This window comes from Allosalinactinospora lopnorensis, from assembly GCF_000981225.1.
In the GTDB taxonomy this organism is placed as follows: Bacteria; Actinomycetota; Actinomycetes; order Streptosporangiales; family Streptosporangiaceae; genus Allosalinactinospora; species Allosalinactinospora lopnorensis.
The window spans coordinates 1-41,472 of the sequence record NZ_LAJC01000055.1 but is presented as its reverse complement, the minus strand read 5'-3'; the positions used below and the strand labels follow the sequence as shown (position 1 = coordinate 41,472).

Below are 41,472 nucleotides of genomic sequence, written 5' to 3'. Positions count from 1 at the left end.
CGCACCGGGGAGGTAGCCGCTGGACGACGGGGCGGCCGGTGAGCCGAGCGGATCGCGGGAGAAGGAGCCCGAGTCCCTGGAGGAGGGCCGGGAGGGCTCTCCGGTGCCCGAAGGTGTCGGCGGCGTCCACGACCGGGTCTCCGGCGGGCTCTGGGATCCCGCTTCGCGCGCCGAAGGCACCCCGAGCGGGTCGTTCAGCGGATCCGGTCGAACGGGTGCCGATGGGGGAGGGGATGGGGGCGGCGGCGCGGGATCCTGGTCCCGGGGCGGCCGTTCGGGGAGGGGCGGCCGTTTGGGAAGCGGGGTGCTCTCGGAAGCCGCGGCGGCGGAGTCGTTCTCCTGGCCCAGACTCGCCAGCTTGGCGAGGTCGGGGTCGGGGATCTCTGTGCTTCCCGCGGGAGGGGTCTCCGGTTCCCCGGCGGGGTCGGGGCCATCGGCGCGGCGCGCGCGGCGGCCGCGGGAGCGCGGGGCCGGCTCGGGCTCGTCGTCGTACGGGGAGTCGTCCCCCTCGTCCGAGACGGCGGACATGGCCTGCGTCGCCTCGTTACGCGCCTCCCGCCGCCGCGGCCGTTCGTCGTCCTCGCGGCCGAAGGACGATTCGTCGCCGGACAGACTCGACCAGAAGTCGTTGTCGGACAGCCCGCCGGAATCGTCCTCCCAGTCGTCGTCGGCGCGGTTTCGCCGCAGGCGGGGGCGCCGTGCGGGACGCGGTTCGTCGGCGTCGGCGCGTGAGCGGCGCCCGCGCGGGCGGGGAGCGGGCTCGGCCTCCTCCTCGTCCTCCTCGCCCTCGAATCGGTCATCACCGTAGTCGTCGTAGTCGTCCTCGTACTCATCGCGCGCGTTACCGATACTGAGGGCGCGCATGCCCAGCAGGATCAGCACGAGGACGGCGAGGACGACGATGACGGCGATGATGGTGATGAGCGTAATGGTCATGGTGAACGCACCACCCTAGGGCCTGCGGCATGGGAAGGGACAGAGGAGCCACCGGCGGGGGTGATGTGGTCAGCGGGCACCGGACGCGGCGGCACCCGCCCCTCAAGGCCTGATGCCGCCGTTGCCGATCCGCCTTGCACGCGGTGGTCGGCCGGAACCGTGGTGCACACGCACGAGCTCCGCACGCCGATCCCCGGGCGGTCGGCTGGCAGCCCCCCGCCGCCGGGGATGGGAGAGGCGTCCACGGCGCTCGTCCGCGGGAGGACGGCACGACGCTGGCGCCTCGCTGTGTGCTGAGTGAATGTGGTCATCAAAAAATCAAGGGGGGGCACGGATCCACTTTATGCATAGTTGCGGCACGAGTGCAGAGGGCGACGGAAGCTTCCTGGTGTCCTTTGCGAGAATGCAATCGAGCTATGTGTCCAAAACGCGGGAAAACATTCCTGGGTCGATTGTGGCGCATTTCGCTACCCGCTGGTAGTGGTGAGCGACCCCCGGGCTATGGCGCGCGAGGCGATCGCCTCCAAGGAGTCCTCCAACGGCGCGCCCTCGGGAAGGTCGACCTCCTCACTCAGCGCGTAGACAGTGAACCGGTACTCGTGCTTGTGCCCCTCCTCGGGGCACGGCGGGTCGTAGGCGGACCCGCCCGCACTGTTTTGACCCTGGTGCGCCGGCTGCGGAACGCTGTTCTGCCGGATCTCGGGGACCTGCGGGTCCATGCCGTAGAGCACCCAGAAGACATGCGCATCCGAAGGGTCGTCCGCGACAACGGCGATCGAGGAGGTCCGGTCCTCATCGGGCAGACCCGACCACTCCAAGGGGGGAGAGACGCCCTCGCCCGCGCAGGTGTAGGCGTCGGGCAGCGGACGGCCCTCCTGCATCATCGGGCTGTTCACATTGATGTCGGCGCTCATCTCGTTCTCGAACGCCGGCGAGAGCGAGCCGCAGCCCGCCGTTGCGGCCAGCAGCACGACCGCTCCGCTCGTCACGGCGAAACGGCGCCGTGCGCGCGGGAGGGCCGAGACGGCACCGTGGCGCGAGCCGGAGGAACAGTGGGGTGCGACCGGGAACATGGGGCTCCTGCGAAACTTCTGAATTGGTCTCTCCTGGGGCGTCGCCGGGCCGGATCCCCGGACGCCTCCGGGTGTGGCGCCGCGGGCAGCCCCTGCGGCGAGTTTCCCTTGGAACCTTACTCCGGTCCAGATGCCGACGGGCCCCGGATCCGCGATGCGCGGTCCCACGGCACTCGCCACCCGCGCCATCCTGCCCGGGAACCCCCGGACGGTGCGGCGCGTTCAGGGAAAACCGGTTGAGACCGGAGGCGGACCATCGGAGATCATAGGACCGTGCGGTATTCCATCCTGGGGCCTTTGACCGTGCGCGACGAGACCGGGGGGACGGTCCCTGTCGGCGGCGCGCGGTTACGCAGACTACTGGTGCTGCTGCTCCTGGAGCCGGGGCGCGTGGTCGGTACCGACCGGCTCATCGACGGCATCTGGGGCGACGACGCCCCCACCGGTGCCGGCAACGCACTACAGGCCCTGGTTTCGCGGCTGCGGCGCGCCTTGGGCGACGGTGTGCCGCTGCACGGCGATATCGCCGGATACCGGCTGGATGTCCATCGCTCGCAGATCGACCTGTGCGAGTTCGAGGACCTCGTCAACCGCGGACGCCAGTTGCGAGCGGCCGGCGATCCGCGCGGTGCGGCCCGGGTCTTCGAAGAGTCGCTCTCCCTGTGGCGCGGCCCTGCCCTGTCCGATCTCTCCGGTACCGGAGCCGCCAAGGACACCGCCGTCCGGCTGGCCGAACTGCGGCGCGGCGTCACCGAGGAGCGCCTTTCCTGCCGGTTCGACTACGGCGACCACCGAAACGCGCTTCCCGACATCGAAGCGCTGGTAGCGCGGGAACCGCTCCGCGAGCAGCCGGTCGAGCTTCTCATGCGCGCGCTGGACGCCTCCGGCCGCCAAGCCGACGCGCTGGCCGCCTACGATCGGCTGCGCCGCGCGCTCGCGGAGGAGCTCGGCATCGACCCCTCTGCGCACGTGCAGGAACTGCACGTGCGGCTGCTGCGCGGCGAGTTGCAGCCGGTGCCGCCCGGCGAAGAGGAGTCCCGCCCGCCGCCGGTCACACGGCTGCCGCGCGTTCTCACCAGCTTCGTCGCGCGCGACGAGGAGGTCGGTACCGCGGTCGGCCTGCTGCGTGGCCAGCGCCTGGTCACGATGATCGGGCCCGGGGGCGCCGGCAAGACCCGGCTGTCCATCGAGACTGGCACCACCGTCGCCGAGCGGGAGCCGAAGCTTGTCGCGGACGGCGTCTGGTTCGTCGACCTCGCCCCCATCAGCGACGACGCGGAGATCCCGTACACCGTCCTCACCGCGCTCGGGCTGCGCGAACGTTCCCTCATGGTCATGCAGACGGGTGCCTCCGCCCCGAATGTCGATCCGGTCGCCCGCATCGTCGAGACGCTCGCTCCGCAGGCTCTCCTGGTGATCCTGGACAACTGCGAACACCTGGTCACCGGTGTCGCGGAACTCGCCGAACGCCTGCTCGCCGCCTGCCCTCGCCTGCGGATCCTCGCCACCAGCCGGGAGCCGCTGGCCGTGGACGGCGAGCGGCTGCTCGCGGTGCCCTCGCTGGCGCTGCCGCCCGAAGGGACACCGGCCGAACAGGCCCGGGACTACGCGTCGGTGCGGCTGCTCGCCGAACGGATCGCGGCCGCGTGGCCCGGGTTCACCGTCGACGAGCGCAACGCCGAGCACGTCGTGCGCATATGCCGAGAACTCGACGGCATGCCGCTGGCGCTGGAGCTCGCCGCGGCCCGGGTGCGCGCCATGCCTCTCCCGAAGCTCGCCGAACGGCTGAGCGACCGGTTCCGGCTGCTGACGAACGGCAGCCGCTCGGCGCTGCCGCGGCACCAGACACTGCAGGCCGTCGTGGACTGGAGCTGGGAGCTGCTGGACGAGGCCGAGCGCACGCTGCTGCGCCGGTTCTCGGTGTTCGCCGGCGGAGCCACCCTGGACGCCGTCGAACAGGTCTGCAGCGACGGCGGTGCGGGCGAGGTCGGCGGACGGGACGTCTGGTCGGTGCTGTTCGCCCTCGTCGACAAGTCCCTCATCATCGCCGATCCACTTCCGGCGGAGGAGGGCGAGCCCCGCTACCGGATGCTGGAGACCGTGCGGGCCTACGCGGCGCAGCGGCTCACCGAGAGCAGTGAGGAGGCGGTGCTGCGCCGCGCGCACGCCGAGCACATCCTGCGGGTGTGGAACGAGGCCGACCCGAAGTTGCGCACCTCCGAGCAGCTCACCTGGCTGTCCCGGCTGCGCGCCGAGCACGACAACTTCACGGCGGCGCTGCGCTGGGCCATCGACACCGGCGACACCGTCCTCGCTCTCGACCTGAACCACGCCGCGCAGTGGTACTGGCACATGACCGACACCTGGGCCGACCTCTGCCGCTGGTCCGGCGAGATCATCGAGCTGACGGGAGAGCAGCCGCCCGAAGGGCGGGCCGTCGCCTACGCCGAATGCCTGTTCATGTCGGCCGCCGCCGACGAGAACGACGGCATCACCGCCGAGAAAGGGGTGCTGCGGGCCGAGGAGGTGCTGCGGCGGGCGGGAGAGGCACCGGAGAACCACCGGACACTGATCTTCCTGCCCGTCTACCTGACGATGCTCGGCCATGACCGCGGGGAGGTGCTGCGCCGCCTCGAGCGCAGCGCCGAGGAGCGGGATCCGTGGCTGCGCGCCACCGCCAGGGTGCTGATAGGCCTGGTCGCCATGCAGGGCGGGGCGGCCCGGCGGGCCCGGGACCTGCTCTTGGAGGCGCTGGAGGCTTCCGCCGCCTGGGGGACCGGTGGGGCACCGCCCAGGCCGTGATCATCCTCGGTGACCTGGTGCGGCTGAGCGACCTGGAGCACGAGCGGGCGCTGCTCGACGAGGGGATCGCTCTGGCCGGGGAGATCGGCGTCAACGGTCTGGACGCGGTACTGCGGAGCCGGCGGGCCTTCGCACGGGCGAACCAGGGCGAGACCGAGGCGGCCCGGCGCGACGTCGCGGAGATCACCCCGGTCGGGCTGGAGCGCGAGGGCGTCATCATGCTGCGGCTGGCCGAGGCCGAGATCGAGCGGGTGGCCGGTGCCGCCGCCCGCGCCCGCTCGGTCCTGCTCGGGGTCCTCAAGGAGACCGAGAACATGGGGCGGGTCGTCCGCCGCCAGGTGGAGCCGGTGTGCTACGCCAACCTGGCGCGCACCGCCATGGAGCTGGGCGAGCCGGAGGAGTCGTGGCGGTACGCCGTCACGGCGTGGAACGGGATCCTTCCCGGTACGGAGGCCACGCAGGCCGGCCTGGTCCTCGAAGTGCTCGCGGAGAAGGTGCTCGGCGAGAGCCCCGAGCGCGCGGCCACACTGCTCGGCTACGCCGAGGCCGTGCGCGGGCTGCCCAACGAGGCCGAGCCCAACATCGTCCGGCTGCGTGCGAGGGCGCGGGCGCGCCTCGGCGACGCGGGCTTCGCCCAGGCGTACCGGAAGGGCGCCGACACCGGGCGCGCGGACATCGTCTCCGACATCGGGGCGTGGCTGGAGAGGCGGGCGCGCGCCTGAGGGCGCGGCGCCCGCCCCGCCGTTCAGGAGCGCCGCTTGTAGGCGCGCGTGGCGAGCGGGAAGAAGACCGCGGTGAGGCCGGCCGTCCAGACGACGGTCCACAGCAGCGGCCCGGCGACCGGGCCGCCCATCAGCAGCCCGCGCATCGCGTCGACGACGTGCGTGACCGGGTTGACGGCGGCGAACGCCGCCATCCAGCTCGGCATGTCGTCGGGGTTGACAAAGGTCGAACTGGCGAACGTCAGGGGGAACATCCAGATCGAGCCGAACGTCTGCACCGCCATCGGAGTGCGGAGCAGCAGCCCGGCGAACGCCGACAGCCAGCACAGCCCGAACGCGAAGAGCATGACGACGGCCGTCGCGGCGATGATGCTGGTGACGCCGCCCTCAGGGCGGAAGCCGATGGCGAACCCGACGATCAGCACCATCATGACCGTCAGCAGGTAGCGCACCATGTCGCCGAGGATCGCGCCGATCAGAGGTGCCGAGCGCGCGACCGGCAGGGAGCGGAACCGGTCGAAGATGCCCTTCTCGATGTCGGTGTTGAGCGTGATGCCGGTGCCCATGGTCGCGAAGATCACCGATTGCGCCGTGATACCGGGGATGATGAAATCCCGGTAGACCTGCCACCCGCCGCCCTCGATGGCGTTGCCGAACACGAAGACGAACAGCCCCACGAACATGACGGGCATGAACGTCAGACCGAGGATCTCCTCGGGGTTCCGCTTGATCTTCAGCAGCTGCGCCAGGCCAGCAGGGCCCCGTGCTGGACGGTGGCCGCCGGGGTGATCCGGGGCACCAGGTTCGGCCCGTTGTCCGAAGCGGGGAGCTCCGTCATCGTCGCGGCGTTCAACCGTGTGTCCTTTCGAAAGCCGGGGCCGTGGTGTCGCTGGGAACGTCGTCGGCGGGGTGGCCGGTGAGGGCGAGGAACACCTCGTCCAGGCTGGGTTTGCGCAGGGTCAGCTCGGCCACGGAGATCCCCTGGTCGTCGAGGCGGCGCACCACCTCGGGGAGCACGGCGGGGTCCGTCACCGCGGCACTGGCGGTGCTGCTCGACGTGCGGGCCTCCGATCCGGAGACGAGCTCCACGATGCCGACGACCCGGTCGAGTTCGCCGGGTTCGACCGGCTGCACCTGCAGCACCTGCGTGCCGGCGCGGGCCTTGAGCTGATCGGGTGACCCCCGGCTGATGACCTTGCCGTGGTCGAGGACGACGATGTCGTCGGTCAGCTGGTCGGCCTCCTCGAGGTACTGCGTGGTCAGCAGCACGGTCACGCCGTCGTCCAGCAGGCCGCGCACCACGTCCCACATCTCGTTGCGGCTGTGCGGGTCGAGGCCGGTGGTGGGTTCGTCCAGGTAGAGCAGGCTGGGACGCCCCACGAGACTCGCCGCCAGGTCCAGCCGGCGCCGCATGCCGCCCGAGTACGTCTTGACGGGGCGGTCGGCGGCGTCGCTGAGCGCGAAGCGCTCCAGCAGCTCCGCCGCGCGCCTCCGCGCACCGGGGCGGGTGTAACCGAGGAGCCGCGCGATGAGCAGCAGGTTCTGGGTGCCGCTGAGCTCGTCGTCGACCGCGGCGTATTGCCCGGTGAGCCCGATCAGCCGCCGCACCTGGTGCGGCTGGCGGACGACGTCGTATCCGCCGACAGTAGCGCGCCCCTCGTCCGGGTGCAGCAGAGTCGAGAGGATGCGCACCGTGGTGGTCTTGCCCGAGCCGTTGGGCCCCAGCACTCCCAGCACGGTCCCGGTACGCGCTGTGAGGTCGACCCCCGCGAGAGCCGTTTTTCCCTTGAATTTCTTGACCAGGCCGTCCGCGCGGATGGCGGCTGCCTCGTCTCCTTCGAAAGCGTTCACCCTCCCAGTTTCGGGACAGGTACTGACAAACCGCTGACAGGCGTGCTGACAGTGCCCGGCCTGGTGGCCGGAACCGCGCCGGCGCCGTCCGGTGCGCCGTGTTCGCCGGGGGCAGCGCGGGTAGGTGGCCGTGAGTGGACGCGTGTCCGCGAAGAGCGACCGGAAAGTCCTAGACTCGGGGCGTGATGAGCACCCGTTTGCGTGCGCCGCAGTACCGTGTGTCGCCTCGTGCCGTACCGATGTGGACATTGGCCCATGCGATCTCGTCGATCATGGTGGCCACCGTGTTGAGTCTGATCGCCTGGGGTATGGTCTCGGCGGCCTGGCCCTGGGTTCCGGGGTGGCTCCTGGAGCACGTCTGGTGGATCCCGGGGGTCTACCTGGGGTACGCCCTGGTCAAGACGATCGTCGCGCCGCGCTGGCGGTACCGGGTGCATCGCTGGGAGGTCACCTCCGATGTCGTCTACACGCGCACCGGCTGGCTGAGCCGGGCCTGGCAGCTCGTCCCGGTGAGCCGCATCCAGACGGTCGACCACACCCAGAGCTGGCTGGAGCGGATGTTCAACGTGGCCACGCTGCGCGTGCAGACGGCCTCCTACGCCGGATCGTCCACCATCGAAGGGCTGGACGCCGCTGAGGCGCAACGGATTTCCGAAGAGCTGGCGGTACGCATCGGCGAAGTGCGGGATGACGCGACTTGACCGAGAACGAGGAACCCGGCCTTCCCACCGGCCCCGGTGATTCGGGCGGGGAGGTCCGACCCGACTACCGGTTCGTGCCCGGTGCGCTGGCCCGCTCCGAGACCGGGAACAGCCCTGAGGGCGGGCGCGGCCCAGGGGCGCAGGAGCCCTACGGCGGCGGTCGCGGCCCCGAGGCAGCCGAGCCCGCGCCGGCCCCCGTCCCGCCCCCGGAGCCGGTGTACCGGCTCAGCCCGCGCTCGATGATGACCGCCCCGGTCAACCTCCTGAAGGGATTCGCCGTCCCGCTCGGGGTCGCGGTCGTGGTGGGGAACTTCAACCCGTGGGTCCTGGGCAGTGTGGCCGTCGCCATCGTCGGGATGATGCTCTCCGGCCTCTTCACCTACCTGACGTTCAGTTACCAGGTGGGCTCGGAACGGCTGGAGATCCGCCAGGGACTGATCAACCGGCACCGCAGGACCATCCCGCTGGAGCGCGTGCGCGGCGTGGACATCACGTCCACCCTCCTGCACCGTCTTTTCGGGCTGGCGGTCGTCAAGGTCGAGGCCGCTGCGGGTGGTGGCCGGGAGGAGGAGGGCAAACTCGACGCCGTCACCATCGAGGAGGCCGAACGCCTGCGCCGGGTGCTGCTGCACCGCCGCGCTGTCCTGCGGGGCGACACGGAGGGGGCGGGAGAAACGGCCGCGGAGCCGGGAGCCGCGCCCGCGGCGGATGAGGGGACCGGGGAGCCGGGGGCGGCGCACGGCTCGCCGGAACCCGAAACGGTCTACTTCACAATGCCGACGGGCTGGTACTTCTACGCGCTGCTGAGCCTGGCGCACCTGGTCACCCCGTTCGCGGTGCTCGCCGCGCTCCTGGGGCTCATCGGCCAGGTCATAGGGGAGACCGGCGCCGCGGAGGAGGCGGTCGGGTGGCTGCTGTTCCGGGACGTCACGCTGCTCATCGGTGTCGCCGTCGGGACCATCGTGGTCCTGCTGCTGCTGATGCCGGTGTTCGCCGTCGTCTCCTACGGCATAACCCACTGGGGTTTCACGCTCCGCAGGCGCGGGGGCGCGCTCATCGCCGAGCGCGGGCTGTTCACCCGGCAGAGCGTGACCCTCGAGTACCGACGGATCCGCGGGTACGAGCTGCTCGACAGCCCGCTGGAGCGCCTGCGCCGGGCGGTCCGGCTGCGCGCGGTCGTCACCGGACTGGGCGAGACCGCCACGCGCGCCATGCTGCTGCCCATCGGGGACCGGGCACGGGTGGAGCAGGTCATCGAGCAGGCGCTGAGGCCGTTCCGGGGACTGCTGATACCGCACCCCGGGCCCGCCCTGGGACGCCGCCTCTTCCGCGCGGTCGCGCCGTTCGCCGTGCTGGCGGTCATAGCCGGGGGCGCCGGGCTGTACATACTGGCCGGCGCGTTCGCTTTCGTGGCGCTGCTGGGTGTCCCGCTCGGCGTGGACCGCTACCGCTCTCTGGGGCACGGGTACGACGGCCGGCGGGTCAGCGTGCGCTCCGGGTCGCTGCGCCGGGAGCAGGCGGTGGTGGGGCGCGAGGCCATCATCGGATGGACGTGGTCGCAGAGCCTGTTCCAGCGCCGGTCGGGTCTGGCGCACCTGGAGCTCGCGGTGGGGGCCGGCAGCGGCGGCTACACCGCCATTGACGCCGGGTTCGAGGAGTCGGTGGCCTTCGCCGCGACGGTGACCCCGGAAATGGTCCGCCCGTTCCTGGAGAGGTCGCCTGAGCCACCGGACGGTGACGGCGCGGAAGGCGCCGTGCAGGCCGAAGAACCGGAGGGCCCCGCCTCCTGACGGTCCCGTCGAGGCATGGACGCCGCCGCCCGGCCGATTTCGCGTTCCCTCGCTACGAGGGAACGCGAGCACCGGGCGGCCCGCTGCGGTAACAGGCGCGGCGGCGGATCAATCGGGCTTCTTGGAGCCGAACATGATCTCGTCCCAGGAAGGGACCGAGGCGCGGCGGCCGCGGCCCTTGCGCTTGGGCGTCTGGGCGCCGCCGGTGGTCCCGCCCGCTGCGGCGGCCGACACCGGAGCCTCCTGTCGCGAACGCTCCTGCCGGCCCTGGCGTTCGGAACGTTCCTTGGAGCGAGGGGCGGCGGGCGGAGCGGAGTGCTGGGCGGCGGGGGTCTCCGGCGCTTCCGGCTCGGGGCGTTCACCGGAGGGTCCCTCGGCGGCGGGACTCTGGGGACGTGCCGGCGGCTCCGGCGCGTCGTCCGCCGGTGCAGGCTCGTGCGGCTTCCCGGTCGGACGGCGCTGCGGAGCGGTCGTGGCGGCGCTCTCCTGCCCGGCCGGGGCGGGGGCCGTGCGTTCCGATGTGACCGAGACGCGCCCGGGCGCCGCGGGTTTCTCGGGGGGAGCGGCGGGTTTCAGCGGGGTCGTGGAGGGCGACTGCTCGGTCGCGGCGGAGGACAGGGGGCTTTCCGGCGGAGCCACGGGGTCGGTCCGGGGCGGCGCGGACTCCGCTGCCCCGCCCTGGCGGCGCGGGACGAAGGGCGTCACGTTGGCGCTTCCGGGACCGAGGTCCAGCGGCTCTGCGGCCTCCGGTGTGCAGAGCCGGACGGCTTCCTCGTCGGCCGGGGTGACGCAGCGGCGGCGGGGTTCGTACCTCCAGTGCGCCACGCGCTCCTCGTCGGCCACCTGGAAGGCCAACCTGAGCTGCCAGGTGTTGTCCTCCCGCTTCCAGGCATCCCACACGGCATCGCCGGTCTCCAGCTGATGGGGACCGATGCGCTCGTTCACGAGGTCACCGAGGGTCGGACCGGGAGAGGACTCCCCTTGGCGGCGGACCGACGCGCGCTGGGCCTGCTGCGCCATGTACTCGCGTTCCTGCAGCACAGGGCTCTCGAACCAGCGCACGCGTTCTATGGGGATCCCGGAGTACTCGGAGATGGCCTCCGCGGTTTCCCCGGAGCGGATCCGGGCCTGGATTTCCTTCGGGCGCAACGGATTCTCCACTTCGATCTCGTACTGGCCGAGCCGGGAGAACTGGCCGCGCACGGCGGCGCGGAGACGGTCGTCGACGGGCAGCATGAAGCGGGTACCACGGCCGGCGCTGGCCAAGACCAGGTAGGTGCCGTCCTCGCTCACGGCGACGAGGCGAAGCTCCTGCATCGCCCTCCCTTTCGCGTCCCGTCGAGGGTAGGTCCCGGGCCATCCCCCACGTTCTCAGTCTTGTCGGCATCCGGTCGTTCGGCCAGTACCGCGCCCGGCATGTCCGAACCGTACGTGTCCCTCCGGGCACGCGGCAGCCTGCCCGGAGAAGTCCCGGTGCTCCTATCGTGCCATCCTGACACGTGAGCGGGCCTGCTCCCAGGGGAGCGGCGAGAGTCGGTTTGGTCTCCTCTTGACGTCCCGTCGGTGATGCTATCTCGGAGAGGGGACACCTCTCGCGGACCGGATACGTATGGCGTTGCGCCCCGTAAGGGCCACCGGATCGAGTTCCCGGTCGGCCGACCAGCGCCCCGGCGCCCTTCCGGCGAGCGGCGGCGTCCGGCTTCTGACGAGGGAGGAACACTGAGCCCCCCTGGAATGGTTGACCGGTTACGACGGGGGTGGCCGGATGCGCCGCGCGGCGCATCCGGCTCGGACGGTCCCGGGGGATCCGAGAGCCGCACCGCGCCGAGCGGCGTATGAGGGGGGAGGATGACCGAGGACGAGGAGAAGAACAGGAAGGAAGAAAAGAAGGGGATCGACCTGAGCATGGCCCAGGTCGCCGGAGGGGGACTGGCCACGCTGAGCGCCGCAACCGCGGCTTCGTTCCTGGGGGTCTACGGCACCATCATCGGGGCCGCGGTGATGAGCGTGCTGAGCACGGCCGGGGCCGCCGTCATCCAGCACTTCTTCCAGAAGAGCGGGGACAGGGCCAAGGGCTTTGCCGAGCGTGCCAGACGGGACCCTGCCGAGAAACGGAGCTGGGCGTCCAGCGCGACCCGGGATCTGTCGTCCCACAGGGGCCCTGGAGGCGCGGCCGACGCCGATAGGCCGCTCGCCGCCACGATGGAACCCCACGAGGGCCGCGAGCCCCGGTCGGGGCACGATCCGGAGGACACCCGGGCGACCCAGGCGTTCTCGGCGGCCGCGGGCCGCGAGGACGAGACGGCCGTCTTCCGTACCGGGGCAGGCGTTCCCGACTCCCCCGCGGAGACGACGCGGACCGATACCCGCGGGTCCGGCGCCACCCGGGCGATGCCCGCGGTCGGCGGCCCCTCGTCCGCCCGGGGAGCGGGCCCGGGCGGCGGTGGTGAAGGCCCGGATGCCCCGGAGGAGGAGCGGTCCTGGTGGAAGCGGCGCGGGTGGAAGCCGCTGCTCGTTTCCGCGCTGGTCGTCTTCGGCCTGGTCATGCTGGCGATCCTGATGTTCGAGCTGTTCACCGGGCGCTCGCTGACCGACACCGTGCAGGGCAGGGACACCGAGTCGGCGCCGACGCTCATGGGCGGTTACTCCGAGAGCGGTGAGCAGCCGACCGAGGAGGAGTCCGAACCCGGCCCCGACCCCGAGGGCCAGGAGTATGACTCCCCCGGACAGGACGTTCCTCCCGACCCCGAAGACCCCGGCGAGGAGCCGGGCCGGGCCCCGGAAACCGGGGACCAGCCCGAGGAACCGAGCGGGGAGACCGGCGAGCAACCCGACCCGGGGACCGAAGGCCAGCAGGACGACCCCGCCGAGCAGGACGGCGAAAGCGGCCAGGGCGGTGTGGAGCAAGGAGAGCCCGACAACGGGGGAGCGGCGCCGCCCGGCGGCCAGTACGGCGAACCGCGGTCTCCCCTGTAGGGGACACGGCGCTAGGTGTTTCCGGGGGTCGACCGCCATCCCACCCCTTTGGGGCTGGTACCGCGGTGGGGCGGGGAGGATCCTCCCCGCCCCACCGCGGGGCTCAGGAGCCCAGCACGGTGTCCAGGTAGGCGTTGCCGAAGCGACGCCGCGGGTCCACCCGGTCGCGAAGAGCCACCGCCGCGCCGAACCGCGGATAGACCCGCTCCAGGTAGGCGCGGTCGCGCGTGTGCAGTTTGCCCCAGTGCGGCCGGCCGTGCACCGAGGTGAACACGGCCTCCAGGTCGGCGAAGTAGTCGCCGTACGGGACGCCCCGGTAGACATGGACCGCGATGTAGGCGGTGTCGCGGCCGTGGGCGGTGGACAGCCACGCCTCGTCAGCCGGCGTGAAGCGAACCTCGATGGGGAAGCTGATCCGGTGGCCCCGCCGGTCGATGATGCCGCGGATCTCGCGAAGCACGTCGGGCAGATGCCCGACGGGGATCGCGTACTCCATCTCCACGAACTTCACGCGCCGGCTGCTGGCGAACACGCGGTGCGAGGCGTCGGTGTAGGAACGCGCGGACAGCGCCCGGGAGGAGAGCTGGTTGATCGCCGGAACCGCCGCCGGCGCCTGCCGGACGAACCTGTTGACCGCGTCGAATAGCGAGTTGGACAGGAACTCGTCGTCCAGCCATGCCCTGAACGGGGCGAGGGGAGCGGCCGGCCCGTCGGCCCGGTTGTTGCGTTTGGTGTTGGTCTGCCCGGTGTGCGGGAACCAGAAGAACTCGAAGTGCTCGTTGTCTGAGCGCAGTTCCGGAAGCCGCTCCAGGACCTCGTCGAGCGGCATCGGCTCCTCGCGCGCGCGCAGCAGGAAGGCAGGGTGCACCTCCATGGTGAGTGCGGTGACCACGCCGAAGGCGCCAAACCCGACCCGGGCCGCGTCGAACAGGTCGGTGTTCTCGTCGGCCGAGCAAGTCACGACGCTGCCGTCGGCGAGTACCAGCTCCATGCCGCGTACCTGCGAGGCAAGCCCGCCGGTATCCCGTCCGGTGCCGTGCGTCCCGGTCTGGAGGGCCCCCGCCATCGTCTGCACCGCGATGTCGCCCATGTTGGCCAGCGCCAGGCCGTGCCCGGCCAGCGCCTCGTTGAAGTCGCACAGGGGAAGGCCGGACTCCACGGTGGCGGTACCTGCCTCAGGATCCACCGAGCGCAGCGCGGTCAGCGAGGTCGGGGCGAGCATCACGCCGTCGGTGACCGCCACGCCGGTGAACGAGTGCCCGGATCCCACCATCCGCACCGGCAGCCCCTCCCCGGCGGCGGAGTGCACGGCCGCGACGACGTCCGCGGTGCTGTTGGGAGCGATCAGCCGGCGCGGACTGACCTGCTGGGTGCCGGACCAGGTGTGCCATAACACATTCGTCATTGAGAGTCCTCCCGGAGAGGCAGCGGAGCGGTGCGGCGGGGACCCGCAGCGGGGAGCTGCGGCCTCCGCCCTTCGAAGGGGAAGGGAACGAGGGCGGGCCGAGAACAGGGAGGCTACCCATGCGGTGGGCCGCGTGCAGCGCGGGGAGGCCGTCACCGCTGAGGTGACCGAACGTGTTCCCGCGACCTGGTTTCATGTAGTCATGAGGCCCTACGACGCGTTCCTGCTGCTCTCCTTCGGCGGCCCTGAAACCGACGATGACGTCATTCCCTTCCTGGAGAACGTCACCCGCGGCCGTGGCATACCTCGAGAGCGCCTTGCGGAGGTCGGTGAACACTACTTCCTGTTCGGCGGTGTCAGCCCGATCAACCAGCAGTGCCGGGACCTGATCGAGGCGGTCCGCGCCGACTTCTCCGCCAATGGCGTGGACCTCCCCATCTACTGGGGGAATCGGTTCTGGGATCCGCTGCTCGCCGAAACCGTCGCCCAGATGGCCAAGGACGGTGTGCGACGCGTCGTCGCGCTGGCGACCTCGGCCTACTGCTGCTATTCCAGCCGCCGCGCCTACCTCGACGACATCGCGACCGCCCGCGAGGCTGCCGGTCCCGACGCTCCCGAGATCGATCTGATCGGTCCCTTCTTCGACCATCCCGGGTTCGTCGAGCCGCTCGTGGAGCACACCCGCGAAGCGCTGGCCGGGCTGCCCGCTGACAAGCGCGCCGGCGCCCGCCTGCTGTTCTCCGCGCACTCCATTCCCACGGCCATGGCCGACGCCAGCGGCGGGCCGGGGCAGGGCTACGGTCCGGGAGGGGCCTATGTCGCGCAGCTTAGGCAGGTCGCCCGGCTGGTGAGCGAGCGTCTGGGGACCGGGAACGACTACGAGCTCGTCTACCAGAGCCGCAGCGGTCCGCCGAGCCAGCCCTGGCTGGAGCCCGACATCAACGACCGGATCGAGGAGCTCGCGGAGGAGGGCGTCTCCGCGGTGGTCGTGGTGCCCTACGGCTTCGTGTCCGACCACATGGAGGTCAAGTACGACCTCGACCACGAGGCGCTGGACACCGCGCGAGGCCTCGGGATCGACTTCGTCCGCGCGCTCGCCCCCGGTACCCACCCGAGGTTCGTCTCGATGGTGCGCGAACTCATCGCCGAACGTGCCGAGCCCGGCGGGCAGCCCGCGGGACTCAGCGCCCTGCCCCCGTGCGCTCGGGAGTCCTCCGCCTGCTGCCAGCCGCGGTGAGGAGCGCCGGGAGGCGAGCAGGCCGCGACCGCCGGGATTCGGACGGCCGGCGACTCTCGACACGGACGGCCGTCCGCCGGATAAAGTCGTGATGCCCAAGGCCTGGCGGATTCGGAGGGAATGTCGTGGTTCGTTGCTGGTATGAACTGTCCGACTACATCGGGCTCCGCCGCGTCAACGGACTGCGGCTCTCCCCGGACGGAACGCGCCTCGTCGCACCAGTCAGCGAACTCGAACCGGACGGAAAGGCGTTCGGGACGGCACTGTGGGAGATCGATCCCGACGGGCGGCGGGAGCCGCGCCGGCTGACGCGCTCCACAGCGGGGGAGGCGGCGCCCGGATTCCTCCCTGACGGTTCCCTGCTCTTCACCTCCGCGCGCCCCGACCCCGAAGCGCCGTCCAGAGAATCCGCCGCCCCCGGGCCCGGCCTGTGGCTGCTGCCCGCGGACGGCGGAGAGGCCCGCCAGGTGGCCTCGCACCCCGGCGGGATCGGATCCTTCTCGGTCGCGCGCGAGACGGGAAGCGTCGTCTACTCCGCCGAGACGCACCCCGGCAGCATCGACGCCGACGCCGACGAGCGGGCGCGCAAGGACCGCAAGGAGGCCGGCGTGACGGCCATCCTGCACGAAGGTTTCCCGGTGCGGTTCTGGGACAGCGACATCGGCCCCGCCCACCCCCGGCTCTACGCCGCCGAGCCCCCCGAAGACGGTGCCGCCGGCCTCGGTGAGGCGCGCGACCTCACCCCCATTCCGGGAACGGCCCTGCAGGACCACAGCGCCGACATCACCCCCGACGGCCGCACGGTCGTCACCGACTGGCGGACGCCCAAGGGCAATGCGGAGGAGCATACCGTGCTGGTCGCCGTCGACACGGCCGGCGGCGAGCGCCGCGTGCTCGCCGCCGATCCCCGTGTCGATCTCACCGCTCCCAGGGTCTCCCCGGACGGCCGCTATGTCGCGGTCCGGCGGTACTTCCCGGGCGAGTACGACGGCGAGCCCCGCGATTCGACGCTGTGGCTGGTCGAGCTCGCCACCGGCGAGCAACGTGACCTGCTCCCCGAGCACGACCTCTGGCCGCGCGACCACGCCTGGGCCGCCGATTCCTCCGCGGTGTTCATCGTCGCCGATTTCGAGGGCCGCCGCCCCGTCTACCGGATCGAGCTCGCTACCGGCGAGGTCACCCGGCTGACCGGTGACGACGGCGCCTACAGCGAGTTGAACCCCGCCCCCGACGGCACGACCCTCTACGCCCTGCGCGACTCCTGGGACGAGCCGCCCACACCGGTCCGCCTCGACGCCGCGGCCGCCGGCGCGGACCCCGTCCGGCTGAAGGCGCCCGAGGAACCGCTGCAGGTTCCGGGATCCCTCACCGAGGTGGAGACGGTGGCCGATGACGGCACCCGCGTTCGGTCCTGGCTGGTCCTGCCGGAAGAAGCGTCGGCGAAGTCCCCGGCTCCGCTCCTGCTATGGGTGCACGGCGGCCCCTACATGAGTTTCAACAGCTGGTCCTGGAGATGGAACCCGTGGCTGATGGCGGCGTGCGGGTATGCCGTACTGCTCCCCGACCCGGCGTTGTCCACCGGCTACGGCCAGGACATGCTGCGCCGCGGCTGGGGCCGCTGGGGACCGCGGACCTGCGCCGACCTCATGGCGATCACTGACGCCGCCGTGGCCCGCGACGACATCGACGGCGAGCGCACCGCGATGATGGGCGGGTCGTTCGGCGGTTACATGGCCAACTGGATCGCCGGACACACCGACCGGTTCAGGGCCATCGTCAGCCACGCATCGCTGTGGATGCTGGACGCCTTCGGCGGCACCACTGACTATCCTCCGGTCTGGATTCAGGAGTTCGGCGAGCCGCGTACGCAGCCCGAACGCTACGAGCTCAACTCCCCTCACCTGAGCGTGACGAACATCAACACGCCCATGCTCATCATCCACGGTGACAAGGACTACCGCGTTCCGATCGGGGAAGGGCTCCGGCTGTGGTGGGATCTGCTCCGCCACGATGTCGAAGCGAAGTTCCTGTACTTTCCGGACGAGAACCACTGGGTCCTCGCCCCGGGCAACATCAAGATCTGGTACGAGACGATCTTCGCCTTCCTGGACCACCACGTGCACGGCAAGGAATGGCGCCGTCCGGAACTGCTCTGAGCACCGGCGGCCGGAGACGACCACGACGGGGGAACCAACGATGCACGCAGCCGACCCTGCCCGGCTTCTGGACCTCGCCACCGACGTCGCCCGAGAGGCTGGGCGGCTGGCGGCCGAAGGGCAGGCCGGCGTGGACGTGCTCGACACCAAGTCCACACCGACCGACGTTGTCACGGAGATGGACCGCTCGGTCGAGGAGCTGATCCGCAAGCGCCTGCTGAACGCGAGACCCGGCGATTCCGTTCTGGGGGAGGAGGGCGGCTCCGAGCCCGGCTCCACCGGTGTGCGCTGGATCGTCGATCCGATCGACGGCACGGTGAACTACCTGTACGGCCGGGACGAATGGGCGGTGTCGATCGCCGCCGAGTCCATGGGCGAGGTCGTGGCCGGGGCCGTGGTGGTCCCGGTCCGCGGGGAGGTCTACACGGCCACGCTCGGCGGCGGCGCCTACTGCGACGGCCGGCGGCTCAGGGCCGATGACGCGGTGCCGTTGGAGATGGCGCTTGTGTGCACGGGGTTCGGGTACAGCGCCGAACGGCGTGCACACCAGGCCGAGGTGCTGCGTACCGTGCTGCCGCGGGTGCGCGATATCCGCCGCTGCGGTTCGGCCGCGGTGGACCTGTGCTCACTCGCCCGCGGGAGGGCCAACGCCTACTACGAGCGCGGGCTGAACGCTTGGGACTGGGGTGCCGCCGCGCTGATCGCGCGGGAAGCCGGTGTGAGGGTCGAGGGCCTGCACGGCGCTCCCCCGAACCCCGAACTCCTCGTCGCCGCCGTTCCGGGTCTCTTCGAGGAGCTGCACGCCCTGCTCGCGCCGCTGAGCGCCGACACCGATGGCACGGTGGCGCACCAGGGCGCGTGACCGACGCGACAGGGGCCGGCCGGAGTGATCCGGCCGGCCCCTGTCGCATCTTCACGATCGCAAACTACGCGCAGTGTGGGTCGATACCGTTCCGTGCGGCGATGCGGTGCAAATCCTCGAGTTCCGACGCGTGGGCGTCGGCGAGGAAGTCGTCTCCGGCGGCCCGGGCTGCTTGGAGCGACTTGTAGGTCTCTGAAATGCGGACCTTGATCTCCGCGACGAACTCGCCCATTTCACCTCACTTGTTTCGTGTCTGCGCTACATCGAGTCACAGCGTTGTGACAGGGCCGTGTGGGTCCAGGCGTGCGGGCGCCCACTCGGTCGGCATGGGTCTTGCGAGGGCCGGAAGCGGTCGGGCGGGGGCCCGGCAGGGGCGCAATGGACGCACCTGTCGTGTTCCGTCCCGGCGATTGCTGGCCCTACCCGCAACCGTCCCCCGGCGAAACCTCGACAGCGGAACGTGACCGATCTGTGACCGGTCTGGATGTGCCGCGGTTGTCCATCATGCCAAGCTGTCCGGCGGGCGACGCAGCGAGGGGGCGAATGGCGCGCCCGGCGCGGGTGGCCTACAGCACATCGGATGATTCATGCCAGTACTTACCTGTTTCTTATCCCATATGTGGCACGTTTGAAATGTGCGGGGTGAAGGTCGCTGCCGGCGGTTGGGGGATGCGCCGGCAGCGACTCCCGTTCAGGGGCCCGGCGGGCCGGTCCTACGAGGACCGGACCTCCGGGATCCAGGGTTCCCGGAGACCGACTCGGAGTTGCCGCACCTGATCCACCGCCCTACGTTGATCTCGTGAGACGGTGGAGAGAGTGAACCCGGAGCCGCTCCCGCGTGGCCGCCGCCACGGAGGAGCGCGGTGGTTTACCCGGTTCTTATTCGGGGTGTGCGATAACAGTCGGCATAGCCGGGGGATAGACGCCGCTGCCGGTGTGTTGGGGGATGCGCCGGCAGCGGCCTACCCGGCCGCTCGGAAGCGAAGGGCAAAGTGCGGGTACTTGTGGTGGAGGACGAGCAGGTCCTCGCCGAAGCGGTGGCGGTCGGACTGCGCCGGGAATCGATGGCGGTGGACGTCGTCTACGACGGGGACAGCGCCATGGAACACACGGACGTCAACGACTACGACGTCATCGTGCTCGACCGCGACCTTCCCGGTGTCCACGGCGACGACGTCGCGCGGTCCCTGGTCGACCGGAGCTACACCGGGCGGATCCTGATGCTCACCGCCTCCGGGGAGCTTGAGGACCGGGTCGAGGGACTCACCCTCGGCGCCGACGACTACCTGGCCAAACCCTTCGCCTTCGCCGAGCTGATCGCGCGTGTGCGTGCGCTGGGCCGCCGCGCGGTCCCGCCGCTGCCTCCGGTGCTCCGGCGCAGCGGGGTCACTCTCGATCCGGCCAACCACGTCGTGGAACGGGACGGCCGCGAGCTCGCGCTCACGCCCAAGGAGTTCGCCGTTCTCGAGGTGCTCATGCGCGCCGAAGGAACGGTCGTCAGCGCCGAAGGGCTGCTGGAGAAGGCCTGGGACGAGAACGCCGACCCGTTCACCAACGTCGTGCGGGTCACCGTCATGACGCTGCGCAAGAAACTCGGCGATCCCCCCGTCCTCCAGACCGTTCCCGGCGCGGGGTACCGGATTTGAGTGTCGGCGCCGACGACGGGCCGCCGGGTGAGGTCGCCGCGACTCCGCCGGGCGACACGGGGACGTGGCGCCGGCTGAACACCCAGCCTTCCCAGCCGGGGAACACCGAGGGGTCGGTGTCGCGCGGTGTGCACCGGCTGACCGACAACATCAGCCTGCGGGCCCGGCTGACGCTGATCTACGGCATGCTGTTCTTCGCCGCCGGCTCGCTGCTGGTCCTGCTGAACTACGTCATTGTCGCCGCGCTCCTGGACAACCTGACCTTCACCCTGCAGCCGGGCTCTCCCTACGCCGACGACCCCGATCTGGTGGAGGCGGTGAAGAGCTCCCTCATCGAGGACGTGCTGGCGCAGGTGACGCGTTTCTCCGTGCTGGCACTGGTCATCGTGGGGCTGCTGGCCGTGGCGCTCGGCTACGTGGTGGCCGGCCGGGCGTTGTCGCCGCTGCACAAGATCACCCGGATCGCCCGTCGGCTTTCGGAGCGCTCCCTGCACGAGCGCATCGCGCTCAGCGGACCCGACGACGAGATCCGGGAGCTCGCCGACACCTTCGACGACATGCTGGAGCGTCTCGACCGCGCCTTCGACGGCCAGCGCCGCTTCGTCGCCAACGCCTCGCACGAGCTGCGCACCCCGCTCGCCATCAACCGGACGCTGCTGGAGGTCGCCCTGAGCGACCCCGATGCCTCCGCCGACCTCAAAACGGTCGGGCGCACCCTGCTGGAGACCAACTCCCGCCACGAACGCCTCATCGACGGCCTGCTGTTTCTCGCCAAGAGCGAGCGCGAGCTGGACGTGCGCACCGTCGTCGACATCGGCGAGGTCTCCAACACGGTGCTCAGCCAACTCTCCCAGGAGATCGAGGAGGCCGGGCTGATGCTGCGCTCCGACCTGCGCGGCGCGCCGGTGAACGGCGACCCGGTGCTACTCGAACGGCTGGTGGCCAACCTGGTGGAGAACGCACTGCGGTACAACGTGGACGACGGCGAGATCACCGTGCGGTCCGGCTTCTACGAGGGGCAGCCCGCGGTCCAGGTGGAGAACTCCGGTGCGATCATCCCCGCCTATGAGGTCGAGGGACTGTTCGAGCCGTTCCGGCGCGGGTCCGGGGAGCGGGTCCGTTCCAGCAAGAGCGCGGGCCTGGGGCTGTCCATCGTGCGTTCCGTGGTGCGCGCGCACGGGGGAAACGTGAGCGCCTGGCCTCGCTCGGGGGGAGGCCTCGTGGTCACCGTGTGCTTCCCGGGGCAGGCGCGCGAGGGAGCATCGGGCGGTAATCGGTAACACGCACCCGTGGCAAGGTGCGCGACCTCCCAATACGTGATATCTATACGTGTCCGACGACACGGTGACCCGAGGTCCGAGCAGTTGCCAAAGGTGGGTATGCTCTCCCGGGCGTAAACACGGCGGGAATTTCGCCCGGCGTGAACGTGTCTGTTCTGACCTTGCCCGTAGAGAACCCGCGCTCGATCGGTGTGAGGGAAGACTGCGGAAATAGGTCGGAATCCTTCGGGCGTTGGGTAGCACATGACAAGGAGCCGATCCGCGGCGCGCGGCGCAGCGGCCGCGTTCGGTCACTCTGTGCTGCCATCCGGTGCGACGACACCGGGGAGGGGTCACAGTCCACTTACGCCACCGGAATTTTCCGACCGATTCGGGCACAAGATGCGGCGCTCAAGCGTTACACCCGCGCAACGAGGCATAGAACGAGGGGGATGGAGCAAGCAGTATGGCCACCGACTACGACAGCCCGCGTAAGACCGACGAAGATATCAACGAGGACAGCCTTCAAGAGCTGCAGGCACGTCGGGTGGACAAGGGCACTAGCACGATTGACGTCGACCCTGACGAAGTAGCGGAGGGGATGGAGCTTCCTGGGGCCGATCTCTCCGGCGAGGAGCTCGCCGTACGGGTTCTGCCGCGCCAGGCCGACGAGTTCACCTGTTCTCGTTGCTTCCTGGTACACCACCGCAGCCAGCTCGCCGAGGAGCGGAACGGGCAGCTCGTCTGCAAGGAGTGCGCTGCCTGAAACCGGCGTCTCCCTCTCCCGCTGCCTCGACGGTCGGCGTGCCACAGCGTGTGATGCGTCCCCGCTGCCGGGGGCGCATCATTGTGCAGGAGGTGGGAAGCGGGAGCCGGGGCAGCCGCCCGTCCTCCGCGGCCCGGGTCGTCTAGGTTGTGAGTGAGGGGCGATAGGGGAAGGGAAGAGGCATGTCCCGCAGCAGGCACGGCGATAACGGTACCCGTGGCGAGGAAGGGGCCACCCCCGCCGAACAGCAGCCCGCCGAGAGGCGTGCGGACGTCGGGAAGCTCGTGGGCCGCATCGTCAGCGACGACGGCGGCGATCCGCGGCGCAGCGCGCAGCTGCTCGGGCGGCTCGCCCGGGCCCTGGCCGGCAGCGCCCGCGCCGCCGGGGTCAAGGGGGCGGCCGGAGGCCGCTGGCTCACGGACCTGTTCGCCGATGAGATCGCCCCGCGCGTACCGGTGCGCGATCGCGAGACACTGCGCCGCCACCACAACGGCCTGGACGGCGATGAGTTGGCCGACACGCTGGTGCGCAACGCCGCCCGTGCGACCACCGTGGTCGGCGCGGCCGGCGGAGCCCTGGCAGCCGTGCAGCTCGCCGCGCCTCCGCTGCTGCTCACGGCGCCCGCGAAAATCGCGGCTGAGACCGTCGTGGTCGCCGCCATCGAGGTGAAGCTCATCGGCGAGCTGCACGAGACCTACGGTGCGCAGCCGCTGGGTTCGGGGGTGCAGCGCGGCTCCGACTACCTGATGGCATGGGTCAGAAAACGCGGGGTCGACCGCGTGCAGGTGGGCGACTCCCTGGCCATCGTGCTGGGCGCTGGGGCGAAGGCCGCGCTGCGCAGGCGTCTGATGCACGTGATGGGCCGGCACCTCTCGACGCTCGGCCCCTACCTGACCGGCGCCGTGGCCGGAGGAGCGCTCAACCGCGCCGCGACGATCGCGCTGGCCGGTTCCGTACGCGCCGACCTGCGCGCTGTCGAGCTGCCCGCCGGCCGGTGACCGAGGCGTGCGTCGGAGCGCGCGAAGAGAACGGGACGCCGTTCCGGGGGGCGTCCCGTGGTCCTCTTCGACGGGCGCGGACCAGGGACCGCGACCGCGTTCGCGCTTACGCCTCACCGATCTCGCGGTGCCTCCGCGGCCGCATCCGCTTGTAAGCGGCGCGTACCGCCAGTACCCGCGCGACCTCCATGCCCACGCCGGTCAGCACCGCCCAGCCCAGGGCCTCCCCGAGACTGACGTCCAGAGACTCCGGTTCGGTCGGCGGCTCCTTGCCGGTCGCCCGCGTCCAGGCGAAGGTCAGGACTTTGCGTGCCGCGTACCCGGCGGCGAGGGCGGCCACGCCGCCGACGATCTGCGCGGCGAGCTCACCTTCCTTTTTTGCCATGTGATCGATCGCTTTCCTTGTCGTCGGTGATGTTGGAAGGGGCTGGCCGAAATACTGCCATGCATTGTCGACCGGCCACAGCCGCCGCGGCCCGCGGGTGTCGTGCCGACGCGCGGCCGAAGACCGCGGATCCACAAGTTGGCAAGTTGGCGAGAACCAGGAGCGATCACGCTCGCAGAGCCAATACCATTAGCCCATGACCAACCGCTCTCGTTCCTTCCGCGTGCCCGACAAGCCCTCGCTCGACGGTATCGAGGCGAAATGGGTCGACGTATGGGACGAGTCCGGCGTCTACCATTTCGACCGCACCAAGAGCCGCGACGAGATCTTCTCGATCGATACCCCGCCGCCCACGGTGTCGGGGACGCTGCACATCGGCCACGTGTTCTCCTACACGCACACCGACACCGTCGCCCGCTTCCAGCGCATGCGCGGCAAGTCGGTTTTCTACCCGATGGGCTGGGACGATAACGGCCTGCCCACCGAGCGCCGAGTGCAGAACTACTACGGCGTCCGCTGCGACCCGTCGATCGCCTACGACCCGGACTTCTCCCCGCCCGCGAAACCCGACCCCAAGAAACCGCTCTCGATCTCCCGTGGGAACTTCATCGAGCTGTGCGACCGGCTCACCGTCGAGGACGAGAAAGTCTTCGAACACATCTGGCGCAGGCTCGGTCTGAGCGTCGACTGGCGCTACACCTACGCCACGATCGACGACGACTCCCGGAGGGTCGCCCAGCGCGCGTTCCTGCGCAACCTGGCGCGCGGTGAGGCCTACATGTCCGAGGCCCCCACGCTGTGGGACGTCACCTTCCGCACCGCCGTCGCCCAGGCGGAACTGGAGGACAGGGAGCGCCCCGGCGCCTACCACCGGATCGCCTTCCACCGCACCGACGGCGACTCCGGGACGGGAGGCGGCACCGTCCAGATCGAGACGAGCCGTCCCGAGCTGCTGCCCGCCTGTGTCGCGCTTGTCGCGCATCCCGACGACGAGCGTTACGCCGGCCTGTTCGGCCGCACCGTCCGCACGCCCGTCTTCGGCGTCGAGGTCCCGGTCAAGGCGCACCACATGGCCGACCCCGAAAAGGGCACCGGCATCGCGATGATCTGTACTTTCGGTGACGTCACCGACGTCACCTGGTGGCGCGAGCTGCAGTTGGAGACCCGTCCCGTGGTCGGCTGGGACGGCCGGGTCGTCACCGAGCCGCCGCAGGGCGTCGACTCCGAGGAGGGCCGGGCGGCCTACGGCAGGCTCGCCGGCGCCACGGTCCACACCGCGCGCGAGCGCATGGTCGAGATGCTGCGCGAGTCCGGTGAGCTCCTCGGCGAGCCCATGCCCATCACCCACCCGGTGAAGTTCTACGAGAAGGGCGACAAGCCCCTGGAGATCGTCACCACCCGGCAGTGTACATCAGCAACGGCGGCCGCGACACCGGTGTCCGCGACGCCCTGCTGGCCCGAGGCCGGGAGCTCACCTGGTACCCCCCGCACATGCGGCCCCGTTACGAGAACTGGGTCGAGGGGCTCAACGGCGACTGGCTGATCAGCCGCCAGCGGTTCTTCGGGGTTCCCTTCCCCGTCTGGTATCCGCTGGACGCCGACGGCAACCCCCGCTACGGCACCCCCATCGTGCCCGACGAGGCGGCGCTTCCCGTCGACCCCAGTTCCGAGGCGCCGGCCGGCTACACCGAGGACCGGCGCGGCCTTCCGGGCGGCTTCATCGGCGATCCCGATGTCATGGACACCTGGGCCACCTCCTCCCTTACGCCGCAGATCGCCGGCGGCTGGGAGCGCGACGACGACCTGTTCCAGCGGGTCTTTCCGATGGACGTGCGCCCGCAGGGCCAGGACATCATCCGGACATGGCTGTTCTCCACGGTCGTCCGCTCGCACTTCGAGCACGGCGGGCTGCCCTGGCACCGCGCCACCATCTCCGGTTTCATCCTCGACCCCGACCGCAAGAAGATGTCGAAGTCGCGGGGCAACGTCGTCACCCCGATCGACCTGCTGGAGAAGTACAGCTCCGACGCCATCCGCTACTGGGCGGCCAGCGGTCGGCTGGGCACCGACACCGCGCTGGACGAAGGGCAGATGAAGGTCGGCCGCCGGCTGTCCATCAAGATCCTGAACGCCAGCAAGTTCGCCCTGTCGGTCGCCGGCGACGAGGCTTCGGAGGACCCGCGCACGGTCACCGAACCGCTGGACCGCGCCATGCTGGCCGCGCTCGCCGACGTCGTCGAGGAGGCCACCACGGCGTTCGACGACTTCGACCACACGCGGGCCCTGGAGCGCGCCGAGCGGTTCTTCTGGGAGTTCTGCGACGACTACCTGGAGCTGGTCAAGGCCCGCGCATACGACACGGGGTCCGAGGGCTCGGCGTCGGCGCGGGCGGCCCTGCTGATCGCGCTGTCCACGTTGAACCGACTGTTCGCGCCCTTCCTGCCGTTCGTCGCCGACGAGGTCTGGTCCTGGTGGCGCGAGGGCTCCGTGCACGGTGCCTCCTGGCCGGAGGCCACCGAACTCCGCACAGCGGCACAGGGCGGCGACCCCGGAGTGCTCGCGGCCACCTCCGAGGTGCTGCGGGCGATCCGGAAGGCCAAGTCCGAGGCGAAGCTGTCGATGCGCGCCGATGTCGAGCACGTCGTCGCACGCGGCAAGAACGTCGAGAGCGCGCGTGTCGCGCGCGGTGACATCGCGGCCGCCGGCCGCGCCTCGACGCTGGACTTCGAGATCACCGGCGACTCCGAACTGCGGGTCGAGGTCACCCTGCCGGAAGCGGCCGGATAAGCCGGGGTCGGTCCAACGGGGCGCCCCGTTGGACGCAGTGTCGGGTGGTGTCGACGTCCCGGAGGGGGAGCCGGTCGCGATAAGCTCACGAAATGTGAGTAGCGATTCCCCTGACGGCGCGGTGGAGATCCAGGTCCGCCGCATCGATCCCCGCCTGCCTCTTCCGGAGTATGCGCATCCGGGCGACGCCGGAGCCGACCTCGTCACCGCCGAGGACATCGTGCTCGAGCCCGGCGGGCGCGCAACAGTGGGCACCGGTGTCGCGATCGCGCTGCCCGAAGGCTACGCCGCGTTCGTGCACCCCCGATCAGGCCTGGCGGCGCGGTGCGGCCTTACCCTCGTCAACGCTCCCGGTACGATCGACGCCGGATACCGCGGCGAGATCCGGGTGACCCTGATCAACACGGACTCGCGGACACCGGTCAAGCTGGCGCGCGGGGACAGGATCGCCCAGCTGGTCATCCAGCGGGTCGAACGGGCGGTCTTCCGCGAGGTGGACGCGCTCCCGGAGTCCATGCGCGGAACGGGCGGCTTCGGCTCCACCGGCGGCCACGCAGCGCAGTGATGACGATCATGCTCCCCGGCCACACTGGGGACGACCAAGCGGGAGAGGTGTAAGGCGTGTTCGGACGCCGGAACAAGAAGAGCCAGCAGGACGGCGCCGCCGGCGACGTTGAGGCCGTCGCACAGCCGTCGGGGGCGCCGGAACCGAACAAGAACGAGGACAGATACCGGGTCCAGGGGCCGTGGGATGCGGCGGAGGACGCGCCGGAGGTGTCCCGGCTCGACCTCGGCAGTATCCGCGTCCCGGTGGAGCAGGGTATCGAGGTCCAGATCAACGTTGCGCAGAAGCAGCAGAAGATCATCGGTGTCACCCTCGTCAGCGGTAAGAGCGCCATCCAGGTGCAGCCGTTCGCCGCGCCGAAATCCAGCGGCCTGTGGGACGAGATGCGCGAGGAGCTGCGCGGTCAGGTCACCGGGCAGGGCGGCAAGGTCGAGGACTTCGACGGCACGTTCGGTCCGGAACTTCGGGCGGTCATCCCGGTCGAGGGCAAGAAGAACGAGCAGGGGCAGCAGCTCGGCCAGCGGGTGCGGTTCATCGGCGTCGACGGCCCGCGCTGGATCCTGCGTGGTGTGGTCCGCGGTGAGGGCGCGAGCAAGCCCGAGGTCATGGCGCAGATCGAGGAGATCTTCCAGAAGATCGTGGTGGTGCGCGGAGAACAGCCGGTCCCGCCGCGGGATCTGCTGGAGATCAAGGTTCCGCCGGAGATCCAGAAGTCGATGGAGACCGCCAAGAAGGCGCAGCAGTCCCAGGAAGAGGCCGATGCGGGGAGCGACTGACCTCCTGCGCCGATCGTGAGCGAATCGGGTCCTCCCGGCGATGGGAGGGCCCGGTCTTGTCTCGACGGCCCGCACGGCCAACGTAGAAATCTACGTTGTAAAGGCAGCGGTGCGCGAGCTCCGCCTTACCGGGGGGTACGCCTTCGCCGCACAGCGTGCCCCCGCCGATTCCGGTAACGCCCGATCGGACGGCGCCGGTCCGTGCGTGTCGGCCCGCGGTGACCGGTGCCGTTGTCACTTGGCGGGGCCCGGATCCTCCGGATCGGCCACGACTCCGAGGAAGAGGATGGCCTCGCGGCGGCGGAGCACGAAGGTGAAGGGGCGGTCGGCGGTGAACACCACGGGCTTGGACGGGGTGAACGCCGCGGTCCGCATGATCACGGCGGTCGCGGCGGCACCTTCGGCGCCTTTCTCGTCGACGCGCAGCCGCGCCTGGTGGACCACCTCGTCGATGAGGAGCGGGCGTTCGGAGATGCCGCCGAAATCGGCCTGAGAGGTGAAGCAGGTGCGTACACCCACGTCGGTCAGTGCGCCGGACAACTGCGCGCGGTGCGTGAGTTCGAACCGCGGCAGCGCGAGGTCCACCTCGGTGGGGGAGGCGGCCCGCTGCAACTCGGTGAGCGTCTGCGGTGCCAGCTCCGCGCCTGGATGATCCTCATCGGGCAGCAGCACGTCCAGCACCAGGTCGTGGTCTCCTTCGAGGGAGACCATCCGCCATCCGCGGGTCTGCGCGTACGGGATCTGCCCCCGGCGGCGCATCATCGGCACCCGGCGGGTCCCGGTCGGGGCGTGGAAGTCTTTCCGGGCGGTTTTGTCGGTCTCGAACGGCTTCTGCCACTGCAGCCGGACCCAGAGCGCGTTGACCAGCAGTGCCTGGGTGCGCGATTGCACCGTGCCCGGGGAGAGCAGATCGCTGATCAGGCCGTTGGTCACTTTGGCGACCTCGGCGTTGATGGTCCGCCGGACCCCGTCGGGGTCGCCGGGGAAGTCGGCCGTGTACACACCGGAGTCGGGACGGGCGCGCACGGTGGCCTCGAACTCCGGGCGGAGCGGAAGGTCGTCGCGGAGCCACAGCCCGGTGCTCGTGGCCAGTTCCGGACCGGAGGCCACGGCGTCGTCCAGAGCGGCCAGGTGCGCCTCCAGGTCCCCGCCGAGCAGCCCGGTGAGTTCCTCGCGGGTCGCGCCTCTGGCGCCCGTGGCCACCAGCCCCAGCGCGCACGCCACCGAGTAGGGCGACCACACCAGTCCGGACCGCCCGGAGCCGGACATCTGGGCGTGCAGCCGCAGCGCGAAGCCGAGGTGGTCGGGCCGGAGCGAAACAGACGGAACAGCCATGGTGTTCTCCTCGCCGAGAGCCGTGCGCTCTGGGCGCCAGCTTAGGTACCCGGGTCCGCGATGTCATGGATGCGACGTCATCGGGGTGGTTCGGACGGTCCGGCCGCCCCACCCGGCGAAACGTGCCGGCCGACCTCGAAGTCACGCGGAGGGCAGCGCCGTTGCCCTAGGCTGGACGGCAGAGCGCACATCGCAACCGAGCAGTTCAGCGGTTGCCGGATCAACGGGCCGCGGGCTCGAACACCAGCGGGAGCAGCATGACCGACCAGCACCGGTCCGCCGGCGCGGCCGACGGCGACGCCGAAACCCCATCGTCCACACTGCCGGGTGGCGATGCCGGAAAGGACGGACCGGCCGCAGAGGAGGTGTCGGAGCACACCGTCGAAGCCGTCGTCCGGGCGCAGCTGTCCAAGGCGCTGGGCGGCAAGCGGGGCATGGTCGAGGCGGCGGTCCCGACAGTGGCTTTCACGCTCAGTTATCTGATCAGCCAGGAGCTCAGGCTCGCACTGGGACTGGGGATCGCCGCTGCGGTGCTGTTGGCCGCCGTCCGGCTGGCGCAGCGCTCTTCGGTGCAGTTCGTCGTGAACAGCCTCTTCGGTATCGCTATCGCCGCGGTATTCGCGCTGCGCAGCGGGGACGCCGAAGACGCGTTCCTGCCGGGCATCATCTACAACGCGGTGTACGCCGCGGTGCTCATACTGACCATCCTCATCCGCTGGCCCGCCGTCGGGCTGCTCATCGGTGCGGTCACCGGCGATCCCACCGGTTGGCGGGAGAACCGCGCCGTGGTCAAACTCAGCTCCCAGCTGACGTGGCTGCTGGTGCTCCCGTGCCTGATCCGGGTCGCGGTGCAGTACCCGTTGTGGGCGGCCGCCAAGCACGGGGTCGCCGACACGTTCGCCCTGCTCGGAATCGCCAAGATCGGTATGGGCTGGCCGCTCCAGGTGGCGGTGCTGGCGGTGATGGTCTGGCTGCTGGCGCGCGGGCGCACGCCGGTGGAACCCGGGACACTGTCCCCGGACAAGGGATCCCTGGACGGCAGGCAGAGCTGAACGACCCGCGCCCCTGCGCGTGCGGGGACCGCGGGACCGGTGCTGGCCGGACCACCCCGCGCAGGTCCGGCCCCGGCGGACGAACGCCCCTCAGCGGGGCTGGTGGGCGCCGGGCACCAGGATCCCGCCGAGTTCCTGCACCGATTCGGCGCTGCTGAGGAACACCAGCTCGTCGCCCGGCTCCAGGACGGTCTCCGGCGCGGGAGGACGGACCCGCCCCTCGCGGACGACCGCCACCAGGACGATGTCCTCCGGAAGGTCGGGAACCAGCTCCCGGACCGGACGGCCCACGTGGGCGCCGTCCTCGGGCAACGTGAACTCCAACAGGTCGGTGTCCGGCAGCGACATCAGCGCCATCGCCTCACCGGCCTCGTTCATGCCGGTCGACTCCTCCACCAGGGCGGCGATCAGCCGCGGCGGCGACACCGCGACGTCCACTCCCCACGCCTCGGTGAACAGCCACTCGTTCGACGGGTCGTTGATCCGCGCGACCACCCGCGGCACCCCGAACACCGTCTTGGCGAGCAGAGAGACCACCAGGTTGGCCTTGTCATCGCTGCTCGCGGCGACGACGGCGCCGAACTCACCGAGCCGGGCGTCCTCCAGTGAGGACAGTTCGCAGGCATCGGCGAGCAGCCACTCCACGTTCGGCAGTTCGTCGAGTCCGATTGCGCGGGAATCCCGGTCGATCAGTAGTACCTCGTGTCCGCTGCCGGTCAGCTCGGCCGCGATGGAACGCCCCACGCTGCCCGCCCCGGCGATAGCGACCCGCATCTAAACCCCGTTCCCCTCGCTGTCGTACATGCGCAGCCGCGCCTGGACGGCCTGGATCTCGTCACTTCGAGCGAGCACATGCAGTACGTCGCCGGCGCGAAGCGTCTCGTCGCTGCGCGGCAGCAGGATCTCGCCGGCCCGGGCCAGGTAGGCCACGCGCAGCGGAAGGGCGGCTTCGAGCTGCTCGATCCGCCGGTCCACCCATGCGGAGGAGAGCGGCGCCTCGGTCATGACCAGACTCCCCGAAGGGTCGCGCCACAGCGGTCCACTGTCCAACCCGGGGCCGCCGGGGACCAACCAGCGCAGGATGGTGTCGGCGGTCCAATGGACGGTTCCCACAGTGGGGATGCCGAGCCGCTGGTAGACCTCGGCGCGCCGGGGATCGTAGATCCGCGCCACGACGTGTTCGACTCCGAACGTCTCGCGCGCCACCCGGGCCGAGATGATGTTGGAGTTGTCTCCGCTGCTCACCGCGGCGAACGCGGAAGCGTCCTCGATACCGGCCGAGACGAGCACGTCGCGGTCGTGCCCGAGCCCGGCCACCGCGGTCTTGGCGGTGCTGGAACGCAGCCGCCGGAACGCGTCGGGGTCCTGATCGATCACGGCAACCGTGTGGCCCATGTCCTCCAGCGTGTGCGCGAGCGTGGACCCCACCCGCCCGCAGCCCAATATGACAACGTGCACTGGTCATCCGCTCCTGTGAATCCACGCTCGGCCAACGGGCCACGCATCTTGGACGTGTGCCCCCAGGCGAAGGTATACCCAACCGGCCGCGCCCAACCGGATCGGTCCGAAGAGTGTGGACGCCGCCCGCCGCGGCCGTGTGTCCCCGGTCGACGCGGGTCCGTTGGCGCGTTCCGTCCGGGGCCCGTACCCTCGCAGGGGCTTTGCGGGGGTCCGGCTCGGTTAGAGTGGCCGCAGACGGGTGGTGGCTGCGCCGGGTCACCCGAATGGCGCCCGAGTAGTCCCGTCCGCCTGAGGAGGTCCCCAATGAGCCGTGGTGTTTCCGCGGATCCCGCAGCCGGAAGCCGGGTCGGCGCCCGGCTGGAACTGCGCGTCGAGAACGTCGCCCACGGCGGGTGGTGCGTGGGGCGCCACGACGAGCAGGTGGTCTTCGTCCGGCACGCGCTGCCGGGTGAACGCGTGCGGGCGCTGGTGACCGAGGAGACGAAGCGCTTCCTGCGCGCCGATGCCGTGGAGATCCTGGAGGCCTCACCGGAGCGCGTGCAGCCGCCGTGCCCGTTCGCCGGGCCCGGCGGATGCGGCGGATGCGACTGGCAGCACGCCTCGCTGGAAGCGCAGCGCCGGATCAAGGGGGACGTGCTCGCCGACCAGCTCCGGCGTATCGCCGGGATCGACCGCGAGGTCCGGGTCGAGGAGCTGCCGGGCACGCCCGACGGGCTCGGTTGGCGCACCCGGGTCAGGTTCGCCGTCGGCGGTGACGGCCGGCCCGGTTTCCGCCGGCACCGCTCGCACGAGATCGAACCGGTCGACGAGTGCGCCATCGCCCACCCCGACGTGAACCGGATCGGGATCCCCGGGCTGCGGTGGGACGGCGTCAGCGAAGTCGAGGCGGTCACATCCGGTTCCTGCGCCGACACCGCGGTCGTCGTCACCCCGCGCGGTGCGAAGCTGCCGCTCCTGCCCACCCCCAAGGCGTCTGCGGCGGTGCTGCGCCGCTTCAAGGGAGGCCGGACCCAGCCGGTTCGGGGGCGGCGCGGGGTCCGCGAGACCGTTGGCGAGCGGGAGTACCGCGTCGACGCCGGAGGGTTCTGGCAGGTGCATCCGGCCGCGGCCGGTGTGCTGAGCGACGCGGTGCTGGAGGCTCTGCGGCCGGAGCCCGGCGAGACCGCGCTCGACCTGTACTGCGGGGCCGGACTGTTCGCCGGCGCGCTTGCCGACGCGGTGGGCCCCGAGGGCCGCGTGCTGGGTGTGGAGGCCAATGCCGAAGCGGTGCGCGACGCCCGGCACAACCTGCGCGACGCCCCCTGGGCGCGGGTGGAGCGGGCCGATGTCGCCGCGCAGCTCAGGGAGTGGGTCGACATGCGGGTGGACATCGCCGTGGTCGATCCGCCGCGGGCCGGAGTGGGTGAGGCCGTCGCCGAGCAGCTGGCTGAGCTGCGGAACCGGCGGGTCGCCTACGTCTCGTGCGATCCGGCCACGCTCGCCCGCGACCTGGCGACCTTCGTCAAGGCGGGCTATGAGTTGGTGGGACTGCGCGCCTTCGACTCCTTCCCGATGACGCACCATGTCGAGTGCGTGGCGACCCTGGCCCGGGAGTAGGCGCTGCCCGAGGGGCGTGTGACCGGTCGGCGTTCAAGTTGGTGCCGCCGACCCCGAGCGGCCGGAAGGCCGTGCGCGGGGTGAGGGTCCGGCCGCGGTAGACGGCACACGCGTTCCGGTTACGCGATTTCGTTCAGCAGTAGAACAATAGGTCCTATGCGTCTGAGGATTTTCACCGAACCGCAGCAGGGCGCCGCCTACGGCACCCTGCTTTCAGTGGCCAGGGCCGCCGAGGAGCTCGGTTACGATGCTTTCTTCCGTTCCGACCACTACCTGAAGATGGGGGCCGTCGACGGTCTTCCCGGGCCCACCGACGCCTGGATCACCCTGGCCGGGCTCGCGCGCGAAACCTCCCGGATCCGCCTGGGCACGCTGATGACCGCGGCGACGTTCCGCCACCCCGGTCCGCTGGCGATCAGCGTCGCGCAGGTCGACCAGATGAGCGGTGGCCGGGTGGAGTTCGGATTCGGCGCGGGATGGTACGAGGAGGAGCACACCGCCTACGGGATCCCCTTCCCTGTTTCGGCCCGCGAGCGGTTCGAACGGTACGAGGAGCAGTTGGACGTCGTCACGGGACTGTGGGCCACCCCGCGGGGGGAGACGTTCCGCTACGAAGGGCGGCACTACCGCCTCGTCGACGGACCGGCGCTGCCGAAGCCCGAGCAGTCACCGCGCCCGCCGGTCCTTCTCGGGGGCACCGGCCCGAAACGCACACCGCGGCTCGCCGCGGCGCACGCCGACGAGTACAACGTGCCGTTCCGTTCGGTCACCGAGACAGCGGCGGCGTTCGAACGCACTCGCCTGGCGGTGAAGAGCGCCGGCCGCACCGAGCCGATGCGCTACTCCGCGGCGCAGGTACTGTGCTGCGGCCGCGACGATGCCGAGGTCGCCCGCAGGGCCGAGGCGATCGGTCGCGACGTCGCGGAGCTGAAGGAGAACGGTTTGGCGGGCAGCCCGGCCGAGGTGGTCGACAGGATCGGCCGTTTCTCCGAGATCGGGGCCGAGCGGCTGTACCTTCAGGTCCTCGACCTGGCCGACCTGGACCACCTGGAACTGGTGGCGTCGCAAGTGGCGCCGCAGGTCCGCTAGCCGGGTGCGTCCGGGGAACGCGGCGGGGCGGCGCCGCCCCGATAACTTGATATCGAGATACACGTTCGATAGCTTGACATCGAGATAACAGGCGAGATGAATCACTGAGCGTGTGAGGTTGACCGCCAACGGGTGTTCCGGCTGGCACGATGTAGTCGGAAGGGGCGCCCAGCCGAAGCTGCGGCCGGGGGCGCTGTGGCCGGTCAAGGCCGCTCCGAGTAGCGTCGGGAGTGGGTGGGCCACGCTTTTCGGGGCGATCTCGTAAGGGCAGCCTCAGTGATGTCCCGGCACCGCCACTGCGGGAGGATGCCGGAGAGAAAGTGGCGAGATCAGGAGGCAAACACCGTGTCCGCGAACAGCTTCGGCAGCCGTGACACGCTCCGCGTTGGTGGCGAATCGTATGAGATCTTCCGTTTGGACGCCGTCGAGGGCGCCAAGCGGCTTCCCTACAGCCTGAAGGTGCTGCTGGAGAACCTCCTGCGCACCGAGGACGGCCAGAACGTCACCGCCGAGCACATCCGCGCCCTCGGGAACTGGGACCCTGCGGCCAAGCCGAGCCAGGAGATCCAGTTCACCCCCGCGCGGGTCATCATGCAGGACTTCACCGGCGTCCCCTGCGTGGTGGACCTCGCGACCATGCGCGAGGCCGTCAACGCACTGGGCGGCGATCCCGACAAGATCAACCCGCTCGCCCCCGCCGAGTTGGTCATCGACCACTCCGTCGTGGTCGACCTCTTCGGCCGCCCGGACGCCTTCGAGCGCAATGTCGAGCTCGAGTACGAGCGCAACCACGAGCGCTACAAGTTCCTGCGCTGGGGCCAGACGGCCTTCGACGAGTTCAAGGTGGTCCCGCCGGGAACCGGAATCGTGCACCAGGCCAACATCGAGCACCTGGCCCGCGTCACCATGAACCGCAACGGCCAGGCATACCCCGACACCTGCGTGGGCACGGACTCCCACACCACCATGCAGAACGGCCTGGGCATCCTGGGGTGGGGCGTCGGCGGCATCGAGGCCGAGGCCGCCATGCTCGGCCAGCCGATCTCGATGCTCATCCCGCGCGTCGTCGGGTTCAAGCTCACCGGCCGGCTCAACCCCGGCACCACGGCCACCGACCTCGTGCTCACCATCACCGAGATGCTGCGCGACCACGGCGTGGTCGGTAAGTTCGTCGAGTTCTACGGTGATGGCGTCGCCTCGGTGCCGCTGGCGAACCGGGCCACCATCGGCAACATGAGCCCGGAGTTCGGGTCCACCGCGGCGATCTTCCCGGTCGACGACGAGACCATCCGGTACATGAAGCTGACCGGCCGCAGCGACGCCCAGACCGGCCTTGTCGAGGCCTACGCCAAGGAGCAGGGCCTCTGGCACGATCCCGCACACGAGCCGGCCTTCTCCGAATACCTGGAACTGGACCTGAGCGATGTGGTTCCGTCCGTCGCCGGTCCCAAGCGCCCGCAGGACCGGATCGCCCTGTCGGAGGCCAAGCCGACATGGCGCAAGAACGTGCGCGACTACGTGCACGACGACGGCATCGAGAACGGTGTGGACGAGGCCTCCGCCGAGTCCTTCCCCGCCTCGGACTCTCCCGCGGTCTTCACCACCGGCAACAACGGTGGCGGCGCGGCGAGCCACACCACCGCGCAGCTGGGCCGCCGGCCGAACAAGCCGGTGAAGGTCACGCTCTCCGACGGCACCGAGACCGAGGTCGACCACGGTTCCGTGGTGATCGCGGCGATCACCTCCTGCACCAACACCTCCAACCCTTCGGTCATGCTCGGCGCCGCCCTGCTGGCCAAGAAGGCGGTGGAGAAGGGACTGTCCCGCAAGCCGTGGGTGAAGACGTCGCTGGCGCCCGGCTCCAAGGTCGTGACCGACTACTACGAGCGTTCCGGCCTCACGCCCTACCTGGACAAGCTCGGCTTCAACCTGGTCGGGTACGGCTGCACCACCTGCATCGGGAACTCCGGGCCGCTACCCGAGGAGATCTCCAAGGCGGTCCAGGAGAACGACCTCGCCGTCACCTCGGTGCTCTCCGGCAACCGGAACTTCGAAGGCCGGATCAACCCCGACGTCAAGATGAACTACCTGGCGTCGCCGCCGCTCGTCGTGGCCTACGCCCTGGCCGGGTCCATGGACGTCGACATCACCACCGAACCGCTGGGCACCGGCGCCGACGGCGAGCCGGTCTACCTCGCCGACATCTGGCCCTCGCCCCAGGAGATCGAGGAGGTCATCGACTCCGCGATCGCCACGGACATGTACCAGAACGCCTACTCCGACGTGTTCGCCGGCGATGAGCGGTGGCGTTCGCTGCCCACTCCGACCGGCAACACCTTCGAGTGGGACGACGAGTCGACCTACGTGCGCAAGCCCCCGTACTTCGAGGGCATGCGCGAGGAGCCGGCCCCGGTCGAGGACATCGTCTCCGCGCGCGTCCTGGCCAAGCTCGGCGACTCGGTCACCACCGACCACATCTCACCGGCCGGTGCGATCAAGCCGGACACCCCGGCGGGCCAGTACCTGCGCCGGCACGGGGTCGAACGCAAGGACTTCAACTCCTACGGTTCGCGGCGCGGCAACCACGAGGTGATGATCCGCGGCACCTTCGCCAACATCCGGCTGCGCAACCAGCTCGCACCGGGCACCGAGGGCGGCTACACCCGCGACTTCACCCAGGGCGACGGCGCCGACGCGCCGGTGACGTTCATCTACGACGCCGCGCAGAACTACGCCGCCCAGGGCACGTCGCTGGTGGTGCTCGGCGGCAAGGAGTACGGGTCCGGGTCCTCGCGGGACTGGGCCGCCAAGGGCACCCGTCTGCTGGGGGTCCGCGCGGTCATCACCGAGTCCTACGAGCGCATCCACCGCTCGAACCTCATCGGTATGGGTGTGCTGCCCCTGCAGTTTCCGCAGGGCTCCTCGGCCGACTCCCTCGGCCTGACCGGTGAGGAGATCTTCTCCATCGTCGGCGTCACCGAGCTCAACAAGGGCCGCATCCCCGAAACGGTGCGGGTGAGCACCAACACCGGGGTCACCTTCGACGCCGATGTGCGCATCGACACTCCGGGCGAGGCCGACTACTACCGCAACGGCGGCATCCTGCAGTACGTGCTCCGCCAGCTGCTCTCGAAGTAGCCGCCCGCCTCACCCGGACGACAGACCCCGCTCGGGCCCATCAGCCTGAAGAGCGGCCTAGAAGCGCCGCCGCGCCCAACAGGCGCGGCGGCGCTTTGCGGTGGTTTCGCGCCTGCGGTTGCGGGAGAGGTCCGTGGGTAGCGTGCCCGCTCGTCCGCGTTACCGCACGAGCGCGGCGGGCAGACACCGACAACCCTAAGGAGGTCCGCGTGGGTTCGACGCCGCTGGCGGCCGCGCGCCGCCCGGCAGCCGCCGCGTGCATCGCCGCACTCGCGGCGTTCGGGCTGGCGGCCTGCGAGGACACGGGCGCCGACAGCCCGGCCACAGAGCGGGACAACGGCGGTTACTGAACTCTCCCGGCGGCGGTCGGTCCCATGCCGCCCGAATCGTCGTGTAAGGGGAGGCGTCGATGAAGCGCCGCTGGAACCTCGGGGCCTTCCTGATGGTCCTGATCCTGCTGCAGTTCGGCTTCCCGGTGACGCTTTACGGCGACTGGTGGACCGGGCTCTACATGCTGCTGTACGCCTGGATGGTCGTGTCCGGGATCCTCACCGTGCGTGACGAGCGGGATCGTCTGGTGCCGTTGCTCGTCATCACCCCGGTCTTCCTGGTGTTCGGGATATGGGTGGCGTTCGACCAGCAGAACGAGGACGCGCGCCTGGGCATGCTCGTCTCGCTGGGCCTCTTCCAGGTCGGTCTGGCGTACTCGCTGGGGAAGTTCATCTTCCGCAGGAGCGGGGCGCCTGGGGCGGACCTGATCCAGGCGGCCGTCTGCGTCTACCTGCTCATCGGCGGCGTGTTCGCCGCCGTCTTCAGCTCGATGGAGATCCTGTGGCAGGGGAGTTTCCAGGACACGGTGCATCCGGAGACCTACCTCGCGTGGCAGCAGCTCACCTACTTCAGCTACGTCACCCAGGCCACGCTGGGGTACGGCGACATACTGCCGGTCCACCCGTGGGCCCGTTCCCTGGCCGCCCTCCAGGCAGTGGGCGGGACTCTGTTCCTCGCCACGGTGATCGCGCGGATCGTCGGGGCCTACGTGGCGAAGCAGGGCACAGATGAGGAGAGACCGCACGAGTGAGCCCGGAACGGCCGATACCGGGCGCGCACGGGCCGGCTCTGTAGCGGCACGCACCCACGGGCGAGGTATGTGCAAGACTCGTGGCATGGCAGTTGATTCGTTTATGGTCGCTCTGGGCACGCCCGCCCCTGATTTCGCCCTGCCGTCCGTCGAGGGCGAAACGATGTCTCTCGAAGACTTCGCCGGCGCTCCCGCGCTACTGGTGGTCTTCATGTCCAACCACTGCCCCTATGTGCGCAGGATCGAGGACGGCATCGGCGCGGTGGCGGCCGAGTACCGCGGCAGAGGGCTGGCGACCGTCGCGATCTGCAGTAACAATGTCGACACCCATCCCGATGACGGCGCCGAGCACCTCGCCGAGCAGGTCAAGCGCGCCGGCTTCGCGTTCCCCTACCTGGTGGACGAGACCCAGGAGGTCGCCAAGGCCTACCGCGCCGCCTGCACCCCGGATTTCTTCCTCTACGACGGGCAGCGCAGGCTGGCCTACCGGGGCGAGTTCGACGGAGCCCGGCCGAGCAACGACCTGCCCGCCGATGGTGCGAGCCTGCGGGCCGCGCTCGACGCGGTTCTCGCGGGGCGCGCGGCACCGGAACCGCAGAACCCCAGCATGGGATGCGGAATCAAGTGGAAACCCGGAAACGAGCCCGGCTGATCCGCCGGTGCTCCAAGAGACCAGCGGCCGCCCGCGTCCGCGCGGGCGGCGCAGCGGTGGACTTCCAGGCCGGTTACCGCCGGTCCTCGGGTCCGACCGCAGCGGCGGGCGGGGGAGCGCCGCCGGTACCGGGATCGGGGACTCCGTGAACGGCGCCGCGGTCCCTGTCAGCCCCCGACCAGCCGCCTGGCCACGGCGGCGTCGGTGACCAGCGTCGAGACCAGGCCGGAGCGCAGGACGATGTCGATCGCCTCCACCTTCTCCTCACCCGCGGCCATCGCGATCACCTCAGGCACCTGGCGCAACTCCTCGGTGCTGATTGTCAGCACGCGGTCGGTGAGGTCGGTGCGCACCTCCTGGCCCTCGGCGTCGAACAGGTGCGTCGACATCTCCGCTCGGACGCCGAGGTCGCGGTAGGCCTTGCGGGTCACCGGGTCCAGCGCGTCGTACACCGTGGACAGGTCCTCCTCCCAGGCCCCGATCGACACGACGGCCTTGGTGAGCCGGCTGAACCAGCTGAACGCGGTAGCGATCCCGGGATCCGCGCGCAGCGCTTGCGCCGTATCCGGATCGGGCAGGATCAGGGGCGCGTAGATCGGATACGCGGTACCGCCGGACAGCTCCGCGGCGCGCTTCACGGTCTCGACCGCTCCCCGCGACGGGACGCGCTGCGAGTAGACACCGTTGATCTGCACGGTCGTGCAGCGAGGCAGCCGGGTGAGCGCCTGCAGGACCACGTTGAGCGTCCGCCCCCACGCCAGCCCGAGCACGTCGCCGTCCTCCACGATCTCGGTGAGCAGGTCCGCGGCCACCGTTCCGATCTGGCTTCGCAGGTTGTCCGGGCTGTCGGAGACGGTCCGGACCACGATCGCCCGCTTCAGCCCGTACGCCGTCTGAAGGGCGCCGGACAGCTCAGCGTCGATCTGTCCAGGAACCCGGATGTCGATCCGGACGATACCGGCCTCGCGGGCCAGATCGAGGATCCGGGCGACCTTGAACCGGCTCAGCCCGAACTCTTCGGCGATCTCCACCTTGGACCGCCCCTCGAGGTAGAAGCGCCGGGCGACATTCGCCGCCATGAGCAGCTCAGCGGGCCCTCTGACCTGCTGACCCTCGGTGCCGGAGTGGGGCGGTGAGGTGTCGTCGTGCTGCCGCATATCTCCTCTGCTCATCTGAGGTTACTCGTGCTCATTATGCAAATCATACGTTGACATGCCGTTGCGCGGGCGCTTCAATGTGATTGATCAAGTGAGTGTGTCATCGCTCATATGAGCGAATATTGTGGGGAGTTTCGGTGCGCGTAGCAATAGTCGAGAAACCCGGTGAAGTGGGAACCGGTGCACGGCCGGTGCCGAGCCCTGGGCCCGGGTATGTGCTCGTCAAGGTCGGCGCGTGCGGTATCTGCGGTACCGACCTGCACATCGCCGACGGGGAGTTCCCCCCAGCCCGTACCCACTCGTCCCGGGACACGAGTTCAGCGGTGAGGTCGTCGAGCTCGGACCCGCCGCCCCGGGAGACCTCCAGCCCGGTGACCGCGTCGCGGTCGACCCCTCGCTCTTCTGCGGCTACTGCGATGCCTGCAGCGCCGGACGCGGCAACCTCTGCGGCAACTGGGGCGCCATCGGCGACACAGTCGACGGGGCCTTCGCCGAGTACGTGAGCGTCCCGGCGGTCAACTGCCACCGGATTCCGGAGTCGATGTCCTTCCAGGAGGGAGCCCTCATCGAGCCGCTCTCCTGCGCGGTGCACGGGTTACGCCGCGTCGGCGTGCAGCCGGGAGAGGAGTTCCTGCTGGCCGGGGCCGGAACCATGGGGCTGCTGCTACAGCAGCTGCTGCAGCGCGGGGGCGCGCGCGTCACCATGGTCGACCACAACACCGAGCGCCTCGCCATCGCCCGCACCCTCGGCGCCCAGGCCACCGCCACCAGCGTCGACGAACTCGACGGCGCGCGTTTCGACGCCGCGGTCGACGTCACCGGCGCGCCACCGGCGATGGAGGCGGCGCTGGACGCGCTGCGGAGGGGCGGCCGGTTCCTCGTCTTCGGCGTGGCACCGGAGGACGCCCGGATCAGCCTCTCGCCGTTCCGCGTGTACAACGATGAGATCACTCTCGTCGGCTCGATGGCGGTGCTGAACAGTTTCCGGGCCGCACGGGACCTGCTGGCCTCCGGGGAGATCGAAACCGCTCCGCTGCTCACCCACGCTCTCCCGCTCGACCGGTACCCCGAGGCGCTCGACCTCATGCGGGGCGGAGCGGGGTGAAGATCCAGATCGTCCCGAACGCGGCGGGGAACTGAGCGCGCGACACCGACAGCGCGCGCCACGGGCCTACGGGGCCGGAGCGCCGCGGCCGGCCGGAGCGCCACCGCCGGCTG

General features: G+C 70.4%; 31 protein-coding genes and 4 pseudogenes. 23 read left to right on the top strand and 12 right to left on the bottom strand.

The genetic code is table 11. The features are described 5' to 3' along the window. A pseudogene (locus tag VS93_RS18805) lies at window positions 1-936 on the bottom strand (hypothetical protein); the annotation flags it as partial. A 467-nt stretch (window positions 937-1,403) separates the two neighbouring features. Next, window positions 1,404-2,009, bottom strand: a complete 606-nt coding sequence (locus VS93_RS18800) for a YbhB/YbcL family Raf kinase inhibitor-like protein (protein ID WP_082127010.1) — start codon at window positions 2,007-2,009, stop codon at window positions 1,404-1,406. 273 nt (window positions 2,010-2,282) lie between these two features. Between VS93_RS18800 and VS93_RS18795 the strand changes: the two genes are divergently transcribed. Further along, window positions 2,283-4,811 carry a BTAD domain-containing putative transcriptional regulator gene (locus VS93_RS18795; protein WP_052745854.1) on the top strand — a complete coding sequence of 843 codons (2,529 nt, stop codon included), beginning with the start codon at window positions 2,283-2,285 and terminating at the stop codon, window positions 4,809-4,811. Next, the gene (locus tag VS93_RS27160) at window positions 4,808-5,533 is read left to right on the top strand and encodes a hypothetical protein (RefSeq protein ID WP_052745853.1); all 726 of its coding nucleotides are present in this window, start codon (window positions 4,808-4,810) and stop codon (window positions 5,531-5,533) included. Before VS93_RS18795 ends, VS93_RS27160 begins: the two co-directional genes overlap by 4 nt. Window positions 5,534-5,556: 23 nt before the next feature. Here VS93_RS27160 and VS93_RS18790 read toward each other — a convergent pair. Together VS93_RS18790 and VS93_RS18785 are read right to left on the bottom strand one after the other, a co-directional pair. Then, window positions 5,557-6,371, bottom strand: a pseudogene (locus VS93_RS18790) (ABC transporter permease). Window positions 6,372-6,382: 11 nt separating this feature from the next. Continuing rightward, window positions 6,383-7,384, bottom strand: a complete 1,002-nt coding sequence (locus VS93_RS18785) for an ATP-binding cassette domain-containing protein (protein WP_046471212.1) — start codon at window positions 7,382-7,384, stop codon at window positions 6,383-6,385. Window positions 7,385-7,668: 284 nt separating this feature from the next. On the opposite strand from VS93_RS18785, the gene VS93_RS18780 reads away from it, so the two are divergent. Both VS93_RS18780 and VS93_RS18775 read left to right on the top strand, forming a co-directional pair. Further along, a complete protein-coding gene (locus VS93_RS18780) occupies window positions 7,669-8,085 on the top strand; it encodes a PH domain-containing protein (RefSeq protein ID WP_338022767.1) in 417 nt (138 codons plus the stop codon). Then, on the top strand, window positions 8,082-9,875 hold the full coding sequence (locus VS93_RS18775; protein WP_046471211.1) for a PH domain-containing protein: 1,794 nt from the start codon (window positions 8,082-8,084) through the stop codon (window positions 9,873-9,875). Before VS93_RS18780 ends, VS93_RS18775 begins: the two co-directional genes overlap by 4 nt. A gap of 108 nt (window positions 9,876-9,983) precedes the next feature. Here the strand turns inward: VS93_RS18775 and sepH are convergent, their stop codons facing one another. Continuing rightward, the gene (gene sepH / locus VS93_RS18770) at window positions 9,984-11,192 is read right to left on the bottom strand and encodes a septation protein SepH (RefSeq protein ID WP_046471210.1); all 1,209 of its coding nucleotides are present in this window, start codon (window positions 11,190-11,192) and stop codon (window positions 9,984-9,986) included. Window positions 11,193-11,723: 531 nt separating this feature from the next. On the opposite strand from sepH, the gene VS93_RS18765 reads away from it, so the two are divergent. After that, entirely contained in the window at window positions 11,724-12,851 is a 1,128-nt protein-coding gene (locus VS93_RS18765; protein WP_052745852.1) for an ICP22 family protein, read from the top strand. 103 nt (window positions 12,852-12,954) lie between these two features. Here the strand turns inward: VS93_RS18765 and VS93_RS18760 are convergent, their stop codons facing one another. Beyond that, window positions 12,955-14,256 (bottom strand): D-arabinono-1,4-lactone oxidase, encoded by a 1,302-nt coding sequence (locus tag VS93_RS18760; RefSeq protein WP_046471209.1) that lies wholly within the window; start codon window positions 14,254-14,256, stop codon window positions 12,955-12,957. A 202-nt stretch (window positions 14,257-14,458) separates the two neighbouring features. Here VS93_RS18760 and VS93_RS18755 point away from each other — a divergent pair, with 202 nt between their 5' ends. The 3 genes from VS93_RS18755 (at window position 14,459) to VS93_RS18745 (ending at window position 18,511) form a co-directional block, all read left to right on the top strand. Then, on the top strand, window positions 14,459-15,493 hold the full coding sequence (locus tag VS93_RS18755) for a ferrochelatase (protein ID WP_046471216.1): 1,035 nt from the start codon (window positions 14,459-14,461) through the stop codon (window positions 15,491-15,493). Between the two features lie 125 nt (window positions 15,494-15,618). After that, window positions 15,619-17,649: a S9 family peptidase gene (locus tag VS93_RS18750; protein WP_046471208.1), complete on the top strand. Its 2,031-nt coding sequence runs from the start codon at window positions 15,619-15,621 to the stop codon at window positions 17,647-17,649. A 40-nt stretch (window positions 17,650-17,689) separates the two neighbouring features. After that, the gene (locus tag VS93_RS18745; RefSeq protein ID WP_046471207.1) at window positions 17,690-18,511 is read left to right on the top strand and encodes an inositol monophosphatase family protein; all 822 of its coding nucleotides are present in this window, start codon (window positions 17,690-17,692) and stop codon (window positions 18,509-18,511) included. 64 nt (window positions 18,512-18,575) lie between these two features. Here VS93_RS18745 and VS93_RS30100 read toward each other — a convergent pair whose 3' ends face one another. Then, the gene (locus tag VS93_RS30100; protein ID WP_173434330.1) at window positions 18,576-18,743 is read right to left on the bottom strand and encodes a hypothetical protein; all 168 of its coding nucleotides are present in this window, start codon (window positions 18,741-18,743) and stop codon (window positions 18,576-18,578) included. Between the two features lie 760 nt (window positions 18,744-19,503). On the opposite strand from VS93_RS30100, the gene VS93_RS18740 reads away from it, so the two are divergent. The 4 genes from VS93_RS18740 (at window position 19,504) to VS93_RS18725 (ending at window position 23,180) form a co-directional block, all read left to right on the top strand. Next, entirely contained in the window at window positions 19,504-20,157 is a 654-nt protein-coding gene (locus VS93_RS18740) for a response regulator transcription factor (RefSeq protein WP_046471206.1), read from the top strand. After that, window positions 20,154-21,437: a sensor histidine kinase gene (locus VS93_RS18735; RefSeq protein ID WP_046471205.1), complete on the top strand. Its 1,284-nt coding sequence runs from the start codon at window positions 20,154-20,156 to the stop codon at window positions 21,435-21,437. The genes VS93_RS18740 and VS93_RS18735 overlap by 4 nt, the downstream gene beginning before the upstream one ends. Window positions 21,438-21,882: 445 nt before the next feature. After that, window positions 21,883-22,182: a DUF4193 domain-containing protein gene (locus VS93_RS18730; RefSeq protein ID WP_046471204.1), complete on the top strand. Its 300-nt coding sequence runs from the start codon at window positions 21,883-21,885 to the stop codon at window positions 22,180-22,182. A 182-nt stretch (window positions 22,183-22,364) separates the two neighbouring features. Beyond that, window positions 22,365-23,180: a hypothetical protein gene (locus VS93_RS18725; RefSeq protein ID WP_082127008.1), complete on the top strand. Its 816-nt coding sequence runs from the start codon at window positions 22,365-22,367 to the stop codon at window positions 23,178-23,180. Between the two features lie 106 nt (window positions 23,181-23,286). Here the strand turns inward: VS93_RS18725 and VS93_RS18720 are convergent, their stop codons facing one another. Beyond that, on the bottom strand, window positions 23,287-23,565 hold the full coding sequence (locus VS93_RS18720) for a DUF4235 domain-containing protein (protein ID WP_046471203.1): 279 nt from the start codon (window positions 23,563-23,565) through the stop codon (window positions 23,287-23,289). Between the two features lie 196 nt (window positions 23,566-23,761). Here VS93_RS18720 and valS point away from each other — a divergent pair. From valS to VS93_RS18705, 3 genes and pseudogenes are all read left to right on the top strand, one after another. Further along, window positions 23,762-26,352 (top strand): annotated as a pseudogene (gene valS / locus VS93_RS18715) (valine--tRNA ligase). Between the two features lie 121 nt (window positions 26,353-26,473). Further along, complete coding sequence (gene dut / locus VS93_RS18710; protein WP_394298833.1) at window positions 26,474-26,917, top strand: dUTP diphosphatase; 444 nt, start codon at window positions 26,474-26,476, stop codon at window positions 26,915-26,917. Between the two features lie 56 nt (window positions 26,918-26,973). Further along, on the top strand, window positions 26,974-27,693 hold the full coding sequence (locus tag VS93_RS18705) for a DUF3710 domain-containing protein (RefSeq protein WP_046471201.1): 720 nt from the start codon (window positions 26,974-26,976) through the stop codon (window positions 27,691-27,693). Between the two features lie 234 nt (window positions 27,694-27,927). Here VS93_RS18705 and VS93_RS18700 read toward each other — a convergent pair whose 3' ends face one another. Next, on the bottom strand, window positions 27,928-29,028 hold the full coding sequence (locus VS93_RS18700; RefSeq protein ID WP_046471200.1) for a serpin family protein: 1,101 nt from the start codon (window positions 29,026-29,028) through the stop codon (window positions 27,928-27,930). A gap of 257 nt (window positions 29,029-29,285) precedes the next feature. On the opposite strand from VS93_RS18700, the gene VS93_RS18695 reads away from it, so the two are divergent. Further along, window positions 29,286-30,080, top strand: coding sequence for a DUF3159 domain-containing protein (locus VS93_RS18695; RefSeq protein ID WP_046471199.1), 795 nt, complete (start codon window positions 29,286-29,288; stop codon window positions 30,078-30,080). 90 nt (window positions 30,081-30,170) lie between these two features. On the opposite strand, the gene VS93_RS18690 is transcribed toward VS93_RS18695, so the two are convergent. Continuing rightward, window positions 30,171-30,854 (bottom strand): potassium channel family protein, encoded by a 684-nt coding sequence (locus tag VS93_RS18690; RefSeq protein ID WP_046471198.1) that lies wholly within the window; start codon window positions 30,852-30,854, stop codon window positions 30,171-30,173. Then, on the bottom strand, window positions 30,855-31,538 hold the full coding sequence (locus VS93_RS18685) for a potassium channel family protein (protein ID WP_046471197.1): 684 nt from the start codon (window positions 31,536-31,538) through the stop codon (window positions 30,855-30,857). A gap of 306 nt (window positions 31,539-31,844) precedes the next feature. Here VS93_RS18685 and VS93_RS18680 point away from each other — a divergent pair, with 306 nt between their 5' ends. From VS93_RS18680 to VS93_RS18660, 6 genes are all read left to right on the top strand, one after another. Then, window positions 31,845-33,137 carry a class I SAM-dependent RNA methyltransferase gene (locus VS93_RS18680; RefSeq protein WP_046471196.1) on the top strand — a complete coding sequence of 431 codons (1,293 nt, stop codon included), beginning with the start codon at window positions 31,845-31,847 and terminating at the stop codon, window positions 33,135-33,137. Window positions 33,138-33,293: 156 nt separating this feature from the next. Beyond that, window positions 33,294-34,226 (top strand): LLM class F420-dependent oxidoreductase, encoded by a 933-nt coding sequence (locus tag VS93_RS18675; protein WP_046471195.1) that lies wholly within the window; start codon window positions 33,294-33,296, stop codon window positions 34,224-34,226. 306 nt (window positions 34,227-34,532) lie between these two features. Beyond that, entirely contained in the window at window positions 34,533-37,364 is a 2,832-nt protein-coding gene (locus VS93_RS18670) for an aconitate hydratase (protein WP_173434329.1), read from the top strand. Window positions 37,365-37,573: 209 nt separating this feature from the next. Next, entirely contained in the window at window positions 37,574-37,714 is a 141-nt protein-coding gene (locus VS93_RS29345) for a hypothetical protein (protein WP_156184918.1), read from the top strand. A gap of 59 nt (window positions 37,715-37,773) precedes the next feature. Further along, the gene (locus VS93_RS18665) at window positions 37,774-38,445 is read left to right on the top strand and encodes a potassium channel family protein (protein WP_046471193.1); all 672 of its coding nucleotides are present in this window, start codon (window positions 37,774-37,776) and stop codon (window positions 38,443-38,445) included. Between the two features lie 85 nt (window positions 38,446-38,530). Then, on the top strand, window positions 38,531-39,097 hold the full coding sequence (locus VS93_RS18660; protein WP_046471192.1) for a thioredoxin family protein: 567 nt from the start codon (window positions 38,531-38,533) through the stop codon (window positions 39,095-39,097). 167 nt (window positions 39,098-39,264) lie between these two features. Here the strand turns inward: VS93_RS18660 and VS93_RS18655 are convergent, their stop codons facing one another. Beyond that, entirely contained in the window at window positions 39,265-40,182 is a 918-nt protein-coding gene (locus tag VS93_RS18655; RefSeq protein ID WP_236700609.1) for a sugar-binding transcriptional regulator, read from the bottom strand. Between the two features lie 209 nt (window positions 40,183-40,391). Here VS93_RS18655 and VS93_RS18650 point away from each other — a divergent pair. Beyond that, window positions 40,392-41,394: pseudogene (locus tag VS93_RS18650) on the top strand (zinc-dependent alcohol dehydrogenase family protein). Window positions 41,395-41,472: the final 78 nt, after the last annotated feature.

Coding starts and splice junctions, on each gene's coding strand:
- VS93_RS18800 (WP_082127010.1), bottom strand. CDS start 2,009: ATGTTCCCGGTCGCACCCCACTGTTCCTCCGGCTCGCGCCACGGTGCC.
- sepH (WP_046471210.1), bottom strand. CDS start 11,192: ATGCAGGAGCTTCGCCTCGTCGCCGTGAGCGAGGACGGCACCTACCTG.
- VS93_RS18765 (WP_052745852.1), top strand. CDS start 11,724: ATGACCGAGGACGAGGAGAAGAACAGGAAGGAAGAAAAGAAGGGGATC.
- VS93_RS18760 (WP_046471209.1), bottom strand. CDS start 14,256: ATGACGAATGTGTTATGGCACACCTGGTCCGGCACCCAGCAGGTCAGT.
- VS93_RS18755 (WP_046471216.1), top strand. CDS start 14,459: ATGAGGCCCTACGACGCGTTCCTGCTGCTCTCCTTCGGCGGCCCTGAA.
- VS93_RS18745 (WP_046471207.1), top strand. CDS start 17,690: ATGCACGCAGCCGACCCTGCCCGGCTTCTGGACCTCGCCACCGACGTC.
- VS93_RS30100 (WP_173434330.1), bottom strand. CDS start 18,743: ATGGGCGAGTTCGTCGCGGAGATCAAGGTCCGCATTTCAGAGACCTAC.
- VS93_RS18730 (WP_046471204.1), top strand. CDS start 21,883: ATGGCCACCGACTACGACAGCCCGCGTAAGACCGACGAAGATATCAAC.
- VS93_RS18725 (WP_082127008.1), top strand. CDS start 22,365: ATGTCCCGCAGCAGGCACGGCGATAACGGTACCCGTGGCGAGGAAGGG.
- VS93_RS18720 (WP_046471203.1), bottom strand. CDS start 23,565: ATGGCAAAAAAGGAAGGTGAGCTCGCCGCGCAGATCGTCGGCGGCGTG.
- VS93_RS18700 (WP_046471200.1), bottom strand. CDS start 29,028: ATGGCTGTTCCGTCTGTTTCGCTCCGGCCCGACCACCTCGGCTTCGCG.
- VS93_RS18695 (WP_046471199.1), top strand. CDS start 29,286: ATGACCGACCAGCACCGGTCCGCCGGCGCGGCCGACGGCGACGCCGAA.
- VS93_RS18690 (WP_046471198.1), bottom strand. CDS start 30,854: ATGCGGGTCGCTATCGCCGGGGCGGGCAGCGTGGGGCGTTCCATCGCG.
- VS93_RS18680 (WP_046471196.1), top strand. CDS start 31,845: ATGAGCCGTGGTGTTTCCGCGGATCCCGCAGCCGGAAGCCGGGTCGGC.
- VS93_RS18675 (WP_046471195.1), top strand. CDS start 33,294: ATGCGTCTGAGGATTTTCACCGAACCGCAGCAGGGCGCCGCCTACGGC.
- VS93_RS18670 (WP_173434329.1), top strand. CDS start 34,533: ATGCCGGAGAGAAAGTGGCGAGATCAGGAGGCAAACACCGTGTCCGCG.
- VS93_RS18665 (WP_046471193.1), top strand. CDS start 37,774: ATGAAGCGCCGCTGGAACCTCGGGGCCTTCCTGATGGTCCTGATCCTG.
- VS93_RS18660 (WP_046471192.1), top strand. CDS start 38,531: ATGGCAGTTGATTCGTTTATGGTCGCTCTGGGCACGCCCGCCCCTGAT.